This is a genomic window from Fibrobacter sp., from assembly GCA_024398965.1.
Lineage (GTDB): Bacteria > Fibrobacterota > Fibrobacteria > Fibrobacterales > Fibrobacteraceae > Fibrobacter.
In genome coordinates, this window is record JAKSIF010000001.1 from 1 (window position 1) to 57,671 (window position 57,671).

The window sequence follows — 57,671 nt, forward strand, 5'->3', positions numbered from 1 at the left end:
CATTACGCAGTTTTATCCTAACTTTAAACTGTCCAACTTTTTGGGGTCAGTTCACATCGCCGAGACTTTTTCTTTTGCCTTTCTAGCAGCAAATTCAAGCGCTACTTCTTTCGGCCCCAAATGGCCATGAACACAAGCACGGAAAGTACGCACATGGCAATGATAATCCAGAACGCCAAGTCGCTACCACCACTGGCGTCTCCATTCATACCGAACGGCAGGCGAACGTTCATACCGAACAAGCTTGCGAAGAACGTCGGGAGAGAAATAGAAATGGTCACCACCGTCAGGTTCTTCATCAACGTGTTCACGTTATTGCTGATGACACTAGCACGGGCATCCATCATGGATGTCAAAATGTTTGCGTAGATTTCAGCCTGTTGGAGACTCTGGCGATTTTCAATGACGATATCATCCAGCAGTTCTCGTTCGGCTTCAGTCCAGTTCAAGCTACGGCCAATCTGCAATTTCTTGAGCAAGGTATCGTTACTATTAAGGGAACTGACGTAGTAGATCAAGCCCTTGTTCAAGCTAAACATGGAAAGCAGGTACTTGTTTTCCAGAGAAGTACGCAGTTTCTGTTCCAGTTCATCGTTGATGCGATTGATAATCTTCAGGTGTTCGTTAAAGTGATAGATGGCGTAGCTCAGCACCTTAAGTACGAAGGTGTTCAAGCTGTCTATCTTGGAGAAGCGCTTTTCATCGGTAATAGGAATGTCGGAGTCCGTCAGGAGCAGCACCCAGTCCTTGAAGATGAAGATACCGAAGGATTCTACACGGAACTGGAAATTGTCCGCCGCAGAATAGTTCTTGGGCTTCTTAAACACGATGGTGGTAAAGTCATCGTCGTATTCTATACGGGAAAGTTCGTCAGAGTCGAATGCAGACGCAATGGTATGCTCAGTGATTTCATATTCCTTAACCAGCACGCTTCGCTGTTCCTGGCTAAGAGAACCCATCATAACGATGTCTGCCACTTCTTCGTTCGGGGCACTAGCGAGGCGCCCTGATTCGATTTTGTAGTACTTCTTGAGCATAGAGCCCCCTTGATCGAACGGTGGTAAATTTAGTAAATGTCGCAAAAGAAAAAGGCCCGGGAGCAGTCCCGAGCCACTTTTCTTTACACGTTTTACCTAGTGTTTACAAAACGTAAACCTCAGTTATACACCGCCCTTGAAGCGCTTGGAGTACCAGAGCACGAAGGGAGAGCAAACGCAGACGGAAGAGTAGGTACCGATCAGAACACCGAACACCATCACGAGACCGAAGTCACGGATAGAGGAACCACCCATCACAGCAAGCACCAAGCAGACGAACAAGGTGGTGAGAGAGGTGATCACAGTACGGCTGAAGCACTGGTTGATAGAGCTATTCAAAGTCTGGTCAAAGTTGCTGGTGCCATAAACGTTGGTGTTTTCACGAACACGGTCGAACACCACGATGGTATCGTTAACAGAGTAACCAATCATGGTCAAGAGGGAAGCGATCAAAGCACCATCGAAGGAAAGGCCAAAGATGGAGATGAAGCCCAAGGTAATGATGGAGTCGTGGACGAGGCCAACCACTGCACCGATACCGAAGCCAAGGCCCAGCTTACCGAAGCGGAACCACACATAGAGACCGATGGCGAGCCATGCAAGAATGATAGCCATGATGGCATCGTTACGGAGTTCCTTACCGATGGTCGGACCAACGCTATCCTTAGCAACGATTTCAACCTTCTGGCCGGCCTTTTCGAAGGCTGCAGCCATCTTGGCTTCGAACTGAACATCGTCGGATGCACGCATGCTAATCTGGTAGGAGTTAGCAGAAGTTCCACCCAAGGAGCGAACGCGGGTACCGGAGATGCCAGCGTCAGAGAGAGCCTTGGTCAAGTCGTTTTCGTGCTTGCCGTCATCCTGGTACTGGACAGTATAAACCTGACCACCAGTGAAGTCGATGCTAAAGTCGAAGCCCTTGATTGCAATGGATGCGATACTTGCAACGATAAGAACGAGGGAGAGCAGTTTGAACTTGCCGCGGTTGGGAACGATTGCAAGGTTTGCATTATTGAGAGCCTTGAAGCCGCCACCGATAGAGAGAGTGGTTGCGTCACGCTTAGCAAGCTTGAAGTCGAATACAGCGCGGGTAACAGTAAGTGCGCAGAACAAAGAGGTGATAATACCGATCATCAAGGTAAGACCGAAACCCTTAACGGAGCCGGTACCAATCTTGTAAAGGATGAGAGCGGTAAGAACGGTAGTCAAGTTGGAGTCGAAGATGGCGCTGAATGCGCGTTCGTAACCCTTGGCCACTGCGGCACGAGCGGTAAGACCAGACTTGATTTCTTCACGGATACGTTCGTAGATAATAACGTTGGCGTCGAGAGACATACCCAGCACCAGGATGAAGCCTGCGATACCAGGGAGAGTCAGGGTAGCGCTGAAGACGGACATCACTGCTGCAGTGACCAAGGTATTGATGATCATACCGAGGCTAGCAATGAAACCGCCGAGACGGTAGTAACCCACCATGAAGACCAAGCAGAGTACGAGACCGACAGCGCCGGAACCGAAGCCCTGAACAATGTTTTCTTCACCGAGGGTAGCACCCACGTTACGGCTTTCGATGATCTTCATGGGAGCCTTCAGGGCACCGGCACGAAGCACTACAGCCAAACGATTTGCTTCAGCCATGTCATCGAGACCGGTAATCTGAGCTTCGCCATTGGGGATACGGTCGCGAATGACCGGAGCAGAGATAACCTGGTTGTCGAGAACGATAGCCATCTGCTTGCCAATGTTTGCGGCAGTTACGGCAGAGAACTTCTTAGGACCGATACCGGAGAACTTGAGGCTAACAGCGACTTCACCGGCATTGGTACCATCGGAAACACGGTACGGACGAGCGTCAGCCACATCGTCACCACCCATTTCAGCACGACGCTTCAGGAGGTAGAGACGCTTTGCCTTGATCTTGGAATCGCGCTGGATTGCTTCCAGACCGCTACCAAAGGCGAAGTTAACGTCGCGAGGAATGAGCTTCTGGACACCTTCAGCTTCAAGAAGCTTCTTGACCTTTTCCACATTTTCTTCAGCGATGAAACCACCGTTACCGAAGTTCATGTAGTAAGCGGAAAGAGCGGTACCGACTTCGCTTGCCAGTTCGGCGGCTGCAGGAGCGGTTTCCACAACGGAATCCTTAGCCGGTTCAGCGGCAGCAGTCTTACCAAGGAGTTCGTCGTCAGAAAGAGCCTTGGCGGTATCAGCAGCAGGAGCGGCAGCGGCAGTAGTGTCGGCCACAGCAGAATCGGAAGCTACGATATCGGTGGTCTGACGAGTCAGATACTGGTCGATGAGCTGCACAACCTGGAGGAACTTTTCGGATTCAGCCAGGATCTTGAATTCCAGCTTGGCGGTAGAACCAACCAGGGACTTAGCAGTGGAGTCATCCACACCTGCCAGTTCAACCAAGATACGGTCATCGCCGCTGGGGGAAATCTGCGGTTCAGAAAGACCATACTGGTCAACACGGTTACGAATGATTTCAAGGGATTCTTCCTGAATATCCTTGATGTCTTCGTTCTTGAGACCGGACTTGTCGATTTCAAGGGTAATGGAGGTACCACCAGCAAGGTCCAAACCGAAGTTGATGGACTTTGCACCCATCTTCGGATTTTCCTTGAGGAAGGTCTTCTTTTCTTCACCAGACTTGGAGTGAACCTGGATAGAGGGCCATACAGTGTAGGCCGAAAGAATAATGACGAGGAGAATGATAAATTCTCGCATGCCGAATCTGTTCTTGTTCATTTGTTATCCCTTAATATAAAGGCACTATATATCTAGTTGGGCGCAAAGATAGTAAAACACGGGGAGTGTGTTTCATCGGGAGCGTACACTTTAAGGCAAATAGAAGCCTTACCCAGTCTACGTTCAACGGAAAAACCGCCATTATGGGGAATTATGGACATTTCCCCATGCCTCAGAGCCTCGCTGGACTTTCGAAGCGCAACCAACTCACGAATCCAATCATAAATCGGGTTCTTTTGCAGCGTTTTAAGGTTTTCCCAAGGTATTGTCCGACGATTATCCGGATCCTTGCCTCCCCTAAGGCCCAATTCTTCGCCATAATAGACGCAAGGGGCGCCCGGCATAAAGAAAAGCAGCGCAAAGGCAAGCCTAATCCTCGCCTCATCGGAGCAAGGCTGGTTCATCATGCGGCTGGTATCATGACTACCCAGCAAGTTCATGGGAATATCGCCAGCAGGCAACTGTCCCTGATTACTGTAACGGAACTGCGGGAAGGCGCCCTTAAGACGGGAGCAGAATTCTTCGGTAGAAATCGGATTTTCATCAAAGAGGTAAGCCATTACCGCCTTGCGGAACATATAGTTCATGACGCCATCGAACTGGTCGCCCATAAGCCAACGGGAAGGTTCGTCCCAAATTTCTCCCACAATGTAGGCTTCCGGATTGACAGTCTTCACGCGGCGGCGGAATTCCTGCCAGAAACTGTCATCATCAATTTCATTGGGCACATCCAGGCGCCAGCCATCGATACCGCGCTTCATCCAGAATTCGCCAACGCTGAACAGGAATTCCCTCACATCCGCATTGTCCGTATTGAACTTCGGAAGGGCGGGCATCCCCCACCAGCATTCGTAATTGGGCTTTCCAGAGTAGGCACGCAAGGGCCATCCCTTCACATGGAACCAATCCACATAGGGCGAGTTCTTGCCCAGTTCCATCAGGCTGTTGAACTGAAAGAACCCGCGAGAGCAGTGATTGAACACACCGTCAAGAATCACTCGAATTCCAAGCCTGTGGGCCTTCTTGATAAAACGGTCAAAGTCCGCAAGCGTACCGAGAACGGGATCAATCTCAAAGTAGCCCACCGTGTGATAGCGGTGGTTGGAATTGCTCTTGAAAATCGGGCAAAGGTAGATGGCGTTTACACCAAGGCCAGCGATATACGTTAGTTTGTCTTCAATGCCGGCAAGGTTTCCGCCATACATGTTTTCGCGGGTCGGCTTGGCAGACCAATCCACAAACTTACCGACCGCCTCGTACCGCGGGGAACGGCAAAAACGGTCAGGAAAAATCTGGTAGAAGACCGCGTCCTTGACCCAGTCAGGCGCAAAGGATTTCATAGGCATAAAAAAAATCCGGGGGTCAAGCCCCCGGTACTGTTAAATCTTCCAGAGAGGACGACGCTTACGGGCATCCACCAGCTTACGGATGTCGGAACCGAGAGATGCGTAATCCATCAGTTCGTCTACGGAGCAAGGCATGCGGTAGCACCAGTTAGCACCGCCTACAGTACCCGGAATGTTCACGCGTTCAGCCTCGGGAGCAACCTGGGAAAGGCTTGCAGACAAGGCGAAGAAATCCTGAACAGGGGGAATGCAGAACAGGCTGTTGGTGGAGAACACATGAGTCAAGATAGTCCTTGCCACAGACGGGGTGATTTCTGCAGGTGCAGATCCCGGCAGGTGAGCGTGAGACCAGTAGAGGTCACGGTCGAAGTCAGCTTCGTTCCAAAGGCCGCGAAGGCTGGAGGTATCGTGGCAACTGGTAGTGCAAACAGAAAGCCTCGGATATTCATCCATGTCGTAATACGGAGAATAAGGAACATTCCAGTTACGGGCCCAGCGTTCAATACGCAGAGAAAGAATGTTCAGCTTGTTCAAGACGGTAGGCACGCAGTTAGGCACAGCACCCAAGTCTTCGGCACAAACCAGCATGTCGGTTTCGTTTGCGAGAACAGACAGGAGCTTGGTTGCATTCTGTTCCCAGAGACCATTCTGGGCATCTTCGTTGCGCTTGATAATTTCCTGAAGTTTCTTCTGTTCGTATTCCGGCAAGGTGTGAAGCACCGGCTGGTTGTACCAATACCAGAAGGGATAGAAGGTATTCTCGTCACCAGAAGGAATGAACACACGATTCCAATAAACCTTCAGCAAGCCATCCTTAGCGGACTGGGGCTCATCAAGAGCGACGATTGCTTTTTCGCAGCTGTATTCAGGCTTGAGGATGAAACGGTCAAATTCGTTAGGCAGATGCTCGAAGTAAAGGGCAACCAAACGTTCCGTATCATCACCAAGGAATTCGCGAAGCTGATCCACAGAGCAATTGGGACGGCGCAGATATTCCAAGGTTTCGCGACAGAAGCCTGCTTGTTGGAGTTCACCAAAAGTAATAGGCAGGCAGGGGTTGAAACGGCCCATAATGCCAGTAACTTCGCACTGGGGAATGGACCAGATACGGAAGAAGCCGAGCACGTGGTCAATGCGGTAAGCATGATAGAACTTGCTGGCTTGAGCCAGACGACGACGCCACCAGGCAAAATTATCCTGTTCAATAACATCCCAGCGATAAGTGGGGAATCCCCAGTTCTGGCCGCTGTAGCTGAACATGTCAGGAGGAGCACCGGCACGGTCATCAAGAGAGAAGAACTTACGTTCGGACCATACGTCGGCACTGTCTTCGTTAATAAGAATAGGAATATCACCCTTCAGGCGAAGACCCATCTTGGAGACTTCAGTAACCGCAGTATTGAACTGCATTTCTGCAACACACTGCATCCATGCCTGGAACAGGCAGTCCTTGGCATACTTCTTCCAAAGCTTTTCGATGTCGCTTTCAGAAGGATCGCGATGTTCGGACCAATCCTTCCAGCAGGATTCACCGTTCATGGCCTTCAGAGTACAGTAAACACAGTAGGGCTTAGCCCAGACGTTTTCGTCGATCCAGCGGCTAAGAACCTTGTTCTTCTTGAGGGTTTCGTAACGGTTGTCAAAAATCTTGCGCAATATGGAGCGTTTCCAAGTGGAGATCTTATAATAGTCGATCTTTCCCAACTTTTCGAATTCAGCCTTACCATCCTGAATTTCTTCTTCGAATTCAGAGGATCCGTTCACCGACTGGATGTTGATGAACACAGGGTTCAAGGCAAAAGCACTACGAGCGCTATAAGGACTGGATTCTGCGCCAGTATCGTTGACAGGCAACAACTGGATAATGTTCAAATCGCAGAACTGAGCCCAGCGAGCAAAGGGGATCAAGTCCAGGTATTCACCGATACCGATGCTCTGCTTGCTGTAAAGACTGAAAAGAGGAACGGCTACGCCGCTTTGAAAGAAAGATAAATCACCATATCGCATGGCGAAAAAGTAGCATAATTTGCGACATTTAGGACAACAAATGTTTTATTTGGCCGCGTATATCCCCCGTTCTCCACAGATATGAGACCTACATCACGGTCAACACCTTTATATATTTAGGCTATGAGTTACGAATGTCGAAACCTTAGAGGAACCTTTTGCGTAAAGCGAAACATAGAATGCGACCCCGGCGCCAAGGGTTGCGTGTTAAGAGGACGCTTCGTATTCCCCTTTAGCGAGTCCGCCCAGGGCAAGGGCAGCGCCCAACCCGCCAACAAAAGGCAACAACTTTTCAAGGAAAAGTAACTCAGCAAAAAAAGCCGAGACCATCAAGTCCCGGCTTTTAAATTTTTCTTTGCCGCGTATATGTAATACGTAAGGGCGTGAGTGACGATGTTATGCGCCTGCGTAAATTCGCGTCTCCAAAAATTTAATCAAGTATTACCAAGCAGAACAAGGAACGAACGCCCGTAGCGTATATGTAATACGTGAGGGCGTAAGTGACGATGTTATGCGACGGTAAGACGCAGATTAAATCATTCGAAGAATTTCTTGAGTAGTCTGCTCCGCAAAGGTATTATCTTGTACGAAACGGCGCACTTCCTGAGGATTGATGCGAGCGTATTCGGACAAGGCACGACCAATACCGTTACGGATATAATAGTCGTCATCCTTGGCGCAGGTCAGGCAGAACTGACGGAGCAAAGGCCAATCGGTGCGATCCTTGTACTGAATCTGGAAAATGATAGCACTGCGACGAACCCACACATTGGGGTCACGAATCCAAGATGCAATCTTAGTACGAAGGGCCGGCAGACGGAGAGCCAGGTCGCCAAGAATACAGGCAGCCAAGGTATCTACCGTATCGCGCCAGGCACGGGTCTTGATAAGCTTCTTGAGGAAGGACAAATGCTGACCGCCCAAAAGACCGCGATGACGGAACAAGTAGTCGCAAGCGGCATACTGGATTTCACGATAGGGCTGTGTCCACATGTCTTCGACACGGGCAACCAATTCGTCGCCATCCTTAGGGGGGTTCTTGTCAAACAAAGGATAAGTCACTTCACGGCGAGGAACCAGTCGAATTCCAAGGAAGTCGAACTGCTCTCTAGCCTTCTTAGCCATTTCATGTGCTTCCTCCTCATTGGAGATCGCACGGAGCGCAAGTAATATGTCTTGTGTAAAACGAAGCATTGTGTGCCAAAAATAACCCTAAAAGAATTTTTTTTCTAGACCTTGACAAACACTTTTTTTCATTTTTTTTGAAGGCCGACACATTTTTTACATCAAAAAAACAATTTTTACTCTTGACAAATGAGAGTTTCCCCTTATAGGAGCAGCCCTCAGCCCCACAAACCCAAACAAATTAATAAGAAAGTTTGATAAAAAAAGAAATAGGAGGGAGCCTGGGGCCGCGCTCATATATCACAACGGCGGGGTGGGAGTCTGGGGGCGGGGCGGCAGCCCCGCATCCAGAAACAAAAAGACCTCTCAAACGAGAGGTCTTTTTGTTTTACTTTTTAGAGGCAACGATCAGACTCGAACTGATGAATAAGAGTTTTGCAGACTCGCCCCTTACCAACTTGGGTACGTCGCCAAAAGTGAGACACAATATAGGTAAACATCCTCATTATTTCAAGGGGATTTCCTTCAAAAAACGATATTTTTTATTTTTTCATCGTCATGTCCAGCAATTTAAAGACAAGGTTCCTAGCCAAACTGGCCGCATGGTGGATGCGCAGCCTGCGAATACGGGTCACGTTCCCCCAGGATTTCCGACCAGGCATTCTTGGCCTATGGCATCAGGACCTCCTTGCCAGTGTCGCCACGTTCAAGAACCAAGGCGTACACATCCTGGTTTCGGAATCCGGCGATGGCGAATTTCTGACCATTGCCGCCCAGGACCTAGGCTACAAGGTCTCCCGAGGCTCCGACACCCACGGCGCCACCAACGTAAGACACCTGCTAACCTCCCTAAAGCAAGATGTTTTTGCGGGAATGGCGCTAGACGGCCCTAAGGGGCCCGCCCGACAGGTAAAGCCTGGTTCCATCTGGCTATCCAAGTCCAGCGACCGCCCCCTTTGGCATATACAGCCCAAGTACGGCGCCCACATAAGGCTTAAAACCTGGGATAACTTTATCATCCCGTTGCCACTGTCATCTATTGACGTTCAAATTAATTATCTTTGCACCGAAAATACAACGCTACCAAAGTGATGTAACTTATAAAAAGGAAAATCACCGTGATCTTATTACCTCCGAAATTTGTGGCCTTCGACCTTGAAACTACAGGCCTCAACAACCAGAAAGACGAAATCATTGAAATCGGTGCAGTCAAGTTCACCGTCGAAGTAAAGGCCGGCAAGGTCGTCCCCAAGCTGGAGAAGGAATTCCAGACCTTCGTCAAGCCCAACATGATGATTCCCGCCGAAGCATCCAGCGTAAACCACATTTACGACAAGGACGTTCAAGACGCTCCGGCCGTCGGCGACGCCATCAAGGCATTCACCGCCTTCTGCGGACAGTCCTCCATCCTGATTGCGCACAACGCAAACTTTGACGCCAGCTTTTTACGCGTCGCCTACCAGAAGAATCCGCAAATCATCCCCGGCAACCCGGTTGTCGACAGCCTTGCCATCGCCAAGGCCATCCTTCCCGAGGCAAGTTCCCACAAGTTGGGTATTCTCGCCAAGATGTTTGAACGCCGTGGCGAAATCGGCATGAAGATCGAGTCCGACAAGGCTCACCGCGCCGTCTACGACTGCGAAATGCTGATGGAAGTCTTTGTCGCCCTGCTCCGCCGCCGCTTCAAGGAAAAGGACTGGGAAATGGCAGAAATCATGAAGAACATGGAAAAGTACAAGGGTACCGCCCAGTTCTTGAACAAGTAACGAATCGCTACATTCATGTTTTCATAAAAAAAGCCCGAGTTCATCGGGCTTTTTCACATTATTGACAGGGTTGCAAGCCACTAGTTCAACCGACGCAATCCCAGAAAATACGCGGGCTACGACAGAATCACCGCTAAGCGTAAGAAAACCTATCAACAAAATGTAAACAATCGTTTAAATACAGAAAAGACCACCTAGCGGAGGTTAATTCCGTTAGGCGGACTTTTTAAAGTCTAAACTCTACAAGATAGAATTAGATGCCGAGTTCGCGAGCAACAGCCTGGATACCGCGCTTATTGATGGTGCGGAGACCAGCGTTGGAGATGCGAAGGGTGACCCAGCGGTCTTCTTCGGGGATGTAGAAGCGCTTCTTCTGAAGGTTCGGCAGCTGCTTCATCAACTTCTTGCGGTTAGAGTGGGAAACCATGTTGCCCACGAGACCGGCTTTGCCGGTAACTTCACAAATGCGGCTCATAATAAAACTCCGTTGTTTATAACGAGAACCAATTTTAGAAAAACTTTAGGTTTTCGTCAAGGTGAAAAAGTTAATCTTGTAGGGCCTTTGGCAGGTTAAACTTGGTAGATTCCACCAATTTTACGAAATTTTCGATTTCTACGCCCTCAAATTTCGATTTTATCCAGTCCACAACCTCCTGAACCAGCACCTCAGGAGCGCTCGCGCCACTGGAAATACCCACCACATTGTGGCCATTAAACCATTCCGGCTCAAGGTCTTCCACCGAACCAATCAAGTGGCTGGGGATACCCTGTTCCAGACCCAATTCCATAAGACGGCTGGAATTGGAAGAATTCTTGGCGCCAACAACCAGAAGGACGTCCACCATGGAGCAAAGATCCAGCACTGCGGCCTGGCGGTTGCCAGTCGCATAGCACAGGTCTCCTGCATCGGGCCCGATGATGTCCGGGAATCTGGCCTTGAGAGCTTTGATAATTTCGCGGGTTTCTGCAACAGACAGCGTCGTCTGGGTGATGTAGGCCAGTTCCTTATCTGCGGGAACCTGCACAGAAGCAACGTCAGACTCGTTGCGAACCAAAGAGATGGCGCCCTCGGGAAGCTGCCCCAGGGTACCGATCACTTCGGCGTGACCGGCATGGCCAATCATGATGATATGACGGCCCGCATTATAGTGACGCTTAGCGCTGTAGTGAACCTTGAGAACCAGCGGGCAGCTGGCGTCCAGCACCTGGAGACCGCGCTTTTCTGCATCTGCATAGACGGCCTCCGCCGCACCATGAGCCGAGAAAATCACAACGGATCCGGCGGGGACTTCGTCCAGTTCGTCCACAAAGACAACGCCCTTGCTTCTCAGGGTGTCAACGACGAACTTGTTATGGACGATTTCGTGACGGACGTAAATAGGCGTCCCGAATTTTTCAATGGCCTTTTCCACCACGTGGATCGCACGATCCACTCCGGCGCAAAAGCCGCGGGGGGTTGCAAGAATTACTTTCTTCATTTTAGCAAGTCCTCCAGGAACACCAGCAACTGCTGGTAGGAATTCAAAATCTTCGTCTTTTCGGAATCCAGGCATTCCCGAATCCGATCTTCGGCTGGTAAATCTAGATTTTCAAAATCACTTGCGGATTGAACCTGGGCCACAACACCCTTGCATACCAGCTCATTTACGGCATCTTCATGCCCATTGGCATAAGGGCCCACGCAAGTCGGGACCAGGGCTCGCAAAGGCTCCCAGAAATCATGAATTCCGGGACGGGCGCAGAAGGAGCCCCCGACAACCGCCAGGGAGCTTCTTTCCAAGACCTGGGAAGTCAAGCCGAACTGATTTATCAAGGCCACCGCACCGGGACGAACCTCAGGCCAGTCCAGCACCTTGGCATTTATGGATTTTAGCTCATGACGGAAAAGTTCCACTTCCTCAAGCCGACGAGGCATAAGCACCACAGAACGTTCCCGCAGTTTGCAGTAGCGGAGAATGTCAATCAAGGACTCCCACTCCTCGAAATGAACCGACAGGAACGCCACATCCACATCATTCTTTGCAGGCGAGCCAGAGGCGGTATCATCCGAGCCCTCCTTCGCCCAAGGCAAGAGCTTCCAGTCGCCGCCCACCACAGGAGCAAAGCTCTTTCGATCAACCATATCCATTAGGCGTTCGCGGTCTCCACCAGTCTGCATGCAGGCAAAACCAACGGATGCAAAATCCATCCCCGGAAGGGACCTGCGATAGCGACCCGAAACGAGGGCTACCGACGGTCGAACCGCCGTGCGGGACATAATGGAAAGATACCCCGGCCAAAGTTCATTTTCTGCAAGAATCAGCGCGACGGGCCGAACATTCCGCATAAAGTTGGACATGGCCGCAGGCACATCCGCTGGGGCAAGAGCCACTTCCACAAGGCCCTTTCCTGCATCTTCTAGGTAAGGAAGTACCTCCACCTTTTGTGTTGTCAGCAGGATTCTTGGACAGTTCTTCAGGTCCTGTTTCAAGAAACGGGCCAAATTCAGTAGCATCTTGCATTCGCCAAGACTTGCACCATGCAGCCAAAGATGGGGCCCCTGGTTAGACTCAAGGACCCAAGGGCCATTCAACCGATCGGTCACATGGAACTTGCGATCCAGAGGTTTTAATCTGGTCGACGCCTTAGCGGCCGTACCCGCAAGCCGGCCTGCCATGTTAAAAACGACGGGCGCGACACGGGATGTTTTCAGCCGAACAATCAATTTATCCTTTAACTCAGATAGCATCGTTACACCAGCTTTCGAAGGACGATAATGAAAATACAGAAGAGAAGCCAAAGCCAGGTGCTGGCGTCGGCCTTGAAGGCCGCCTCGAAGGAACGAGGCCTAAATTCCACGGAGGCAGAACTTTCTTTTTTCGCCCCTGGAGATTGGGACAGACGCGGGAAAAAAGCGGGAGTCTTCTTTGCCCACTTGCGCCAAACATCACCAAAACGTTGTTCTAGATAACGGTCTTCCATCCTGGACAGAAGGATTTCGAATACGACAAGAACCAGCACAGGCAAGGCGGCGACAGGCGTAAAGCCAAGATGCAATAGCATTAAGGAATAGGCGACGCCCGTATTGGAAACGTAAAGAGGATGGCGGATTCTGGAGTACACGCCGTCCATGACTAGGCGGTCAGCATCGTGAGCGTAGCCCCGGGTGTGTTCCCCGATGGAGCGACGGGCCTGAACTCGCAAGACAACGGAAGACAAAAAAACAGCAGCCGGAATCAACACTCCGAAGAAAATGTCGTCGTTAAAGAGGGCGCCTGGATGTTCCAAAATGCGGGATGCGTTCGTCCGAGGCAGCGGCGCAGCAGGCATAGCAAGGACAGCAATCCCAAGGGCAGCAAGAATCCAACCGCGGTAGGCGTAGAGTTTACTCAAAATGAACCTCATTGAATCGGGCTGTCAGGCCTGGCGAAAGGACGTCGTGACTAACGACAACAACCCACTTGCCCAGCTGTTCGGCTCCATCAAGGAACGCAGCAAGAAGCGGTTCACGGTCAGCAAGAGCAATGGACGCGAAAGGCTCATCCAGAAGAATTATTTTGGACGATGAGGCTAAGGACCAGAGCAACGCCACACGGGAGCGTTCACCGCCAGAAAGCCCCGACTTGTCCAAGAGCGGAAGGACATTGGCAAACTGGGCGAAGGATTGCACCGGCTTATTTTCTGCGGAACCGGCGGCTGTCGCCAAAAATTTTTTCAACATCCGCCTGGGAGGAAGTTCCAAATCCTGCGCCACAAAGAAAACATCACGGAACACAGCGCCCTCGGATCCATCCCAAAGTTCCAGGCCAGCAAGCAACCGAAGAAGCGTTGACTTGCCTACCCCATTCCGGCCGCGAACAAGCACCGGTTTTTCACGGTTCCAGGCTATGTTCAAATTTTCAAAAACAGGATGGTCGGAACCGTCATATCGGAACGAACCTTTTGACACCAGTTCAAAACAAGGATTCGTCGCAGGATCCGATTTGCTTGCCGAACTTTCCCCCGAAACACGGGTTTCAAGTTTTTCAAAATCCTCAAGAACATGAATAGCGCTGACCGCAGACCTAAACTGAGGCATAACACGGGCGCATTCCTTCACAGGCTTATAACTAAGTAGAACTGCAGAACAAAACAGGACAAGCCCCGAGCCGTCCATCCATCCCTTCGAAATCAGAATGGAGCAGAAGGCAAGAACCAAAACCATGGCCACCACGGATACGGATTCTGTCACAAGGGAAAGACTGTTTTTCTTAACGGAGTTGCTCGCCCCATGATCACGAAGGTGCCGTACCTGCGTCAGCAATTCCTGGGACATCTGGGAACGTTCATCCTTAGAGCTCCACTGGCGGAACAAACGACGGGCAAGAAGCAAATCTCCTCGGAATTCAGAGCGGTCACGCAGCAGGGATTCTTCTACAGGGCCCAGCTTGTGCAACTTTCGTTGCAGCACGGCAACCACAGGAACAACAATAACGAAAAGAAAAACCGTCAACTGCCACGATATGTACAGAAGGACCGGCAAAAACACAGCCAGTTGCAACACTGCCTGGACAGCCTGAAATAGGACCGAACCGTTATTTTGCAAAACCAGGACGGATTCGTAGGCAGACTCTACCTGACGCTCCCCCGACCTTGTATGAAAGTTCCTGGGATGTAGCAGCCGAAGGCGATGCAGAAACCAAGCCATGACTCGAGATCCTGCCGTAAAGACCCAACCTTCAGACACGCGAATCTTTGCAGAAAGAAAACAAAGACGCAGGGCGGTAAGCGCAAGCATAAGAACAACCCAGGTCCACAAGGGGAAATTTTCCTGGCCGGACAGAATTCCCATGAACTGACGAATTCCCCAAAGTACGGCAGCGTCTGCCCCGCTAGCCAACAAAGCTAGGGGCAAAAAACGCAAAATTCCGCCTAAAAGGGATTTTTTCAGCCATTTACACAGGAACATCAGGGCAAATGTAATTTTTTTTGATTCAGCCCCCTTTACAGAAATCAATTCCTTACCTATATTTGGCCTACCTAAACGCCTCCATCGTCTAGTGGCCCAGGACTCGGGATTTTCATTCCCGCAACAGCGGTTCGAAACCGCTTGGAGGTATTAAGTAACTTAGAGTTGGTCGTTTGCAGTCTCGTCTGGGCGATGAAACGAGATCAAAGCTAGGTTTAAAACATACGCCTCCATCGTCTAGTGGCCCAGGACTCGGGATTTTCATTCCCGCAACAGCGGTTCGAAACCGCTTGGAGGTATAAAAAGGCTCAGTCGAAAGACTGAGCTTTTTTATTAACCGCGTCAAAAGGTTGAAAAAGAGGAATCCGAAAGGGTTCCGCTTTTATTTACAACAAAACATGCCGCAAGACAAAGTTCTTTGTTATTCAACGAATAACTACATTGTATCCTATTAGGAGGATACATGAAACAGTCTTTTACCACAATTCTGTTACTTTTCATATTCAGCCAACTCTGTTTCGCAGCAGGTTCAGAAAAAAGGCGCGTGGACATCTACGTCGACGAAGACCTATACAAAGACGCTGAAGTCCTGGACGCCATAAAAAATTACGCAGGCATCGTCGAAACGAACCACAACGTCGCAATCGACATCAAGTCATTCCCCGCAGCCCTAGTCCTCAACAACAACCTCCAGTTTGAACAAAACAGCACCGCCGAAGAACTGAAGGGAGAAATCAAGAAATCCTGGCAGAAGGAAGACGCCCTCCCCCTAGCAGGAGCAATCCTTATCGGCAATCTCCCCTATGCTGAAATGGAATACTTCGTCCGAGAATCCGACGGCTATCCAGCACAATCCCTAGACGAATCCATCATGCGCTATCAGGTCTGGACAACAGATTTGTTTTACATGGATCTAGACGGCGAATGGAAAGATGAAATCACAGGCGTCAATTGCGGTCACGAGCAGCCTTGTTCCAGAATTACCGCCGGCAGCAACGGCATTTACGACAGGCATTATAGCAAGAGCGGCGTTCTTGGTACAGACGATTTCGAAATCTGGGTCACCCGAGTTAATCCCTACGGCGAAGCCCGAAAGCAATCCAACTTTGGATGGCAACAGCAACTCCAGAATTACACAACCGAGTATTTCCCTGAAGTAAAGGCCATGACCCTGCGCTGGCTTGACAAAGCTTACAAGCAACAGACAAAGACCACGCCCCGCTCCGACAAGGTGCTGTTTTCCTATTCTAGCCACAGCACCCTACGAGATAGCGACTTTCCCGTCATGAACTTCATTAGGGATTTTTCAAATCTTTACAACAGGACCGACATCATAGCCCAGTCCACCAAGGAACCTTACCTCCAGTCCATTACCGAAGATTATGACTGGTCCTTATTCATGGGACACGGCGCCGCAAAATTCATCAATAACGGAGCATCCATAACCGACTTTGACGAGCCACTCACAGTCAATGCACGATTCTTCTATTTCGTTGCATGCAACACCATGCGTACGGTTAGCGAAGACGGCCTTTCCTACGACAGAGCCTTTGGATATGACCATATCTTTAGGACGTTGGATGGAGGCGTCACTGCTTTTGGATACACAAAGAATTCCGGTGGATACCAGGATGACGAATCCTTCTACAGCCACTTAAGTGAGGACCTGGTCGGCGATGCCTTCCTCAAATGGGTAAACCATAGAACCCTGGTATTTGACAAATCTAGATATCCACAGGAAGTGTACGACTGGTTTTACGCAGCTTCCCTTATTGGCGACCCCTTTATCAAAATAGAGGCCAAGCACAAAGATGCGAAATTGGATTCCGTTCCGCAAAACGTCGCCATTTACGCGACCAACGATATACATATTGGAGGAACCTGTTACGATCTGTCTCAGGGACCCAAAGGTAGATGCAGTATCGTTAACGACAATAACGACACAGAATCAATGTTCGCCACCCACATCTGGGGAGACGCAGACGTGGGGTCAATCTATGTCCGCGAAGGATTCATGCTGGACGACAACGCGAAAGTCAAGAACGTTTCCATTTACAACACCTACCGAGAAGCAGACCTTTTCGTAAAAGACTCCGCCCAATACGACGTGATATCCTTTATTGCCCCCCAAAGTTGGAATCCCGAAATCAATCAAGAGGAACCGATAAAAGATTTCTCCGTATTCAATTGCTTTAGTGAAACTGTGGATAGCGTATACACACTCACCGATGGGGAATGCATCCACGACCTTGTAGTCAATCCCAAAGGAAAGGTTATTTTCCCCTCTGGAAAATTCTATGTAGGAACACTAAACATGAAGGAAGATTCCGGTTATAAACTTGAAAACGAAGACCAGCCCTCCATACTCCATGTAGGACGTCTCATTGGTTGGAACGGAGAGTACGCCGGATCCGATTACGAAAATGCGGCAAGCAACTTCAAGCTCGTTCTTCACAACACCACAGGAACCATCCACCTTGAAAATAATTTCATCGGTTCCATATATGCGCCCCAGGCCACCCTTAACTTTATCCAGAAAACGAACAACTACGGAACATACTACGCAAGAGATATTTCTCTCCACGAAAACGCAGCCATCTACTTTGTGCCACCTAGTCCGGCCTTAGATTCTCTCAACAAGGAAAAGAACGTGATTACCACAATCAACGGAAGTCACGCGCTCGGCGATCACAAGATTACCGCATTCAACAAGAATACTATCAGCTTCATCGCCAATAAAACGGGAACGTACAAGGTCCAGGTCATGAGCGTTGACGGAAGCACAGTGGCTTCACTTGACGTAAACGCCCATATAGGAATCAACAACGTCAGCTGGAATATAAGAAATGCGGCCAAGGGACGCTACTTCGTAAGCGTCAAGCAGGGAGACTTTTCCGACAGCCGGATATTTACCTTGAAGTAAAAAAAACGGGCGCCCTCTCGGGCGTCCATTTTTTTTCAAGGAGGGTGAGGGATTCGAACCCTCGGTCCTGTGACAGACTCCGGATTTCGAGACCGGCCCAATCGACCACTCTGGCAACCCTCCGAGTTTGACCCAATTTAGTATAATATTTTCTGATTGTCTATTTATCCAATCTCTTTTCGCAGCTTTGCTGCGAGGAGGGTGAGGGATTGACAAAGCTTTCACTTCGTTTCAAGCTTTGCCCTTCGGGTCCGGCCGTTGCCCGGATCTCAAAACTTGCATGTTCGCCTTCGGCTCTCGCAAGTTTTGTCGAACCCTCGGTCCTGTGGCAGACGACCGATTTTGTGACCGGCCCAATCGACCACTCTGGCAACCCGACCAGTTTTGCGCAATGTCGTAAATACAAAAAGGAAGGTCAACAGACCTTCCTCTTCAACAGATTTATTCATTCGACCCCTCGCGAACGAAGGGTGGCGCACTTCATTTTAGCTATTGGCCAGAGCTTCTTCCACTTCCTTGCGGAGGGGAATGGAAGGCACGGCGCCGGGGCGGCTTACTGCAATGGCTGAAGCGCGGGCACTCATGCGAAGAGCCTGAGCAACGGGCATGCCTTCTGCGAGACCTGCCAAGAAGTACCCGGTGAAGGTATCGCCGGCGGCAGTGGTATCCACAGCCTTCACGGGGAAGATGGGCTGGAACACCTTTTCGTCGCCATCGCTATACACTGCACCGTCCTTACCCAGGGTAAGCACAATGCGAGCCTTGGGGAAACGCTTGCGCATTTCAGCCAGGATTTCGTCGGGATCCGTCTTGCCGGTAACCTGATTGCCTTCTACCTCGTTCAGCAGGAAGATGCTGATCTTGGTCATGTCCACCGCATCCAACTTTTCGTTGAAGGGAGACGGATTCAAGGCAATCTGCATTCCCTTTTCAAAAGCCTTGTCCACAATGTAGGGCAGCATATTCACTTCGTTCTGCAGCAACAGAATGTCGCCTGCGTCAAAGTGGCTAAGCACGTCGTCCACATATTCCTGAGTTAGGCGCTGGTTTGCACCACCGTACAGCAGAATGCTATTCTGGGCGTTCTTGTCAATCTGAATGATGGTGTGACCGGTCTGGTCATCCACCTTGGCAATGTATTCGCCGTGAACGCCGTATTCCTTACAGGCATCCAGGAAAGGCTGGCCATCTTCCCCAATCATACCGCCCTGATAAACTTCCACACCAGCCTTGGCCAAAGCCACAGACTGGTTCATGCCCTTGCCGCCAAGATAATGCTTGACAGCGCCGGTAGCTTCCGTTTCGCCAGGAAGGATAATGTGGTCCACGCTATAGACGTGGTCAAGATTCATGGAACCAATGTTTAGAACTTTCATGACGCCGCCTTTACTTGCCTGCATTTTCTGCAGTGACCAAGGTAACCTTTACCGGAATGTTCTTTGCAACGGTCTTGCCGTTACCCAATTCGGCTGCAGTCTTAACAGCAGTTTCACCAATCAAGCCGGGCTGCTGAGCGATAGTTGCAGCCATGCGGCCAGCCTTGATTGCTTCCACAGCGTCGTCGGTGGCGTCAAAACCAACCACCATGACCTTCTTGCCGGCACCGCTGCTGGCTTCTACTGCGCCAAGAGCCATTTCGTCGTTGGCAGCAAAGACGGCTGCGATGTTGCCTCTGGCCTGGAGCATATTTTCCATAACGCTCATGCCTTCGGTACGGTTGAAGTTTGCAGTCTGGGAAGCAACAACTTTAAGCTTCTTGTCGGCAATGTTGTGGAATCCCTTACCGCGGTCAATGGCAGCAGAAGAACCCATAGTGCCCTGAAGTTCGGCGGTGATAACGCCTTCGCCCAGCTTATCTACAATGTACTGGGTTGCAAGTTCTGCACCGGCAACATTATCGGAAGCAATCTGGCAATCCACTTCCACGCCGTTGATGGCACGGTCCACGCTGATGACCTTCACGCCCTTGGCCATGGCAGCCTTTACGGCACCGGTCAAGGCATCGGAATCTACGGCGTTCACAATCAACACGCTTACATTCTTGCTGACCAAGTCTTCGATGTCACTAACCTGCTTGGAAACGTTGTCGCCAGCGTCAACCACGGTGAGCTTTGCATTCAAATCACCGGCAGCCTTCTTGGCTCCTTCAACAAGAGTAACAAAGAAGGGATTGTTCAGAGTGGAAATGGACAAGCCAATGGAACCTGTAGATTCAGCCTTCTTGGAAGCTGTTTTTTCTTCACCGTCAATGACAATGGCGCAGGCAGAAAAAACCAAAGCCATCAAGGAAGCGAAAAGTAAAGCAATCATTCTTTTCATAGTTCAAATCTCCTTATCTCTTACGGTCAGCAAGCACTGCAACCAAGATCACCACGGCCTTGACCACGCTCTGGTAGTAAGACGTGACACCCAAAATATTCAAGCCATTGTTCAGCACGGCGATAATCAAGACGCCTGCAATGGTGCCTGCGATACGTCCGCGGCCACCGTTCATACTGGTACCGCCAAGGGCTACAGCAGCAATGGCATCCAGTTCGTAACCGCTACCCATAATGGGCTGGGCAGAGTCCACACGGCTAATCATGATAAGGCCAGCCATGGCGCTGAGGAAACCAGAAATCGCATAGACGCTCATCTTGACGCGGTCAATGTTCACGCCAGACAATGCGGCGCACTTGGCGTTAGAACCGGTGGCGTAAAGACGGCGACCGAAAGTAGTATGCTTCAGCATAAAGTACATGATGCCAAAAACAACCACCAGGATTACAATAGGAATAGGAATCTTGAAATCCGGCGCAAAGGTGAAGATGAAATTACCCTTACCCATGGCCTTGAACAAGACGCTATCGCCAGAACTTTCTGCCAAACGAGAAATTGGCTTACCATCAGTAATAATCATGGCAAGGCCGCGATATGCTGTCATGGTAATCAAGGTGGCAATGAAGGGCTGCAAACGGCCCTTGGTCACCAAGAGGCCACTGATCAAGCCAAGGGCAACGCCCACCAGCAATGCCACAGGAACGGCAACAATTACCGGAACACCATGGCCAATCATCTCGGCGCAGACAATGGCGCTCAAGGCAAAAGTGGAGCCCACAGAAAGGTCAATGCCGCCGCTAAGAATCACGCAGGTCATACCGAAGGCAATCAAACCGTTAAAGGATGCCTGACGCAGCAAGTTCAAGAAGTTGCCCGGCTGGCGGAATTCAGGGCTGATGGAGCTGATAATGACAACCAGAATAAGGAGTGCAATGAACACGCCGTATTCCGATAAAAATGCACCAATACTTTTGTTTTCCTTTTTCATTAGAGAGATCCTCCTGTAGCAAGAGTCATAATTTTTTCCTGATCAGCGTCGGCACCGTTGATGATGCCCGTAACATGTCCTTCGTGGACCACCATAATACGGTCGCTCATGCCCAACACTTCGGGCAGTTCAGAGGACACCATGATAACGGCAACACCCTTGGCGGCCATATCATTGATCACGTTATAAATTTCCTTTTTAGCGCCAATATCCACGCCGCGGGTAGGTTCATCCAGAATCAGAATCTTGGGATCGGTATAGATCCACTTGGCAAGAACCACCTTCTGCTGGTTACCACCGCTAAGATTGCCGCATTCATGGTGAGGGCCGAAGCAACGGATACGGAACTCTTCGATACCGCGCTTTACAAGGCTTGCCTGCTTTTCTGCCTGGAGCACGCCCTTCTTGGAGACGATTCCCAAGTTGGTCAGTTCAATGTTTTCGGCAATGCTTTTTTCCAGCAGCAGGCCTTCGGTCTTGCGGTCTTCGGTAATGAAACCGATGCCAGCTTCGATGGCCTGACGGGGATTGCGAATGTAAACTTCCTTGCCCTCGATGAAGATCTTGCCCTTTACGAGAGGCAGATTTCCAAAGATGGAATGCATGATTTCGGTACGGCCGGCGCCCATAAGGCCAGACACGCCCAGTACTTCACCGGCGCGAACATTAAAGCTTACATCGCGGAAAAGCTTTTCGTGGGTAAGGCCCTCTACACGAAGCACCTCGCCGCCGATGGCGTTATTGCGCTTGGGGTAGCGTTCACCAATTTCACGGCCGATCATCATCTTCACCACGTCATCCATGGTGATGTCCTTGATGAACTTGGTATCGATGTAGGTACCGTCGCGAAGGATGGTAATGCGGTCGCAAAGTTCAAAGATTTCTTCCATGCGGTGGGAGACGTAAACGATGGATACGCCCTTCTTGCGCAGGGAATTGATCACCTCGAAAAGAACCTCGGTTTCGCTCTGGGTAAGGGCTGCCGTAGGTTCGTCCATAATCAGGACCTTGGCATCCACCATCAGGGCCTTACAGATTTCAACCATCTGCTGCTGGCCCACGGACAGGTCACTCATGACGGCGTCTACGGGAATATGAACACCCATGCGGTCCATGATTTCCTGGGCCTTGGCGCGCATGGCCTTCTTGTCACAGACGCCAAAGCGGTTGGTAATTTCCTTACCCATAAAGAGGTTTTCTTCTACGGTAAGGTCGAACAAAACGTTCAGTTCCTGATAAATAAAAACGATACCGGCTTCTTCCGCTTCCTTGGGACTATGGTAAATAACTTCCTTACCATCCACATTCACGGTTCCGGAATCGCGGGTGTACACGCCCGTGAGGATCTTCATCAGCGTAGACTTGCCTGCGCCATTTTCACCCATCAAGGCGTGGATTTCACCGTCCTTCAGATTGAACGCGGCGTCTTTTAACACCTGGTTCGTTCCAAAGGACTTGTTAATGCCTTTCATTTCAACATGCATAGAGTATTCCTATCCTCCGATCAGGCAAAAATGCAGCCGGCCTGCAAAATAACATTGGCATAGGGGGTAGTTTCGCCGGTGCGAATTACAGCCTTGCAGGTCTCTGTGCGGGCCTTCAATTCTGCGTGGGGAACATATTCCACTTCCACGCCCGGTAGCAGCTGCAAAACCTGGCTTTCCACCTGGGGATTCTTGGTCTTGATTTCTTCGGCCAAGACGATTTTTTCCACCTTCATATCCTTCACCACTTCGGTCAAGGTCTGCATAAAGGTGGGTACGCCAAATGCCAGGGCCAGGTCAATACGTTCAGTTTCGTCGGGAATGGGCAGGCCACAGTCGCCAATGCAAATGCAGTCCATATGGCCCAAATAACCTAGAACTCTGGAAATTTCACTATTTAGAATACCATTTCGTTTCATTGTACTTAACCTTCTTACCCTCACTTTTTGTGTATTTTCTTGCCGTTTTCTTTGATTTTATGCAAAAAACGAAAGAAACAGATTATTTTCCAAACAATTCTAATATAAGGCAATCTCTGTAAAAAGGTCAGGAGCGATTATTCCATGTTGGAATATGCATTTAATAACCTTTGATTTCGGGGCATGAATTTCTAACTTTGTGCCCACATTTGAGTTAGGTGACCTAACGAACTTCAGGTTTTTTGAGTGCGAGTGCACTTCGGGGCTTATTTAAACGCTTTTTGGCGACGAGATGACGCGGCATGGGCCGCAGATGAAGTTTACGGGTCCCCGAAGGTGATTTATGAAGAATCCTGAAATGCAGGGTGCGGAAGATCGCATCCCCGAAGAGACCATTGACCCCAAATCCAAAATTGCCCGCGAAGCTGATGCCTTCTTGGCAGCCATTGTTGGCGGCGCAGACGAAGATGAGGCTGACGAAGCAGCATTCCTGGCGGTAAATCCGGACGGCATTGTCATTGACGACGATTGCAATATCGTAAAGGCTGGTGCAGAAGCCAAAGCTACTGTCGGCGAAGCTATCGAATTTGTAGACGAAAATTCTACGGAAGAACAACCCGCAGAAGACAAAGCCGACTTTATAGAAACCGAGAAAAAGGAATCTGCCGAGGAATCCGCAATCAAGGAAATCATCGAAGACGCATCCGACGTTGACGAGAACGATGACGACAGTGACGACGCAGAAGACGGCGACGAGGCACTGGTAACTTTTGAAGATCTGGACTTGGCCCCCGAAGTTCTTGAAGCTATCGGCGCCATGAATTACGTGACCCCCTCCCCCATTCAGGCCAAGGCTATTCCCGCATTGCTCCAGGGCGGAAACCTGCTAGGCACAGCACAAACCGGAACAGGCAAGACTGCAGCATTCTCCTTGCCGTTGCTGACCCGCCTGGAATTTAACGGTCACGAAACTTCCATGCTGGTCTTGACGCCCACACGCGAATTGGCCATCCAGGTGGCAGAAGCCATCCAGCAGTTCGCAGCAAAGATGCCCAAGGTCCATGTGGTTCCCGTTTACGGTGGCCAGGATATCGCAGTGCAGATCCGCGCCCTGAAGCGCCAGGCAAACATCATTGTGGCTACTCCGGGCCGTCTCATCGACCACATCAACCGCGGTACCATTACCTTGAGCGGCGTAAAGGCAATCGTTCTTGACGAAGCCGACGAAATGCTGGACATGGGATTCGAAGAGGACGTAGAAACCATCCTGAAGGAAATTCCAGCAGACGCTCAGCGAGCCCTCTTCAGCGCCACCATGCCCAAGAAGGTGAAGGCCATCATCGACAAGTACCTGGGCGAATACGAAGAAGCCTGCATCGAAGGCAAGACCACCACGGTGGAAAACATCCGCCAGCGTTACCTGATGGTAAAGAACGAGCACAAGGTTGAAGCCCTGGCCCGCGTTCTAGAAGGTGAAGAATTTGACGGTGTCTTGATTTTCGTACGCACTAAGCAGAATACTACCGAAGTGGCTGAAAAGTTGGAAAGCCGCGGTTTCAACGTGGCCCCGCTGAACGGAGACCTGGCACAGTCCATGCGAGAACGTACCATCAACCGTTTGAAGATGGGTAAGCTTGACATTGTCGTTGCAACCGACGTGGCCGCCCGCGGTATCGACGTGGACCGCATTTCCCTGGTAGTGAACTACGACATTCCTTTCGACACCGAATCCTACGTACACCGCATTGGACGTACAGGTCGTGCAGGCCGCAGCGGCGATGCAATTCTCTTCATCACTCCCCGCGAAAAGCGCATGCTGAAGATTATCGAACGTGCCACCCGCCAGCCCATCGACATGATGGATATGCCCACCGGCGAAGTCATTAGCGCCAAGCGCGTGGCCGCCTTCAAGGAAAAGGTGAACAGCGTCTTGAGCTACGGCGAACTGGACAAGTTCAAGACCTTGGTCCGCGAAATGGTGGAAGCCGGATGCAACAAGACCAACGGGGTCTTGAACGAAGACGGTTCCGTTACCGAAATTACCGCAGAAGACGTTGCCGCAGCAATCATCAAGATGTATCAGAAGAAGCAGCCCCTGTTCCCGGAATTGCAGCCGCTGGACGCCCCCCGCGAAGCACGCCGCGAAAGGGAACGCGCAGAACGAGGCGAACGCTCCGGCAAGGAAAGGGGAGGTCGTGACTTTATCGGTACGGTATCCAAGGAACGCAAGGAAGGTTCCAACGGCGTCGAAGAAGGCTACCTCCGTTATTACCTTGGCGTAGGCCGCGTCGACCGCGTTACCCCGAAGGATATTGTAGGCGCCATCGCGGGCGAAGCAAACATCAGCAGCAGCAACATCGGACGCATCAAGCTGTTCGACAAGTTCAGTACTGTAGAATTGCCGGAAGCTGTCCCCCAGGACGTGCTGGATATTCTGGCAGGCATTACCATCCGCGGTAACGACGCCCGCTTCCGCCTGATGACAGACGAACCTCCTACTGGCCCTGCCCCGGGAACTCGCCCCCGTGAAGGACGCAGTTTCCATCGCGAAGGCCGAGGCGGATTTGGCCGCGGCAATCGTGAAGAACGTCGTGGCGGTTTCCGCAAGGATCGCGATTTCGGCGGGCGTGACGGCGGACGCGAAGAACGCGGAATCTTCGGGAAAAATCGTGAAGAACGTCGCCGCGAAAAGTTCGGCGAAAAGCCTTTCCGCAAGGACCACGACGAACGGGATTTTGGCGACAAGCCCTTCCGCAAGACCCGCCGCTTCGGAAGACATTAAAAATTCGCAAAAAACATCCGTCAGAAATTCTCAATTGGATAATTTTTACTGCAAATAGTAACGGCTCGCCCAAAGGCGTGCCGTTTTTTCATAAGCAGGAAGGACTCCCACATCAAGGACTCCCGAAATAATATTCCTTGCAAGTTCGGATACATAAATTCGCGAATCATCTACATAACTCACAGGATCCAAAGCAACCTTACGGGCTATAATCAAACACAGCCCTTTTCCAAGGTTCACGTTTTTTCGATTGGACTGATTTAAAGTTTCCCCATATTTACTGAAAATCGCTTCAGCAGCCTTAAGTCCATCCAATAGATCCTGAACATACGAGATTTCCTTTGTAAGCGATTTTACACCAAGCTGCTTGATATTTTTCGAAAATAGTGTCGTAGACCGCACTCCGTACAGAAACTTTCCTTCTTGAAACTTTTCAAGTTTCTTAAGATCTTCATCAAATTCGCCACCGGTTGAAAATTCGGACAAAAGTTGCATTGTTCTCATAAAATCCCCGCAATCCTTTTCCGCCACAATAAATTCCATCCACGCAAAGAACTCCTCCCACGTGGTTGGATTCAAACAAGGATAGAGGTTATAACCGGATTGTTCGATTCTGAACTTTTCTGTATAATTCAACAGGTCCCAAATAAGCTTGAAACGCGAATATCTACCAAAATCCCTGGGTTCCCTATAAAGAGCAGGATTCCAACTACGGTCAAAATCACAAAACAACTTGACTTGAGTGTCAAAAACAATGGTAAAGGCATAACTCCCATTTTTCAATTGAGCTGTTTCAGTAACGCAAATGCTATCAAAGTCCACAAAATGATCTACACGAAATCTTTCGAGTGATTCGTCTCTTGAAATAAATCGAGGTATGACTACCCACGTTTCAAGCAGTGCAACAGCCGCTCGTTGAAGATTTTCTTTAGAACGTTCAAGATAAGATTCATCGGACCTCACATGGATTACATTATTCGGAACAACAACGGTTTCACCCTTCAGAAGCGAAATCCATTTAGGATGTTCCGCGGCAGAAAAACGTTCCTTATGAAAATTTTCCAGAACAAGGCGCAGTTCCTGAAACCCGAAATAGTCCCGAAAGCCATCCTTGTATTTCATCTTTAGCAGGCTATCTTTTATCTCTGGATTTGAAAGCTGCTTTCGTTTCATCACTTTATCGTGGGTCCAAAAATTAGAAGCAATATGACCGCCTGACAATACAGAAAGATTCTTTGAAGTCAACCCAAGGAAACTTTCCAATTCCAAAAAATATTCATCACGCACAATTGCCGCCATAGCAAGTTCCTTGCAAAAAATTCATACATTATCCACACCATATATCGTTGAGAAGTATGCACTCTGTCTAATTATTTCTTATACTTTTCCCATGATTTCGACCATCGTCACATTGCTAGCCATAATCCTGCTGCTGGCATTCGCCTTTTTCAAGACAAAGGCCGCCAAGCCTAAGGCAGGGCAATTCCATAATGATGGTCGCCGCAAGACGTTTAAGGATTTTCAGGACCAGCTTGAAAACGACCCTAACGGAATCTATGGCGAAGCGGTCCTTGCCAAGACCGTAGCAGGCATTTGCAGTAAGGACGGACGCAAGTTCGTACTGATGAAGAATCTGTACATTCCAAGCCGTGGCGGTACTACCGAAATAGACTCGCTGCTTTTGCATCAGTCCGGAATCTACGTTCTGGAAAGCAAGAATATCTCCGGCGAAATTTCTGGAGGTATCGACGACGAACGTTGGCACCAGCGCATGAACGCCCGCATCGAGCACACCTTCCACAACCCCATTCAGCAAAACGCCGGACACATTCGGGCTCTACAGCATTTCCTTAAAGAGAATTATTCCCGCGCGCAGCTCAACATAGACGATCTCCCCATTTTTTCTGCCATCGTTTTCAGTGACCGATGCGCCCTGAAGCACATTCCTGTTCAAGGCGAAAACTGGATTATCCTTCATATGTTTCAATTGCAGGATAGGCTCGCAAATCTTATAAAGAAACAAAGGACCATTTTCAGCACAGGACAACTCGAAGATCTTTATTGGAAATTGGAGCCCTGCACAAAGGTCAGCGACAAGGTGAAGGCCGAACACTTGAAATACATAAAGACTGCTCATTAATAAAATCATATTTTATAAAAATTGCGGCAATATCCTTGCTATATTTTCGCCGAGAGATTTTTTATATGAAGCAGATTATTAAAGAGACAAAGCTTTCTAACGGCGTCGTGGTCATGACCGACTACATGCCTCACGCTTATTCCGTTACCGTTGGCGCATGGATTCCTCGCGGAAGCCGCCACGAAGCCAGGGGAGAATTTGGTCTCAGTCATTTTTACGAACATCTGGTTTTCAAGGGAACCGAGAACCGTACCGCTCTTGAGATCGCCCGTTCCATCGAAGACCGCGGCGGAAATCTGGAAGCCTACACCACCCGCCAGGAAACAGGTTTCTATGCCAATGTGGAAAGCGGTGATTTAGCCCTTGCCATAGACGTTATCGCCGACATGCTCATGAATCCGCTCTTCGAAAAGAAGGAGATGGAAAAGGAACGTAAGGTCATTATCGAGGAAGTCCACAGCTACGATGACATTCCCGAAGAAATCGTTGGCGACGTCTTTAATGCCATTCATTTTAAAGGTTGCGGCATCGCCCACTCCATTACCGGCACCGTCAAGGAAGTAAAGGAACTGACCCACAAGCAGATGCTCGCCTACCGCGACCAGGTCATTAACGAATTGCCGATTTACGTTTGTGCGGCGGGCAAGGTGAATCACGACGCCCTGGTAGAACTTTGTATGCAAAAGTTCGCCCGCAAAAAATCCGGCGGCATCGCCCCTGCAAACATCTACAAGTCAAACCAGAGCGTCAAGGTGGTGCAAAAGCAGGACATCACCCAGTCCAACCTTTTCTGGGGCATGAGTTTCGACAAGAATCTCATCGACGAAAGGGGCCGTTGCGCTTTAAGCATTTTTAACGTAGCCATGGGCGCGGGCATGGCCAGCAGACTTTTTCAGAAGATCCGTGAAGACAAGGGTCTAGCCTACTCTGTCTATTCTACCGCAGACATCTACCGCGACTGCATCGACTGGGGTGTGGCTTTAGCTACGGAGCCTCACCAGCTGAAGATGGCTCTGGACCTTTCTGTGAAGGAGACCAAGAACTTCCTGAAAAAGGGTTTCATGAAGGATGAACTGGAACGCACCAAGGCCAACATCCTGGGCGGAATGCATCTGGGCGCAGACAATCCCGAGAAGCGGGCCATCCGTATGGCGGAACACATCCTGCACTTGGGGCAGTTCTTTACCATGGACCATTCTGAAAAAATTATCCGCAGCTTAACAGCCGATGAAGTAACCTCGCTCGTGAACGACCTGTTTGCAAAGGCAAAGTTCTCCGCCGCCGTGGTAGAACCAAAGAGCAAGAAGAAAACGGAACTGTCCATCGACTTCTTTTAAAGACGGATGCACTTCGGCAAACTCCGCGGACTTTTTGGACAAGTTCAGCGGACTTTTTTGCAACGCTTTAAATAAAGCTCTGCTGGATAAGTGTTTGCATGGCGCCTAAGCTGCGAAATTACTGTAAAAATGCTTGTGAAACGAACCGACAGGGCAGGTTATAAGTTACATTTGTGCAGTAATAATACAGTAGGCCAACGGGCTTACAAATTACAACTTATTTGCTAAGCGCATGTTTACGTCTAGCAGAGCTATGAAAAAAATACTTTTATTGATTATTTTTTTCGGCTTTTTGCAAATGCTCTTTCATTGGAACAAATCAGAAATAATTTGATGAAAAATGTAATTTCTAGGGATTCTGTTGAAATGCGAATCCGGACTTCAGTTTCTTCACCTATGTTGAGTGGAAAGCAGAATGCCTATATTTATATGGTACGAAAGGGAAATTCTAAAATTTACAATTTTGATGGTGGAGATTCTTTTCGCAATATGGTGATTTCATTAATAGTCTTGAGAAAAGACTAGGCAATTCTTTATTGGCAACTTTTTAAATAGGTAAAAAATGAAAAAAATTAATTTCATACCTTTGTTACTTGCAGGCCTGGAATTAATGACCGCTTGCACAGACTCATCCTCCAGTTTCGATGCATCTGAAGTATGTCCAGAAAGCGGGCGTGGAACATTCCAAGATGTTCGAGATGGTCAAGTGTATAAATACATCACCATTGGCGATAGAGTGTGGATGGACCAAAACCTGAATTACCCAGCGGAAACTAGCACTTGCTATGATGAACAGCAAAGCAATTGCGATATCTATGGAAGGCTGTATTCTGTACAGTATATGAACACCAAGCAAAAAAACTATGGAACGTTTAATCCAGATATTATTGATTCCATTTGCCCCAATGGATGGCGCGTTCCCACCTTGGCTGAATGGAATGAAATCGTTGATCAAATGGATGGTCTCAAACATTTCAAAAATAGCGAATGTATGGAAGTTTCTTTATTTGGCGGAATGGCTTATGTTAAAGAAAACCCAAGTACAGGCGAACCCATAGGGTACATTTTTCACGATTTGGGAAGATATAGACAATGGATTACTTCAACATACGATTTGTATGGAAGTATGAAGTTGTTTGATGTTGATTTAACCAACAAAGAAGAAAAAAATACTATATCCACATCCAATGGTTACTATTCCCTTCGCTGTATAAAAAAAGAAGACTGGGAGCTATGAAATGAAAAGCTCTGCTGATCATTGGCATACACTGCAGAATTACTGTAATTATGCTTGTGAAACGTAACGGACCAGCAGTCTTTGTACAGTCAAAAGAAACCGCAGCCTTTAAACTACGATTTATTAGTTTTGTCTTCAGATTTTTTTGCTATGCGCGCGTTTATGCCTAACATAGCTTTAAATAAAAAATACCCCGCTCCGAGGAGTGGGGTAAATTTCTCGCGTTAGATGAAGCTAAGCGAATTTAGACTTGCGTCTAAATTATGCAGCCTTCACAGTTTCCACGACCTTGGCAAATGCAGAAGGATCTGCAACAGCCATATCAGCGAGAACCTTACGGTTCATCTTGATGTTAGCCTTGGAGAGCTTGTAAATGAACTGGCTATAGCTGATGCCGTATTCACGGACTGCAGCGTTGAGACGAGTGATCCACAGAGAGCGGAAGTCACCCTTCTTGTCGCGGCGGTGTGCGTAGGCATACTGACCAGCGTGAGCAACTGCGTCGATAGCAAGACGAATGTTGGACTTGCGACGACCGTAGAAGCCCTTAGCGGCCTTGAGGATATTTTTGCGGCGTTCGCGGGAAGGAACTCTGGATTTTGCGCGTGGCATTCTTACACTCCTTATGCTACTACAAGCAGACGCTTGACGTGATACATGTCGACCTTCTTAATGAGAGCGCCCTTACGCAGGTTACGCTTACGCTTAGTGGTCATCTTGGTTTGAATGTGGCGCATACCAGCGCGCTTGAACTTGACGTGGCCAGAGCCGGTCAGGCGGAAGCGCTTCTTGGAACCGCTATGAGTTTTCATCTTAGGCATTTTTACCTCGTTAGGTTATTAAGTTAAGCCTCACCTGCTGCCATGGGCTCGGTTACGGGCTTCGGTGCATCCTGCTGAGCAGCCTGGGGCTTCTTAGCGGTGCCTGCACCACGTTTAGGACCATAGATAGAAAGCATAGTATTGCCTTCGACTCTGGAGTCCATTTCAAGGTCGCCAAAGGCGGCCAAGTCTTCTTTTGCACGTTCCATAAGGCGCTTGCCATAGTCCATGTGGGCCATTTCACGACCGCGGAACTGCATAATAAGCTTTACCTTCATTCCATCCTGAAGGAACTCACCAGCCTGCTTGATGCGGTACTGGTAGTCGTTTTCAGCAGTCTTCGGGTGCATCTTGATTTCCTTAAGCTTCACCACGTGCTGCTTGGCCTTTGCGGCCTTAGCCTTCTTGATCTGTTCGAACTTGTACTTGCCGTAGTTGATGATCTTACATACGGGAGGCTTTGCGTTGGGAGACACTTCCACCAGGTCCAGTCCGGCGTCCTTAGCCATCTGGAGAGCCTTTGCAGTCTCGATAATGATGGCTTCGCCTTCATCCTTCACAAGACGGATAGGGCTGATACGAATATCTTCGTTGATACGGGTGCCGTCGCTCTGACGGTTGGGCATTTGACGGCCGCGGGGTGGTTGTAACGCCAAGTTAAGTTCCTCAGGATAAATTGTTTAATGTGACCCAAAGATAGCAAGTTTTAGAAAAAAGTCCAATATCTTTTCAAGGAACCCCTTTAAAAATAGACGTTTTTTTGTATAATTGGGGTACAATGCGGCGGTAGCTCAATGGTAGAGCTTTAGCCTTCCAAGCTAATGGTTGCCGGTTCGATCCCGGTCCGCCGCTTTTACAAAAAGGTTCCTTCCTTCCGGAAGGGACCTTTTTTGCACCCTCCCCCAACCCCCTCCTCAAAGGAGGGGGCTTTTCGCAGGCACACTCCCCCAACTACTCCCCAAAGGAGAGGCTTTTTGCAGGCACACTCCCCAATCCCTCCTCAAAGGAGGGGGCTTTTCGCTGTTTTGGGGCACTCTTTAATAATGGATGGGGTTTTTCTAAATTTGTGGGTGTAAAAATTCTGCCCCACGGAGGCACACATGTTTTTTGAACAGGCCATTGCAAACTGCGTTCCCAACTACACCCGCGAAGCGGATTCCGCCCACGGCGAATCCCTCGCCATGTTCGACTACAAGGACGAACTGAAGATCAAGAACCAGGCCATCAAGGAATTCTGGGAAGTGAACCGCCTTGCAGGCAACCCCCAGAACGTTATCGCAAGCCCCATGCCCCGCGGTTACCGCACCACCAGCAAGCGTCGTGTGGCCATGGTCCCGGGCAACCTGCAGTTCGACCGCCAGGATTCCATGCTGGAGCCCGAAGAACACAACAAGATCTACAACCTGCTGTTCGAGAAACTGATTACGCCGGCATACAAGCCCCTGGCCTACGCATTGAACTGGATCATCATCCGTGGCACCTACCGCTACCGCGTGGTCATCTTCAACATCAAGAAGATTGACGCCACCATCGTCCGCAAGCTGAAACAGATTTCCGAAGTTCTGCAGAAGAGCGAACTGAACGTGACCGCAGCCCACGCCTACGTAGACACCACGGAATCCGACTACTACCTGGAAGCCAAGCGTCCTACCGAAGGCCTCAACTTCAAGCAGCTTTACGGCCCCCGCGAAATGTCCTTGGACCTGGGTCACTTCCGTCTGAAGTATCCGGTAACGGGCTTCAGCCAGATCAACGAAAGCCAGATTCACAACCTGATCAAGGCCGCCAGCCGCATGATGAGCCTTTCCAAGGAAGACAAGTTCCTGGACCTGTACTGCGGTTACGGCCTGTTCAGCTTTGCGTTGGGCGAAGCTGCCAAGAGCGTACTTGGTGTGGAATGGGAAGGTCCGTCCATCGAAAGCGCAAAGGCCAGCGCCAAGTTCCTGAAAAAGAACTACCGATTCGTCGCAGGCAAGATCGACGAGGAGTTCGTACAGTTGCGTCTGCCCAAGCCGACTCCAGGCGAACCCGAAAAGATTCTGCTGGATCCGCCCCGCAAGGGCTGCGAACCGGGCGTCATCCATGCCCTTGCCATGCGCAAGCCGGTCCGTGTCTGCCACGTTTTCTGCGGCACCGACGAAATCCCCGCCGCCCTCAAGGAATGGGAACGCTATGGTTACCGTGTCCGTGAAGTGCAGCCTCTGGACTTGTTCCCCGGCACCCCGCATCTTGAAACCATCGTGATGCTGGAGAAGAAGTAGATCGTTAATTATGAGTTATGAATTACGAGGTACGAGATTTTTCCTATAAAGCTCCATCCAGCTTCTTAATTCATACTTTATAATTCATAGTTAGGTCCGCATGTCTACAGCGCCTCAATCACACATCTCCATCGCAGAATCCCGCCCCGCACTTTGGACCCGTCCCTTTGTGACCTGCGCCGCCGCGAACTTCCTGCTGTTCTTCAGTTTTTATCAGCTGCTGCCAGTGCTGCCGCTGTACATCTTTGAAAAATTTCAGACAGACAATGCCACCGCGGGCATCATCATCTCGCTGTACACCATCGGGGCCCTTTGCTGCAGACCCTTCGCCGGATTTTTGGTAGACACCCTCAGCAGAAAGCCTCTTTACTTCTGGACGTTTTTTGCATTCACCCTCTGCTTTATCGGCTACTGGGCATTAGGGTTTTTGCCCTTGCTTGCGGTTGTCCGCTTTATGCACGGAGTATTCTTCGGGATTTCTACAACGGCAAGCAATACGGTAGCCATCGACGCTCTTCCCAGCAGTCGCCGCGGCGAAGGCATTGGCTATTTTGGCATCAGCGTGAACCTGGCGTTTGCCACCGGCCCCATGACAGGCATGTTCCTCTACGAAGGCCTGGGAAGTAACGTGGTATTCGCCATCTCCATCGCGCTATGCGTCATTGGGCTTATCCTGGTGAAGACGCTGCCCGTAAAGCCCCGCCCGAAAGTTGCGCACCCGCCTCTTTCTCTGGATAGATTTTTCCTGACCAAGGCAATTCCCCAGTTTGCAAACTTCATCTTCGTCGGTTTCGCCTACGGCCCCGTCACCAACTACATCGCTCTCTATGCCAAAGAACTGGGCATCGGCGGAAGCGGTTGGTTCTACGCCCTAATTGCAGCAGGCCTTATCATAAACCGAGTTTCAACAGGGCGCCTAATTGACCGTGGTTGGCTTACTCGCCTGGTAGGTATCGGCATGACTTTAAATTGTTTCGCCTACTTGACTTTGACCTACTGCGGCGAACTGGGAACAATACTGCCCGGCGGTCCCGCGGTTCCATTCTTTGCTGCAGCCTTTATGATCGGCACAAGCTTGGGCTTAATCTTCCCGGGTTACCAGACCATGTGTGTAAACCTCGCAAGGCACGACCAGCGAGGCACTGCCAACAGCACTTATCTGAGCGGGTGGGACATCGGCATTGGCGCAGGAATTTTGGCGGGCGGATCCATGGCACAGCACTTCGGCATGCACCAGCAAGTCTTTTTAGCATGCGCCGCCGCACTTGTCATCGCTGATATTATGTATTTAAGCTATACTAGCAAGCATTATCACAAGAACAAACTGGAAGGGAACTAAAGCATGAAAAACAGCATTTTCAAGTCCGTATTGGCCCTAGGCTCCGCAGGCCTAATCTTCGCTTTGAACGCCTGCGAAAAACAAGAAATGACCAAACAGGAAAGCACAGATGTCGCCAAGACCGAAGCAAGCATTTCTACTGACGAAAATGCAAGCGCAGTCACCAAGACCATCACCCTGGCCGACGGCGCCTCCATCACCTGGATCCAGGACAACATGGGCGAAAAGCTGAACCCTCGCGACTTGTTCAGCGACGCCAGTGATTCCCTCTACAATTCCTTAAACTTGCCAAATGGCATTCCCGCTTCTGTCAGCACCTACCTGCTGAACGCCGACGGCGAATACGTTCTCTTTGACGCAGGTCTTGGCGCCTTCGGTGGACAGATGCTCGCCCATCTGAACGAACTGGGCGTTAACCCCGACGACGTCAAGAAGGTTTACCTGACCCACCTGCACGTGGACCACATCAATGGGCTCGTTAGCAAGACCGACGCAGGATTTGAAAAAGTTTTCAAGAACGCCGATGTGTACGTCGGTCAAGTGGAAAAGGACGCCTGGATGAATATGGAAAAGAATGACTTGCAAAAGGCAATCCTTGGAGTCTACAACGACAAGTTGAAACTCTTCGCCTTTGGCGATACCTTGCCGCATAATGTGATTGCCCTGGATGCCGTGGGCCACACTCCGGGCCACACTGTTTTCCAAAAGGGCGAAATGTTGGTAATTGGCGACTTGATGCACGGATACGCCCTCCAGATTGACCATCCGGAAATCAACTCCAACTACGATATGGACAAGGCAAAGTCCATCGAATCCCGCAAGAAGATTCTCGCCTACGCCAAGGAACACAACCTGACCATGGCCGGCATGCACCTGCCTCCTCCGGGATTCGTGAAGTAACACTTATTCACATGTTCCGTAAGCACCAAATTTTACGATAGAAAAGGTTCCCTTAGTGCCACCTTTTCCGTAGAATTGAAAGTAAACTCCGACAAGATTTTCTGCAGCCAACGCGGACGACACTTCAACTGGTCCCCAGCCGGCTTGTTTAAACACAGTCCAAGGCAAATTTGCCAGGACGAGTTTTTCTGATGCAGGTAATTTAAAATCCGGCAAGTCCCATCCAGATTCATCCGCAAAGGCGTTACGCATTCGAACTGTCATAGGCTGAGAGGATTGGTATACAACACAAACGCCAAGCCAATCGGTCGCATCGAAAACAGTGTCTGCAGAATAAATTCCCATTTGCACATAACCGCAGCCTTCGCAACCATCCCAGCCAGAGGCTATCGTATACGAACCGCACATTCCCTTGCAAGAGTCATATACATCATGCGTCAAAAGTGTCAAATCTTCATAAGACTCGCCATTCACATTTACTATAGAAATTTCGCCACCCTGATTCTTGTCAGTCTGGACATACCACTGTACGTCACGTTGTTGATAACTCCAGGCATCAAATCCTAAGCCTATTTTTCCAAGCAGAGGTTCATTAAAGTCAAATAAAAGAGCTTCAGGCGAACTTGGCGACTCATGAACCTTCTTCCAATCACCATTGATGCAATGATATCGAAGACCGAAATTCAAGCTCAGCGGATTTGAAACGAGTCCAGTATCATTTTCATTTTCCGTTCCACAATTACCAAGTCCATAATTCATCCACCAATAATTTTTCACATACTTTTCAAATGGCGGAACGAACTTATCGGCACTCCATTGTTCCACATTGGAACGAATACTAGCCAAATCAGCAGATTCCGACCAATCCGCAATATTTGCCTTTATAGAATCATCATCCCATGTTCCAGTGTTTGATATGGAGTGGGATATTCTCATCAGTAGCTCAGTCAGTTCCCCCTCGCTACGATTCCCCTGCAGCAAGACTGAAACCGCAAGAAGTACGGCAGCATCATTTCCTTTTTCAAAAATGTTTAGATCTTCAAAAAATCCACTTTCCGTTTTTATTTCAAAAATAGAAAGGATTTCATTCTCAACCTTTTCCTTCGCCTCTCTAAAATCAACTCCTTCAGAAAGAAGATCAAAAATTCTGTCATATTCCAAATGAGTCAAAATATTCAAATTAACATTATCACGCTGTTCTAAATCAGAAATCGCATAAAGAGTAATGGGGCCAGAAGATACAAGTCCAGAGACCTCGTTTCGATAATAGCCATTCGTTTCAAGCCATGCATAACGAGATTTCAACTGAACATTCTTAATACAGAATTCACCCAAATCACTTTCAATTTTTCCATTGAACAGCCGTCCGGTTTGAGTAAAATTCGACTCAAGTTCATACAATTTCACAGAAGAACCAACAACAAAAGGACCCTTCTGAGAGACTCCCGCTATGTTTTTATCAATAACGGCTACACCCTGATCTTCAGTAATTCCGCCAGCAGTCTTATCATCCTTCGAACAAGAGCACAGGAAAAACGAACACAGGAGAAAAAAGAAAAAAAGACAACTTTTCATGTTAAATTACAATTTCTTGGAAAGGGGAAATAACTGCAAATTAAGGCGATACACTCGTTCAACTTTAGATTTATCCTCAGAAACAATCGAAATAATCTTCTTGCGAAAATCTACAAGTTCCTCAACAATTTTAAGATATTGCTTTTCCGATATACCCATTGTAAGGCCTGAAATATTCCGTTCATCAGAAGGAATGTTCACTATAGCATCTTCCGCGAATTTCGCCATGTCTTGCTGCATTTTTGTTGCTGCAATCGGCATCATCTCACGATTTATCATTGATATGACTTTTTTTGTTTCTACATACGCTCCATTTTTCTTTTTCTGTAGCAAACCAATTCTTTCAAGAAACTGCAGAGTATGCTCTACATCTGCAACGGAAATTGCAGGGATGCACGCCTCGGCAATATCTGAAGTTTTCGCATTGGTCATAGCCGAGGCGATTTCGCGAATAACAGGATTTTTCCACGATTCGAAATAATTAAAAGCATCATCTTTCAGGTTAACTGACGAGAACTCCCGTATAAACGCAACAACCTGTTCGAAATATCTCTGACGAAGTCCCTCTGTTTTAGCATGAGCAAAATTTACAAGCAAGCTAAAATAGGGAATTTCATAGCCCTTCAACTCCATAACCACAACAATTTTGTCTACTGCGGAAGAATTCAGGTTATACTTGCCATCACATATCTGTTTTAAATAAACCGGATTTTTAAATCCTACTTTTTCAGAAAAAGAACGCCATGTAAAACCAGAACGTTCTTTTCGTTCCTTATAGAAATCCAGAATATATTTTCGGTAATCTAAATATTCTACAATAGGGCGCATAAATAAAATGTAAATAAAAAAGAAAAGGGGGGGAGTAAAAATCCACCCTTTCCCGTCCTATGTTAAATGTAAATTAATCACAAGTTCCATAGGCACCAACCTTGGAAATATTGAATTCACCAGTTTCGCCATTTGATCCGTAGAATTGGAAGGCTACGGAAGTTAACTTTTTCAGGATTTCTGATTTTGTGACCTGAACAGGACCATAATGGACGCCTCCATCAGGGAATACCGCCCAAGGAACATTCACTACCGTTTTTGTCTCGGAGGCAGGCAATCTATAGGTAGGACGGTCCCACGCCATCAAATCATTATAGGTGGATTCAAGATTAACATCAAAAGCTCTTGTTGATGTATATTCTACGCACACACCCAACCAACTTGTCGCATTCAAGGATTCCACACCATTCTTTGCTGCAACATCAAAGGCGATACCGACATAGGCACAACCAGCACCTTCATTTACATCGCCGCACCCATTGACACCGCCATCGCCAAATTTCATTGTGCCACATACGCCCTTACAATCAACAAATTCAGTAGACGGAATCAAAACATTTTCTGCGTAGATTTTTCCGTTAATTTTTCCTATGGAGTTGCCATCCTGTGCAACATCCGAGTAATAAGCAACATCCATGTCGGAACTCAGGTAATCCCAAGCATCAAAGCCAGAACCACGCTGACCTAGCAAGAAAGCGTTGTAATCATCAAGGGAAGTAACAGCATCTTTGCCGTCTTTACCATCTACGCCATCTTTGCCGTCCTTACCATTGACACCATTGGTTCCATCTTTACCGTTGACGCCATCTTTTCCGTCAATTCCGTCAACGCCGTCCTTACCGTCAACGCCATCCTTGCCATCAACACCGTTGACACCGTCTTTACCGTCTACACCATCCTTGCCATCAACACCGTTGACGCCGTCTTTACCGTCTACACCATCCTTGCCATCAACACCGTTGACACCGTCTTTACCATCTACACCATCCTTACCATCAACACCGTTGACACCGTCTTTACCATCTACACCATCCTTACCATTGACTAGAGTTCCTACGACTTCGCCGCCACAGGATACTACAATAGAGCCTTCTTCAGATACGGAGGCGGAGCAACTTGTTCCATCTTTTCCGTCTATACCGTCCTTACCGTCAGTACCGTTGACACCGTCCTTGCCATCAACGCCATCTTTTCCATCAACACCGTTGACGCCGTCCTTACCATCAATACCGGCAACGCCATCCTTGCCATCGGCACCAGCAACACCATCAGCGCCATCGCCAAGGCAACCACTCATCATAAAAGAGAGAGCTACCGCAGAAATTGTTGCACTCATAAGTTTTAAATTTTTCATAGGAACTCCTTTGTGATTATTTCGTTTTTCACGAAATTAATTCACAAAGAAAACTTTTACAATATAACGAGTCGTTTTTTCTATTTCAGCCTTCACCTTTTACACATAGCAATACAAGTCAAAAAGGAAAAGCAATACAAACTTACTTCAACTAAACTTTTTTCTACCTTTGCATACATGAAACCTTGGAAACTTCTGGACACCGAATATCTGGTAAACGCCCCCTGGCTTAAGGTTGCCAAGGAAAAGTGCGAACTGCCAAACGGAAAAGTCATTGATGATTTTTACACCTTGTGGCAGCCGGACTGGGTTCTGATTCTTGCCCGCACCGCAGAAGGCAAGTGGGTTATGACGGAACAATACCGTCACGGCACTGGAAAAATCGCCCTGGAATTTCCCGCAGGAATCATTGACAAGGACGAGACTCCGGAACAGGCTGCAGTGAGAGAACTGCAGGAAGAATGCGGATATAAATTAGACGAGAGATTATCTACCGAGTGTCATCCTGAGCGAAATGCCGCAGGCATGGAGTCGAAGGATCTAGCACCGGCCTATCTCGGAGCCTACCCTGTCAATCCGGATCGTCATCGCGGTAAGTTCCATGTGGTGTTCATTGACGGAGTAGTCCGCGCCGGCGAGACTAGTTTCGACGAAACCGAAGAAATCGAGTCTACCGAAATGACCGACGAAGAACTGCAGGCAAAGATGCTTGACGGTACCTTCAGTCACCCGCTGCAAATGGCGGGTTACTTCAAGTGGAAACTTAGCCAGAAGTGAGTAACGCGTTTGTAGAACAGCCCCGCCGCCCTATTCAAACTCCAATCCTCGTCTTGGGTTTGAACGGCGTTCCAGGTTACGCCCTCTTCAGGCATTTCAACAGGCTGTTTGGCGGAACCGACGAAAGCGATGGCACCAGCGGAACTATTCATCCGGCGAAGCGCCATCCCGATACACCCGCGCCCCTCATCGGCATACGCCCTATTAAACACCCCTGTGTTTTTGGCCAGGACGTTGTCGCCATCGACGCGGAAGACACTGCAGGCCTTACCCGACTTTTCGAGAAGCACAAGTTCAAGACGGTGATTGACGCCAGCGGAAACTGCGCGCTGAAAGCCTGCGAGTGCGATACGCCCAGAAGCTACCTGCTGAACTGTTCCCAAGGAGTAGACGCCGCCCAGCTGGCTGCAGACTACAACTGCGTCTTCGTGCGAATTTCAACGGACATGGTGTGGAGCGGCAGCGAAGAAACCGCCCACCTTCGCCCCTACAAGGACGATACGCCCAAGGACCCAATCCATAATTACGGCAAGCACCAGCTGGAAGCGGAAATGGAAATTCAGCGGATCAAGCCAGACGCAGTCATGTTGCGAGTGCCCCTACCTATGGATTACGCTCCCGGCGGATGCGCCGGCGCCATCGACTGGATCAGCTACCGTTTTAGACCAGGCCGCCCAGCAACGCTTTATACCGATGAATACCGCAGGCCCATTTACGGCGGCGATATGTGCCGCGTGGTCCAATACATTCTGGAGCATGAATTTCCCGCAGGCATCTACAACTGCGGCGGCCCACGACGCGTAACCCTCTATAACGCAGGCCAGCTGGTAAACGCCATCGGCGGCTACCCTCCAGAACTGCTCCACGGTTGCCCGCGAATTGAAGCCGGCCCCCTGCCCCCGCGAGTAGGCGACCTGGACATCGACAGCAGCAAGCTCTACAGCCTGCTTCCGCCAAACTTTATTCGTCCCTGGCCCTTTGACGACGCCATTGTCCCAACAAGCAGAGACTGGCACAAGTTTTTCGGACGCAACGAAACGGATAAACACAAGGTAGGCAGCGAAGAAGCCATCTACAGGCTTCTAGTTCTTGGGGAAACACTAACCCCTCATTCGTAAAAATTCCAGGAATTCATTGACTGGCAGGGGCTTCGAGAAGTAGAAACCCTGAATGTAGTCCACACCGGCTTCCACAAGAGCATCAAGTTCTTCCTTGGTTTCAATTCCCTCGGATACAACAGACAGGCCCATATCATGAGCCATCCTCACCACAGAATAAACCACGTTCTTAGCCTTGTCCGACTTAAAGAAAGCCTTTGTCAAATCATAGTCCATTTTCACAATGGAAACCGGCATGTCCACTATGTACATCAGGTTGGACTCACCCTTGCCAAAGTCATCCAAGGAAAAACAGCAACCTTTATCAATAAGTTTTTCCATATTGGACAAGAAAATTTCTTTCGTCTTAAGGGTTGCCGTTTCTGTAATTTCCAGATTAATGCACCTGGGATCAACCTTGTACTTATCCATCACCTTAGAAAGGCTTTCCGCCAAATTTTCCTGTTCGCACTGGAATACAGATAGATTTATTTCCACATACCCAATGCCAAGTTCCTGCATTTTTCCTGTAGCAATAAATTCACAGGTTTTCTCAAAGATGCGTTCACCAAGAGGCACTATGCTTCCTGTTTTTTCCGCTACAGGTATAAACAAACCTGGAGAAACCAGATGTCCCTTTGGCGTTCTAATACGCACCAATGCTTCTGCAGAAACAAAGCTCTCGGAACGAACTCCATAAATCGGTTGCAGGAAAACTTCCACGCGATCCTCCTTCAAAGCAAGGAGAATTTCATCTTGCATTTTATCCTGCATCAAAAAAGAATCCAGGACATCCGCAGAAACCTCATAATCCAAAGTTGCTCCGCGTTTTTTGAACCGTTCAAACAGATAATGGGCAAAAGGCACCACCTTCTGTGGAAAACCAACATCAAGAGCATTCGCGCAGCAGATAATCTGCGTTCTTTTTGAGTATTCTGAATCCTTTTTAAAAGAGATTTGAATCCACTTGACAACAGCTTCGTAAAGCTTTTCCTTTTCCGTTATGAGGAGAAACTCCGGGCCGATTAACTTAAAGAGATATATTTCCTTCTGCAGCACAGGACGGCGAAGAATCTGTTCTATAAGTATCTTCAAATTCGCCTTGTCCTGGTCAACGGAGAACAGGACCATATAGAATTTTTTCTGTCGTTCAAAAAGCTGGCCTAGATAAAGTTCTAGGGCATAGCCATTGAAACAGCCAAGTTCTCGTACAAAATTTCCGTCTTGATTTTCAAGCGTTGCGTAAAGAATAAGTACGCCAAGGGATGCAGCGAATCCGACCAATAAAAGTTCAGCATCAAGGAACTGGAAAACTGCGGACGCAAACCAAATACAAACCCAAATCATAAAGACAGTCAATCGCCGCGGCAAGATTTTCTTGCGTTGGAAAATTGCTACAGCAACAATAACTATAAAGTCAATGCCACAGAATAAGTAGGCAAGCAAGGCCCCAGGACCCTCAGTATAGGCAATACGTCCTTCGGAATGAATATACAGGGGTGCAAAAAAAATCACCAAGGATTCTACGGTCTTTAGCGCCATAATCATCCTTGCGTATCGACGGTGTTTACCTTCTCCAAGGACATCATAAAGCAGATACAGGAGCGCAGTGCAAACCTCAAACACAAGCAAAACGATATAGGTTTTGCAAACGCCAATTACCAATAAGCTTGGAAGAGATTCCTGATATTTGATGCAGACGATGGATGCGATGTCCATGCTCAGGAGGAACGTTGCGAACAAGAGCATGTTCTTAAACAGCTGGGCGCCATAAAGGTTCAACTGTTTCTTGGTCGAAAATAGCACCCAAAGCAATATGCAGATTACCAGTCCGCAAAATTGACATTCAACATTCATAACAAAACCACATCCAAGCTAACAACAAGCTAGAAATTTTCGATGCAGTTGTTTGTCACCATACTTATCTTCAGCCCCTTCAACAAGTTCGTCCGGTCTATATCCAGTACGAATTTGCAATAAGCGGACCGATTTTTCATGTTCATCGTAACTAAAGTCTATACGGAACGTCCGGTAGGCCAACACCCCAGTGCATCCCTTTTCATCAAGGGTGAGGCGACGTCGTGTTCCATCGAGAGCCCCTTCACCAAAGCCGCCTCGACCCAACTGAACATCTGCAAAGCTCATTAGATTAAAGGAACTGTTTTCAACAATCCATTGATTCTGCACCGCAAATTTTTCCGAGGCGATTACAGTCCATCTTTCGTCATCCTGCTCTTCCACCCACCCAGCCTTTGCATTGGGGAAAGCATCCGCCATGGGGATGTAAGGCTTAATATCAATAATCGGCGATTCGTTCAGCAGATCCGCTTCATCAACAAAAAGAGACAATCCCTCGATTTTCAAAAGGCGAACACAGCTTAATCCAATAGGATTGGGGCGATAGGGAGATCGACTTGCGAAAGTGCCGACGCGGTCCTTTCCCTTAGGGGGCACCGGCGGGCGAGTTGTTGGACGCCAGCCTTCATTTTCATGAAACTGGAACAGCACCCAGATTCGTTCAAAGCCTTCCAAGTCACGAAGGGCCATTTCGAAATTACAGCCGGCATTCAGAACAATGCGACCGGGATGTCCCGCAAACAAACGCCCCTGACGAGGAGCGTCATACTTGTAAATGGCATCGCCAAAAAAAGTTCCGATAGGCGTAATTTCCATAACGATAAAATTAGTGTCTTTTTAAATACGATACAGCGTGTATCATATTCAAAAACATTCTTTAAGTAAAACTAGCTTTTTTTCACGCCCAGTAAGGATTCTTCTTGAAAAACCGACTTTTTTAATAATCCCAACCTATATTTGTGGTAAGAACCATAAAACAGAGGATACTATGAACAACAGAATATTGCATTTAGTCCTTCTAACATCTCTTACGATGTGGGCTTGTTCTGATGAAAATTCCACAAGCGGCATTTCTATTGAGCCCAATACTACGGCAGAAATATCTTCTAGTTCAGAAGGGGTTCCATCAAGTTCCTCTTTCTCTGACTCAACCAATACAAATACACAAGCATTTATTGACAGCACCCTAAACGCATTCAGTCTTATACAGCACAGTAACGACAACAACAATGATCCAAGTGAAGTGCCAGTACCAGTGACAGACTATGGTTTATCTAGCAAAAAAGAAATTTTCTACTCCTACTCCTCAAAAAACGGACTATGCACCGTCTTTATTGATAGAGATGATATGGCTGTTCAAAAATTCAAGGACATAAAGCCAGGAATCAACGTCACCAAAGAAACCAAACTTATCAGGAAACATGAGGATAATCTTTTCATAGTTGATCTTTTGTACGCTTCATTCAGCAACTTTTCGAGCAATTCGGAAAATTTGATTTGCAAAACAGAAAACGAATCATATTTGAGTCAATGTCAAAATGACGATTGCCATGTAAAAATTCTCGATTCAGATTGCAATTCTACACAAATTGTATTCGTAAAAGAAATATCCGCTACAACAACCTTGGATGAAATCGCATCCTTGTGGAAGAGCGAATGCGAAGACTACGCTTCAACTCTTCCCGAAGAAGAAAAGACACCAGGAGAATCCTGCCGGATGGAAGAAAACGGTGAAACAGTTTGTGGTCCCACCTCCAAGTAAATATGAAAAGCATTCTCTATTACAAAGATTATCACAAATACATGCAAGATTACTACAACGAGCGGAAACTTCATTCCGCTTTTTCTTGGCGTGAATTTTCTTCAATCGCAGGATTTTCATCACCAGTTTACATGAAACTTGTTTGTGAAGGCAAAAATCGTTTAAGCAAATCGAGAATGGGCCAGGTCGCCGACGCACTCAACTTACATGGATACGAGAAAGAATTCTTTGAACAAATGGTCATCTATGATGGAGCGAAAAAAGAATCCACAAAAAATTCCGCACTACGTAAAATGCAAGACATCATCAGTGAACATGAAATACGAATCGTCCCTGGTGGAGCATTCGAATATTACAGTGGCTGGGAAAACCCCGTATTACGAGAACTAGTTCCAATGATGCCAGGCGCATCACCAAAAGAAATTGCAAACGCATGTAACGAAGATGTTTCACCAGAGGAGGTTTCAAGAGTATTAGCCTTTTTAACAAAGCACGGCTTTTTAAAGAAAAATCAGAATGGCATTTTTGAACAAACTGAAAAAATCGTCATAGGTTCAAAAGAAGAACTACCATTAGCCATTCGTGCAATGCACAAAGAAATGGCTCAAATTGCGGCTAATGCAATTGAAAAATATAAGCCTGAAGAAAGGCACTTTGTTGGCGCAACTATGGGAATCGATGAAAAATCCTATAGAAAAATCACAAGGGAAATTGAAAGATTTTGTAAAAGAATTGCAGTCATCTCCGACAAATGCGAAAACGTTAATCAAGTATACAGACTGAACGTTCAACTTTTTCCCATGTCAAAAAAAATCTAACTGTTTTTTCTATTATTGCACTAGTCCCTATTCCACTGGAGTTTTCCAATGAAACCATCGACTTTTGCATTCAAGGCAATCACCGCAGCCATTTTAGCAACGGCAACTCTTTTCCTTAGTGCCTGCAACACCGACGAACAAAGCATCCGTTTCGGTTCTGGCAACAAGGGCGGTCTTTACGACACCTACGCAAACTCTTTTGCAGAAAAGATGAATGCTACTGACAAGGGTTTTAAAATCCAGGTCAAGAACACCGCAGGTTCCCATGCCAACATCCGCCTTATGGAAGAAGGCTTCATCGATCTGGGCATTGTCCAGGCCGACATTCTGCAAGACTACCTGATGCGCAGCCGCATGGTTTCCGCCATTTCCGCAGTGGCTGGACTTTATACCGAATCTATTCAAATCGTAGTTTCCGCCGATTCTGAAATCCACTCCGTTGCCGATTTGCAAAATCGTCGCGTTTCCGTCGGCGAAGAAGAATCCGGCGTGTTGCGTAATGCAGAAATCATCCTGGAAGCCTACGGCATTACCTTTGATAAAATCCAGAAGGAAAATCTCAACTTTAAGGATGCGGCAGCAGCCCTTAAGGATGGAAAAATCGACGCCTTCTTCTGTACCGCCGGCATTCCTACGCCCTCCATCAGCGATCTGGCAAGCGCAAAGAATATTCGCATCATTTCTCTGGACGCGTCCGACATGACCCGCATCATGAATCTCCATCCGGAACTTACCGTAAGCGAAATCCCTGCAGGCACCTACGTCGGCCAGGATTCCGCAATTCACACTCTTGGAGCAAAGGCGGTCCTTGTTGCAAGCCAACTGGTTGACAACGCCGTCATCGAAAAGATTGCAGCAGAAGTCTACGCCGTCGGATCTCAACAGACATCCAACATTCCCGTAGGTTTCCACCCTGGCGCAGCAGCATTCTTCAAGACCAAGAATATAACAGTCAACGTAGCAGCACCTCTGCCTGGCCGCGGCCCCATTCCCTCTACTGGCGACTAAGGAGACACGATGTACAAGCTTTCTTTAGACATGTACCAGACTTTGGCCTTGGCCGTTGTGGTTCTTGTATTTGGCGCAAACCTCAAGAAGCAAGTCAAGGTTCTGGAAAAATTCTGCATTCCCTCCCCTGTGGTGGGCGGCATCGTTTTTGCGTGCCTTTCATGCATTCTTTATAAGCTGAATATTCTTGAATTTTCCTTTGACGAGACTTTGAAATCCATCTGCATGATGGTATTCTTCACCTCTGTGGGATTCAACGCCAACCTGAAAATTCTAAAGAGCGGCGGCATTAACCTAGTGCTGTTGCTGGCGTGCATCTGCGTTCTCATCCTTTGCCAGAACGGTCTTGCCGTAGCCCTCGCCAAGGCGCTTCACGTGAGCCCCCTGGTAGGACTTTCCGCAGGCTCCATCTCCATGGTGGGCGGCCACGGTACTGCAGGCGCCTTCGGCCCCGTCCTTGAAGACTTCGGCATGGAAGGAGCCACCACCCTCTGCACCGCAGCGGCCACCTTCGGCCTTGTGGCAGGTTCCCTCATGGGTGGCCCTCTGGGTCGCAAGCTAATTCTCAAGAGAGACCTTCTGAAGTCCGCCAAGACCGAACTTAAAGAAGAACTGAAAGAGGAACAGAGCAAGTACCGCCGTTCCGCCCAGCGTTACTCCACTGCCGCATTCCAGCTGGCCGTTGCCATGGGCCTCGGTACGTTAGTATCTATGTTACTTTCAAAGACAGGCATGACTTTCCCCTCCTATATTGGAGCCATGATTGTCGCCGCCATCATGCGAAACGTCTGCGAATACAGCAGCAAGTATGAAGTCCACATGGGTGAAATCAAGGACGTAGGCGGCATCTGTCTTTCCCTCTTCCTTGGCATCGCCATGATCACCTTGAAGCTTTGGCAGTTGGCATCCCTGGCGCTCCCCCTGGTTGTACTTCTCTGCGCCCAGACCTTGCTCATGTTCCTGTTCGCCTACTTCGTAGTGTTCAACGTCATGGGCCGTGACTACGACGCTGCAGTCCTTTCCGCTGGCGTTTGCGGCTTTGGCATGGGAGCAACGCCCAACGCCATGGCCAACATGCAGGCCATTACCAACAAGTTCGCCCCGGCCGTAAAGCCCTATCTGTTGGTACCCATCGTAGGAAGCATGTTCGCAGACTTCATTAACAGCCTCTGCATTACATTCTTCATCAACCAGTTTTAATTAGCGTAAAGGATAAAGTTTAAAGGATAAAGGTCTATTCTTTACACTTTAAACTTTCCGCTATCTCCTATTTTTCTACATTTGCACGCGATGAAAGATAAAGCACGTAAACTCATTGAAAAGTACGAAGAACTGGAATCCGAATTGGGTAATCCCGATGTCCTCGGTGACCAGGCTCGTTATAACAAGATTCACAAGCAGTACAAGGGTATCGAAAAGGCCGTCATCAAGGCCAAGGAATACCTGCAGATGCTTAACGACCAGGAAGAATGGAAGATGGCACTGGGCGATTCCGACCCGGAAATGGTTGCAATGGCAAAGTCCGAGCTTTCCACCATCGAAAAGGCTCTTCCCGGCTTGACCGATGAATTGCAGATTCTCATGGTTCCCAAGGATCCTTGGGACTTCCGTAACGCTACCATCGAAATCCGTGGCGGTACCGGCGGTGACGAATCCGCTTTGTTCGCAGGCGACCTTTTCCGCATGTACCGTGCCTACTGCGAAAAGATGGGCTGGAAGATTACCATCCAGGATCTGAGTGAAGGTACCGTGGGCGGTTACAAGGAAATTCGCGCCTACATCGAAGGCGATAGCGTTTACGGCACCTTGAAGTTTGAAAGTGGCGTACACCGCGTGCAGCGCGTTCCTGAAACCGAAACCCAGGGCCGCGTACACACCTCCGCCGCAACCGTTGCAATCCTCCCGGAAGCTGAAGAAGTGGACGTGGAAATCCGCGAAGCAGACATCCACATGGACACTTACCGTTCCAGTGGCGCTGGCGGTCAGTACATCAACAAGACCGACTCCGCAGTCCGCTTGACCCATATTCCTACAGGCGTTGTGGTTAGCTGCCAGACAGAACGTTCCCAGCTCCAGAACCGTTTGCACGCTATGGAAATGCTCCGTTCCAAGATCTTGGACGAAGTCATCGCCAAGAAGGAACGTGAGGAAGCCGCCAGCCGTAAGGCCCTCGTTGGTACCGGCGACCGTTCCGCTAAGATCCGTACTTACAACTACCCCCAGAACCGCGTTACCGATCACCGCATCGGTCTCACTCTGTACAACCTGGACCAGGTTGTAACAGGCGACCTTCAGGAAGTCATCAACGGCCTCCAGATGGCAAACGCACAGGAGAAGCTGGGCAAGTTCCAGGCATAATCTGAACTGCAGGTAAGGAAGGCGCGCGTTATGGCAAACCCGCAAAATGCTCCCATGACGGTTCTTGAAATCTTGAACCGTACCAAGGTCTTCTTCGAAAAGAAGGGCGTTCCTGACCCGCTACTGGACGCACAGTACATCATTAGCCATGGACTGAAGATGAAGAGCCGTATGGATCTTTATCTGAATTTCGAAAAGCCCCTGACTCCTGCCGAGCTGGACGAACTCCGTCCTATGGTGGCACGTCGAGCCAACCGCGAGCCTCTGCAGCACATCATTGGCGACACAAGCTTCCGTGGCTTTATCATCAAGTGCGACCCCCGCGCGCTGATTCCCCGTCCCGAAACCGAGATGCTGGTGGATATGGCTCGCGACCGCCTTAAGGAACTATGCAGTTCCCGCGGCGACGCCGAAGACGCATCCTGCTTTGTTGTTGAAATCGGTACAGGCTCCGGCTGCATTTCCATCGCTACCGCTAAGGAAATTGCAAACGCCAAGGTTCTGGCCTGCGACATTTCTGACGACGCCCTGAGCCTCGCCAAGGAGAACGCAGCCGCCAACGAACTCGCCGCACCACAGTTGAACTTTGCCAAGGGCGACCTCCTGAACGCAGTTACCGCGGAGGCGTTAACCGCCGCAGGTCTCGCTGCAGACCAGAAGATTGACAGCCTTATCGCAAACCTGCCCTACATCCCGGACTCCGAAAAAGAAAAGCTCCAGCCCGAGGTAGCAAACTTCGACCCGGCCCTAGCCCTCTTTGGCGGCGCCGACGGTCTCGACCTGGTCCGCAAGCTTTTACAGCAGACAGAAGGCCGCATGAATTCCGGAGCATCCATCCTGTTGGAAATCGGTTCCGAGCAGGGCGTTATGCTGGAAGCAGAAGCAGCCAACTATCCCTGGCTTACCTTTACCGGAATCCACAAGGACTACTGCGGCAACGTGCGCTTTGTAAGCTACAAGGCAAAGTAACCTCGCGACAATTCCTGCCACGAGAGTCTTTCACAAATTCTGTTACACTACATTGAGAGCGCCGAGAACATAGGTCTCGCTTTCGCCCATGCGATAGAACGGGAGCAGGTCCTCGTCATCAAGAGAAATATCCAGCCCGGACAATTGAATCTGCTGGTCGATGCGACGTTTGAATGCATTGAACCCGGAATGGGTGTTCCAAAGATTGGATTCTACAACTTCAACTTCGTTATCGTTATTACGGCGACGGGCATTCATCTTGCTTCTCATATCTTTTCCTCAAGACACCCTACTGTATTACGGAGCTAAAACAAGCTTTAGTTCTTAAGTGTCTTTCTGAGCAGCAAATATAAAAAAGCAGAATGTCAAATTGTGACATTCCGTATATTTCCCAAATTTTCTTTTTCCAACCAAGTCTCTTTATAAAACTTATTCGACAACAGTCGCAGTCACCTTGGCATGTCCAACCTTGTCAAGGCCGATCTTTTTCCCCGCAGCAACACTAAGGTCGAGGATTCTAGTTCCCACATAGGGGCCACGGTCATTCACTCGTACCTCGACGCTTTCGCCATTATCCTCGCGGACAACCTTCAGCTTGGTACCGAAAGGCAGTGTCTTATGGGCGCAAGTATAATCATTCTGGTTAAAGATTTCACCACTGGCGGTCAACTTGCCATGAAAACCCGGGCCGTAGTAGCTGGCATCCCCGGAGATTTTGGTTCCTATTTCAGCCTTTTCCTTGGATGCATAGTGCTTGCCCGGAAAACGGACATAACCCTTGCGGGCTGCAATAGAGGCACTTCCGGCACATCCCTCAAGCACCAATGACGTCATTAAAAGAAAGATTAAAACGAAGCCCTTGCCGCGCAACATCGTAGAGCCTTACTCGAAATCATACATGCTGTTGTATGTATTTTCAAGAATTTCTTCTTCTGCGTTCTTGACTTCAGCCTTCTTTTCCTCGGGCTTCTTATTCAAGGTTTCGTAATATTGAGCAGAAAGCTTATTGATATGCTCTTCGCTAGTTTTGGCACGTTTGCGGAGACGTTCCAAGTCCTTATCGGAAATGGTCAAGCGAGTGTTCATCATCTTGGCGGCCTGGATACCCCAAGGAGTCTGACCATATTTTTCCTTCAAGGTCTTATAGGTAATGAGAGTGCTATCCAGCCGTTCCGGATTCATCTGGAAGTAAATAGCCTTCATATACAAGGCCTGTATGCCGGCCTGGGTTTCAGGATATTCCTGGTAAAGGCTGTCGAAGGCAACAAAGGCGCGGGCGTAGGCTGAATCCACCAGATCCATCTTATCCAGAGGAATCTCGGTTGCTATAGTCCAGAGGCTTTCCGCAGCAAGGTAACGATCCTTGGCCAAGTCCTCCTTGGTCTTCAAGGTCACGCGCATGCCCAAGTTAGCCTGAGCCTGCTTTCCGTATTCCGTATCCGGGTACTTTTCGATAATCTCCTTATAGATTTCCTCGGCGGCATCGGGATCGTGCATAAATTCGTCGTATATAAAGGCCTTGGCGTAAGTGGCTCGAAGAACCTTAAGGCTATCGCCAGAATCATTGATTACCACGTCAAGACGTTTTACAGCACTATCAACTTCATCCAGCTTGAACAGGAACAATTCCGCAATCTGGAATTCAGTTCCAAAGAAATTATCGACATTGGGAATGGAATCCAGCTTACGGTCCTGATCGTTCTGGTTGCGCATGGCTATCAGGCGTTGGAGCGCATCACGACGCTCTCGGCTCTGCTGAGCCCATTCGCAAATGGAACGAGATATGTAGCTGCTATCATAATAGATAACGGCCTTATCATAATCCAAGGTTTTGTGCTGTTCGTAATCACCAAGGTTAAAGTAGCTGCGAGAAGCGTAAAGAGTTCGAGGATACTCCGTATTCACCTTCTGCAAGATGATGAATGCATCCGGATAACGGCCTGCCATCAAGGTGATTTCACCGATACGAACCAAGTACTCGGGCTGTTTCTGTTCAAACTCCGGTTCCTTGTACAGAGCCTTGTACTCGTCGGCAGCCTGCAGGTATTCTTGACGATTAACAAGGCATTCGGCAGCCTGTTCTCCTGCGGACTGGCGTTCGCGAGTGTTCAAGAGCTTGATTTCTTCGGCAGTAAAATGCTCGCGGGCCTTATCCCAGTTTTCCTTCTTGTAGTACAGCCCGGCAAGTCTGAAATGAGCCTTGCCCCTCATAAAGGGAGTTCCCGACGTATCGGCAAGAACCGCTTCCAGGGAAGCGATTGCCTGATCCGGGAATTCAGCCTGTTCATCCAGCAACGACAAAAGGTTCAGACCCTGGAAATAGTAAGGGTGCTCCTTACTGGAAATCACAGGTTCCAGGGCGAATCGGCTGATGTTGTATTCATGATTCTTGTAAAGGCAGTAAGCTCGCTGATACTCGACCGCGGGCATGGAATCATGGTCAGAGAAGTAACGTTCAAATTCGTCGTACTTGGTAATGGCCTTGCCCCATTCCTGCTTGTGACGGAAAGATTCGCCAATCAGGAAAACCGCCTCGGCGGTACGTTTCTTGTTCTTGGGAAAACGTTCCAGAACACGGGAGCCTTTTTCAATAACCTTGTCGTACTTTTGCCTTTCTTCTGCGCTAGGAAAGGAATTGTCCGCTTCGGGCACGCTATCCATGCGAGCCTCTCGCATTTCCCCAGCCTGGTCATAAAGTCGTTCCGCATTGAACATGTGGTTCAGATAGGCGCAGCAGGTACAGCCTTCAAAGAAGAAGGCCACCAATGCCAGCGCTATAAAACGGAACTTACACATATTCAAAAAGATACAAAATTGAGCTTGTTAATATTGGTTCAAGTAAGTCACGTAATCGCAAAGCTTAAGCCCAGGCGGAAGTACAGACTTGTCAAAGCGAATCATTCGGACTTCTGCAGGCTTGCCAACCACACGGGCAAGCATTTCAAAGTTGTCCTGGGTTTCCCATACGGCAGCGTCGATTACAAGACCATCTCCGCAATCCGTTTCGCCAGTGCTGTTTCCAATGCCGGAAATTCGGGAATTCTGCTTCAACAGACGGGTAAATACTTCGGGAGCAATTCCCAAATGGTTGGAATTAGAGGAAGAATCCACCACCACAACGTGAACTTCACGGAAATGATTCTGAGCGTCAAACACCACCGTGTAGGTATGCATATAAGGAGCGTTAAAGAAGGTTTCCTGCCATACATTGTTGGAAACAGGCTTGAAGTTTCCTATGGAGTACTTCTTGAAGAATTCCTTGGGAGTGGCACCATAACGAACCAGGTAATGGCCAAGCATGGTACTGAAGTCATGGGTCGTCGACGGCCCCATGGAACCGCGTAAACTGTCTACCGCACGATTCAGGTTGGCGGCAAGTCCGTCATTTGCCACAGGACGGGCCGGGCGAGAAACGATGGTTTCCTGGATTCGCTGTTGGATTTCAGGATAGCTGGCATCGGCCTTCTGGATTTCGGAGAACTGCAGGCGTGCGCGGTCGAACTGGCGTCCCTTCAGGTAAGCTCGGCCCAAGGCTTCACGAAGCGGGAGGTTCTCGGGATAACGTTCCACAAGCGGTTCCAGGATATCACATGCAACCTGAGCCCTGTCCTGCGGAGACATGGAGGAACCAGCACCAGGAACAGGCGGCTTCTTTTCGCCCAAGGTGGCAACCGCCTCGCGGGCAGCCGCATAATCCGGACGGAAAGCAAGAATCCTCTGGTAGATCTTTTCTGCGATTTCGTAATTTCCCTGGTATTCACTCAAGAAGCCCTGCAGCAAAAGAAGCTTGGCATCCACAGGATATTGCGTCAAGGCATACTCTACAATAGCGGAACAGCTATCAAGCAAACCGGTCTGATGGAAAATTTCCGCAAGCAGTTCATAAGCCTTTGGCGAATCACCATTGGACAAGCTAATTGCAGCGCGAACTTCCTTCGAAGCCTCATCGTTGCGGGAATTTTTCAGCAAAAGTTCTGCGTACCAAAGCCTGGCCTCGTAGAGGGCAGGAGCCTTTTCAGAGGAAATGCGAGCCAATTCAAGAGCCGCAGTTTCGTTGCCGGCCATGAACAGATTTCGACTTTCAAGATAGGCAGAAATTCCGGAACCCGGGAAGCGCCCCTGAAGTTTTCCGGTGAGGAGAGTCAGACGATCCTTCTGAAGTTCATTCAGGGATTCCGTCTCGCCGATTTCAAACAAAGTATTAACCGTACCCCAAAGAGAGGGCAATAGATCGGGGTAGAGAACCACGACGCCATCGTAGATTTCATAGGCAGAACCATAGGCTCCACTACGGGACAATTCTGTAGCCCTACGCAGTTCCGTCTGAACCTGGATTGGCATGCCGCCTTTCTCGGATTCCAGGTCCGGGCTGTCACCGCGGAACAAGGTCGAACCTGCCGGCAAGCCATAGGGAACCCCTGGCAGCACTACTTTTGCCGGTCCATAAATATCATAAGCGCGCCAACCAGCCAAAGCCAGTAGCGCACCACAACATAATGTCAAAAAGAGGTACGCGGCCTTACGAGCCGCAGCCGTTGAATTTGCCATTAATCTTCCAAAAAGTCAGCCAGTTTTTCTTTATGTTCCTTGCTCTTCTGCAAACGGCGCAAGGTCTTGTTCTTGATTTGACGGACACGTTCACGGCTAAGCTTGAGGTCTTCGCCAATATCCTTAAGGGTTGTATCCTCGACGGTATCAAGACCGTAGAACATACGCAGGATTTCCTCTTCACGCTGAGGCAGGGAGGACAAGGTCTCCTGGATAAGCTTCTTGCGTTCTTCCCTTTCCATGTCCTCGTCCTGGTTGCCTTCGGAACCAAGAACGTCCATAAGGGTGCTTACAGATTCGCTACTGCTAGAGACGGTGGCGCTATCGCCAATGGGAGCGTCCAAGGAAATATCCACGATCTTTTCCATGACTTCCACGATGTCTCGTTCGTAGGGAGCAAATTCGTCCATGGCGATGGTCTTGTCGTAATCGCCATCGTTTTGCATAAGGGCACGCTTAAAGCGATTTACCAAAGCAAGCTTGTTAGGCGGAATACGGACCGCGCCCACCTGTTCAAACAAGGCCTTCTGGATAGACTGGCGAATCCACCACACGGCGTAAGAGATGAACTTCACATCCTTGTCCATGTCAAAACGCTTGGCGGCCTTGAACAAGCCAAGGTTACCCTCGTTAATCAAGTCAAGAAGGGAAAGTCCGCGGCCCTGGTACTTGCGGGCAACGCTTACCACGAAGCGGAGGTTACCACGGATCAGGCGCTGAAGAGCAGACTTACGAATTTCCTCTGTAGCTCCGGTCTTGATAATGGTCAAGAGAGCCGACTCCTCCTGAGGAGTCAGTGTCGGGAACCTATTCAAGTCTCGAAAGTATAGTGCTTCGTTTGCGTCACTCATAAAAATGCACACCTAATCTCAAATACTATCCGTTTATTTGCTCAAATATGGCTTTTTATGCAGATTTCGTCAAATCCTTAAGTTTCTCATAGGGGTAAATTCCCGAACTATGACCATCACTAAAGGTAATACCAGCTGCATAGCGGCCAACAGATTGAATCTTCACCAAGGCGATATCCGCAGGGACTGTGGAATCATCAAGGATCTTAACGCCGGAATGTTCATCAACACAAAGGGCGCAGGGGCAAGCACAGCGAAGGGTTCTGATATCGCAGGCGCCGCGGGAACCATCGTTCCATTCAAAGCCAAGCTTGCCATCTTCCGTTCTAAAGATTTTCTTAGGTTGAAGCATAGATCCTCCTAGACCTTTTCCACCGGCAAGGCATCGAATTCGTAGTTGTAGTTCTTGAGCACGCCCTCATCCTCGTGGTCAAAGATGGAGACGGTGCGGACCATGGCATCTGCAGCCTGCATAAAGGCCTTGGCTGACTCAGAGTTGGGATTGCTGAGCACCGCAGGTGTGCCGGTGTCGCCGCAGTCGGCAACGGCAGGTTCCAGGGGAACCTTTGCAATCAGCGGAACGCCCCACTTTTCAGCAATCTTTTCACCGCCGCCCTGGCGGAAAATGTAGTGAGGCTTGTTGCACTGGTCGCAGATAAAGTAGCTCATGTTTTCGACGATACCGATTACGGGAACTCCCACGTTATCGAACATGGCGATACCCTTGCGGCAGTCGGCCAAGGCAACTTCCTGAGGAGTGGTAACCACAACCGCACCAGCCATGGGGCAGTTCTGGGTCAAGGTCAGCTGGATGTCGCCTGTTCCTGGAGGAAAGTCCACCAACAGGTAGTCAAGCTTGCCCCAACGTACATGATGGATAAAGTGCTGGATCATCTGGCTCACCATGGGGCCGCGCCAGATGGTCGCCTTGTCGGAATCGGCAAACATGCACATGGAAACAATGCTTACGCCGCCCTTGGCTTCCACAGGAGCGATGGTATTATCGTCAAAGACTTCGGGTGCCTTGTCAATACCGAACATGAGGCCCATGCTGGGGCCATAAATGTCCGCATCCAAAATTCCGACCCTGGCCCCAGACAAACTTAAGGCCATGGCCAAGTTTGCGGTGACTGTGGACTTACCCACGCCACCCTTTCCGCTAGCCACAGCCACCACATGGGCCACTTCGCCGATGTGGGAATTCTGAGGTGCATGGGCAGCGGAATTACCCGTTGCAGAACCGCCTTCCTTGGCAGTGAAAGTCACGTTGACTTCGGTTGCGCCCATAGCCTTCACAATGGCAATGCACTGGTCCTTGAACTGGTCGCGGATAGGGCAAGTAGGCGTAGTGAGACGCAGGTCGAAACTGACCTTTGTACCTTCAATCTTCAGGTTCTGCACAAAGTCCAGTTCCACAATATTCTTGTGAAGATCCGGATCCTGCACGGCGCAAAGCGCTTTTAAGATGTTTTTTTCGTCAAGAATCATGATGTCCAAAAATTAAAGATTAAGAATTAAAAATTAAGAATGAAGACAAAGGAGCCTTCGGCTCAATCTTAAACAAGCGGCGAGCCGCAACCATTTACATTTTTCATCTTTCATTCTTCATTTTTCATCATCAATTATCCATTAAGTGAAAACTTCGGCATCCTCAATAAGTGCGTCATGCAGGGCGGCCATTCCTCTTCGTAATGACTTACCAGAATAATGGTTGTTTCCGTGGAAAGAAGCTGAAGCAAGTGGAACAGCTTTTCGCGGTATTCACCCTTCAATCCCTGAGACGGTTCATCCAGCAAAAGGACCTTGGGCGGGCGAATTGCAGCACGAGCCATCAGCACCAAGCGTTTGTCGATGGGAGACAAGGATCGGACATTCAGGTTCACATCCTCGAAGCCCAGATAGTTCAACCATTCGCGAGCCTTGGCCTTTTCTTCCCAAGTAGGATTGTCAGCCTTGCAAA

Annotated in this window: 50 protein-coding genes and 5 tRNA genes (1 of these 55 running past the window's edge); 21 read left to right on the top strand and 34 right to left on the bottom strand. The window is 49.0% G+C overall.

Annotated elements, in window-relative coordinates; genetic code table 11:
* Positions 1-101 precede the first annotated feature (101 nt).
* The 6 genes from MJZ26_00005 to MJZ26_00030 form a co-directional block, all read right to left on the bottom strand.
* Positions 102-1,037, bottom strand: coding sequence for a magnesium transporter CorA family protein (locus tag MJZ26_00005; protein ID MCQ2104152.1), 936 nt, complete (start codon positions 1,035-1,037; stop codon positions 102-104).
* Between the two features lie 123 nt (positions 1,038-1,160).
* Positions 1,161-3,788, bottom strand: coding sequence for a protein translocase subunit SecD (gene secD, locus MJZ26_00010; protein ID MCQ2104153.1), 2,628 nt, complete (start codon positions 3,786-3,788; stop codon positions 1,161-1,163).
* A 32-nt stretch (positions 3,789-3,820) separates the two neighbouring features.
* The gene (locus MJZ26_00015; GenBank protein MCQ2104154.1) at positions 3,821-5,134 is read right to left on the bottom strand and encodes a glycoside hydrolase family 13 protein; all 1,314 of its coding nucleotides are present in this window, start codon (positions 5,132-5,134) and stop codon (positions 3,821-3,823) included.
* Between the two features lie 33 nt (positions 5,135-5,167).
* Entirely contained in the window at positions 5,168-7,141 is a 1,974-nt protein-coding gene (locus tag MJZ26_00020; protein ID MCQ2104155.1) for a 4-alpha-glucanotransferase, read from the bottom strand.
* Between the two features lie 531 nt (positions 7,142-7,672).
* Positions 7,673-8,266, bottom strand: coding sequence for a DNA alkylation repair protein (locus tag MJZ26_00025; GenBank protein ID MCQ2104156.1), 594 nt, complete (start codon positions 8,264-8,266; stop codon positions 7,673-7,675).
* A 399-nt stretch (positions 8,267-8,665) separates the two neighbouring features.
* A tRNA-Cys gene (locus MJZ26_00030) sits at positions 8,666-8,738 on the bottom strand.
* An 86-nt stretch (positions 8,739-8,824) separates the two neighbouring features.
* On the opposite strand from MJZ26_00030, the gene MJZ26_00035 reads away from it, so the two are divergent.
* Both MJZ26_00035 and MJZ26_00040 read left to right on the top strand, forming a co-directional pair.
* On the top strand, positions 8,825-9,358 hold the full coding sequence (locus MJZ26_00035) for a DUF374 domain-containing protein (protein MCQ2104157.1): 534 nt from the start codon (positions 8,825-8,827) through the stop codon (positions 9,356-9,358).
* A 26-nt stretch (positions 9,359-9,384) separates the two neighbouring features.
* Positions 9,385-10,032, top strand: a complete 648-nt coding sequence (locus tag MJZ26_00040) for a 3'-5' exonuclease (GenBank protein ID MCQ2104158.1) — start codon at positions 9,385-9,387, stop codon at positions 10,030-10,032.
* A gap of 253 nt (positions 10,033-10,285) precedes the next feature.
* On the opposite strand, the gene rpmB is transcribed toward MJZ26_00040, so the two are convergent.
* The 5 genes from rpmB to MJZ26_00065 form a co-directional block, all read right to left on the bottom strand.
* The gene (gene rpmB, locus MJZ26_00045; protein ID MCQ2104159.1) at positions 10,286-10,507 is read right to left on the bottom strand and encodes a 50S ribosomal protein L28; all 222 of its coding nucleotides are present in this window, start codon (positions 10,505-10,507) and stop codon (positions 10,286-10,288) included.
* Between the two features lie 70 nt (positions 10,508-10,577).
* Positions 10,578-11,510, bottom strand: coding sequence for a 4-hydroxy-3-methylbut-2-enyl diphosphate reductase (ispH, locus tag MJZ26_00050; GenBank protein ID MCQ2104160.1), 933 nt, complete (start codon positions 11,508-11,510; stop codon positions 10,578-10,580).
* Entirely contained in the window at positions 11,507-12,688 is a 1,182-nt protein-coding gene (locus tag MJZ26_00055) for a 3-deoxy-D-manno-octulosonic acid transferase (GenBank protein MCQ2104161.1), read from the bottom strand. The genes ispH and MJZ26_00055 overlap by 4 nt, the downstream gene beginning before the upstream one ends.
* A gap of 74 nt (positions 12,689-12,762) precedes the next feature.
* Entirely contained in the window at positions 12,763-13,404 is a 642-nt protein-coding gene (locus MJZ26_00060) for an ABC transporter permease (protein MCQ2104162.1), read from the bottom strand.
* Complete coding sequence (locus MJZ26_00065; GenBank protein ID MCQ2104163.1) at positions 13,397-14,914, bottom strand: ATP-binding cassette domain-containing protein; 1,518 nt, start codon at positions 14,912-14,914, stop codon at positions 13,397-13,399. Before MJZ26_00065 ends, MJZ26_00060 begins: the two co-directional genes overlap by 8 nt.
* Before the next feature lie 122 nt (positions 14,915-15,036).
* Between MJZ26_00065 and MJZ26_00070 the strand changes: the two genes are divergently transcribed.
* The 3 genes from MJZ26_00070 (at position 15,037) to MJZ26_00080 (ending at position 17,882) form a co-directional block, all read left to right on the top strand.
* Positions 15,037-15,109: transfer RNA gene (locus MJZ26_00070), tRNA-Glu, on the top strand.
* A 76-nt stretch (positions 15,110-15,185) separates the two neighbouring features.
* Positions 15,186-15,258: transfer RNA gene (locus tag MJZ26_00075), tRNA-Glu, on the top strand.
* A 164-nt stretch (positions 15,259-15,422) separates the two neighbouring features.
* On the top strand, positions 15,423-17,882 hold the full coding sequence (locus MJZ26_00080; GenBank protein MCQ2104164.1) for a C25 family cysteine peptidase: 2,460 nt from the start codon (positions 15,423-15,425) through the stop codon (positions 17,880-17,882).
* A 38-nt stretch (positions 17,883-17,920) separates the two neighbouring features.
* Here MJZ26_00080 and MJZ26_00085 read toward each other — a convergent pair.
* The 6 genes from MJZ26_00085 to rbsD all read right to left on the bottom strand — a co-directional run bounded on the left by MJZ26_00085 (position 17,921) and on the right by rbsD (position 23,092).
* Positions 17,921-18,005 (bottom strand) — tRNA-Ser (locus MJZ26_00085).
* A 362-nt stretch (positions 18,006-18,367) separates the two neighbouring features.
* Entirely contained in the window at positions 18,368-19,258 is an 891-nt protein-coding gene (locus MJZ26_00090; protein MCQ2104165.1) for a ribokinase, read from the bottom strand.
* Positions 19,259-19,268: 10 nt separating this feature from the next.
* Complete coding sequence (locus MJZ26_00095) at positions 19,269-20,201, bottom strand: substrate-binding domain-containing protein (protein MCQ2104166.1); 933 nt, start codon at positions 20,199-20,201, stop codon at positions 19,269-19,271.
* A gap of 13 nt (positions 20,202-20,214) precedes the next feature.
* On the bottom strand, positions 20,215-21,189 hold the full coding sequence (gene rbsC, locus MJZ26_00100; protein MCQ2104167.1) for a ribose ABC transporter permease: 975 nt from the start codon (positions 21,187-21,189) through the stop codon (positions 20,215-20,217).
* Positions 21,189-22,673 (bottom strand): sugar ABC transporter ATP-binding protein, encoded by a 1,485-nt coding sequence (locus MJZ26_00105; protein ID MCQ2104168.1) that lies wholly within the window; start codon positions 22,671-22,673, stop codon positions 21,189-21,191. The genes rbsC and MJZ26_00105 overlap by 1 nt, the downstream gene beginning before the upstream one ends.
* Before the next feature lie 20 nt (positions 22,674-22,693).
* Entirely contained in the window at positions 22,694-23,092 is a 399-nt protein-coding gene (rbsD, locus tag MJZ26_00110; GenBank protein MCQ2104169.1) for a D-ribose pyranase, read from the bottom strand.
* A 343-nt stretch (positions 23,093-23,435) separates the two neighbouring features.
* Between rbsD and MJZ26_00115 the strand changes: the two genes are divergently transcribed.
* Complete coding sequence (locus MJZ26_00115) at positions 23,436-25,874, top strand: DEAD/DEAH box helicase (GenBank protein ID MCQ2104170.1); 2,439 nt, start codon at positions 23,436-23,438, stop codon at positions 25,872-25,874.
* A gap of 45 nt (positions 25,875-25,919) precedes the next feature.
* On the opposite strand, the gene MJZ26_00120 is transcribed toward MJZ26_00115, so the two are convergent.
* Positions 25,920-27,173 carry a hypothetical protein gene (locus MJZ26_00120; GenBank protein ID MCQ2104171.1) on the bottom strand — a complete coding sequence of 418 codons (1,254 nt, stop codon included), beginning with the start codon at positions 27,171-27,173 and terminating at the stop codon, positions 25,920-25,922.
* A gap of 91 nt (positions 27,174-27,264) precedes the next feature.
* Here MJZ26_00120 and MJZ26_00125 point away from each other — a divergent pair, with 91 nt between their 5' ends.
* From MJZ26_00125 to MJZ26_00135, 3 genes are all read left to right on the top strand, one after another.
* A complete protein-coding gene (locus MJZ26_00125; GenBank protein MCQ2104172.1) occupies positions 27,265-28,014 on the top strand; it encodes an NERD domain-containing protein in 750 nt (249 codons plus the stop codon).
* Between the two features lie 65 nt (positions 28,015-28,079).
* Positions 28,080-29,351, top strand: a complete 1,272-nt coding sequence (locus MJZ26_00130; protein MCQ2104173.1) for an insulinase family protein — start codon at positions 28,080-28,082, stop codon at positions 29,349-29,351.
* A gap of 562 nt (positions 29,352-29,913) precedes the next feature.
* A complete protein-coding gene (locus MJZ26_00135; GenBank protein MCQ2104174.1) occupies positions 29,914-30,588 on the top strand; it encodes a hypothetical protein in 675 nt (224 codons plus the stop codon).
* A gap of 261 nt (positions 30,589-30,849) precedes the next feature.
* Here MJZ26_00135 and rplT read toward each other — a convergent pair whose 3' ends face one another.
* Genes rplT through infC form a run of 3 tightly spaced genes read right to left on the bottom strand, consistent with a single transcriptional unit; the run spans position 30,850 to position 32,035 of the window.
* On the bottom strand, positions 30,850-31,200 hold the full coding sequence (rplT, locus tag MJZ26_00140; GenBank protein MCQ2104175.1) for a 50S ribosomal protein L20: 351 nt from the start codon (positions 31,198-31,200) through the stop codon (positions 30,850-30,852).
* A gap of 11 nt (positions 31,201-31,211) precedes the next feature.
* A complete protein-coding gene (gene rpmI, locus MJZ26_00145) occupies positions 31,212-31,409 on the bottom strand; it encodes a 50S ribosomal protein L35 (protein ID MCQ2104176.1) in 198 nt (65 codons plus the stop codon).
* Positions 31,410-31,432: 23 nt separating this feature from the next.
* A complete protein-coding gene (gene infC, locus MJZ26_00150; protein MCQ2104177.1) occupies positions 31,433-32,035 on the bottom strand; it encodes a translation initiation factor IF-3 in 603 nt (200 codons plus the stop codon).
* Positions 32,036-32,189: 154 nt separating this feature from the next.
* Between infC and MJZ26_00155 the strand changes: the two genes are divergently transcribed.
* The 4 genes from MJZ26_00155 to MJZ26_00170 all read left to right on the top strand — a co-directional run bounded on the left by MJZ26_00155 (position 32,190) and on the right by MJZ26_00170 (position 35,909).
* Positions 32,190-32,261: transfer RNA gene (locus MJZ26_00155), tRNA-Gly, on the top strand.
* 248 nt (positions 32,262-32,509) lie between these two features.
* Positions 32,510-33,670, top strand: a complete 1,161-nt coding sequence (locus MJZ26_00160) for a class I SAM-dependent RNA methyltransferase (GenBank protein ID MCQ2104178.1) — start codon at positions 32,510-32,512, stop codon at positions 33,668-33,670.
* 100 nt (positions 33,671-33,770) lie between these two features.
* Entirely contained in the window at positions 33,771-35,009 is a 1,239-nt protein-coding gene (locus MJZ26_00165; protein MCQ2104179.1) for an MFS transporter, read from the top strand.
* 3 nt (positions 35,010-35,012) lie between these two features.
* Positions 35,013-35,909: an MBL fold metallo-hydrolase gene (locus MJZ26_00170; GenBank protein MCQ2104180.1), complete on the top strand. Its 897-nt coding sequence runs from the start codon at positions 35,013-35,015 to the stop codon at positions 35,907-35,909.
* 3 nt (positions 35,910-35,912) lie between these two features.
* Here MJZ26_00170 and MJZ26_00175 read toward each other — a convergent pair whose 3' ends face one another.
* From MJZ26_00175 to MJZ26_00185, 3 genes are all read right to left on the bottom strand, one after another.
* Complete coding sequence (locus MJZ26_00175) at positions 35,913-37,484, bottom strand: hypothetical protein (GenBank protein MCQ2104181.1); 1,572 nt, start codon at positions 37,482-37,484, stop codon at positions 35,913-35,915.
* 6 nt (positions 37,485-37,490) lie between these two features.
* Positions 37,491-38,312, bottom strand: coding sequence for a TIGR02147 family protein (locus MJZ26_00180; GenBank protein MCQ2104182.1), 822 nt, complete (start codon positions 38,310-38,312; stop codon positions 37,491-37,493).
* 73 nt (positions 38,313-38,385) lie between these two features.
* Positions 38,386-39,666 (bottom strand): hypothetical protein, encoded by a 1,281-nt coding sequence (locus tag MJZ26_00185; protein MCQ2104183.1) that lies wholly within the window; start codon positions 39,664-39,666, stop codon positions 38,386-38,388.
* A gap of 177 nt (positions 39,667-39,843) precedes the next feature.
* Between MJZ26_00185 and MJZ26_00190 the strand changes: the two genes are divergently transcribed.
* Positions 39,844-40,443 carry an NUDIX hydrolase gene (locus tag MJZ26_00190; protein ID MCQ2104184.1) on the top strand — a complete coding sequence of 200 codons (600 nt, stop codon included), beginning with the start codon at positions 39,844-39,846 and terminating at the stop codon, positions 40,441-40,443.
* A complete protein-coding gene (locus MJZ26_00195) occupies positions 40,440-41,561 on the top strand; it encodes a sugar nucleotide-binding protein (GenBank protein MCQ2104185.1) in 1,122 nt (373 codons plus the stop codon). The genes MJZ26_00190 and MJZ26_00195 overlap by 4 nt, the downstream gene beginning before the upstream one ends.
* Here the strand turns inward: MJZ26_00195 and MJZ26_00200 are convergent.
* Together MJZ26_00200 and tsaA are read right to left on the bottom strand one after the other, a co-directional pair.
* Complete coding sequence (locus MJZ26_00200; GenBank protein MCQ2104186.1) at positions 41,544-43,397, bottom strand: EAL domain-containing protein; 1,854 nt, start codon at positions 43,395-43,397, stop codon at positions 41,544-41,546. The two genes, MJZ26_00195 and MJZ26_00200, sit on opposite strands and share 18 nt — an antisense overlap.
* Positions 43,398-43,415: 18 nt before the next feature.
* The gene (tsaA, locus tag MJZ26_00205) at positions 43,416-44,213 is read right to left on the bottom strand and encodes a tRNA (N6-threonylcarbamoyladenosine(37)-N6)-methyltransferase TrmO (GenBank protein ID MCQ2104187.1); all 798 of its coding nucleotides are present in this window, start codon (positions 44,211-44,213) and stop codon (positions 43,416-43,418) included.
* A 172-nt stretch (positions 44,214-44,385) separates the two neighbouring features.
* Between tsaA and MJZ26_00210 the strand changes: the two genes are divergently transcribed.
* The 6 genes from MJZ26_00210 to prmC all read left to right on the top strand — a co-directional run bounded on the left by MJZ26_00210 (position 44,386) and on the right by prmC (position 50,312).
* On the top strand, positions 44,386-45,159 hold the full coding sequence (locus MJZ26_00210) for a hypothetical protein (protein ID MCQ2104188.1): 774 nt from the start codon (positions 44,386-44,388) through the stop codon (positions 45,157-45,159).
* A 2-nt stretch (positions 45,160-45,161) separates the two neighbouring features.
* The gene (locus tag MJZ26_00215; GenBank protein MCQ2104189.1) at positions 45,162-45,977 is read left to right on the top strand and encodes a TIGR02147 family protein; all 816 of its coding nucleotides are present in this window, start codon (positions 45,162-45,164) and stop codon (positions 45,975-45,977) included.
* Between the two features lie 48 nt (positions 45,978-46,025).
* Positions 46,026-46,985, top strand: coding sequence for a TAXI family TRAP transporter solute-binding subunit (locus MJZ26_00220; protein ID MCQ2104190.1), 960 nt, complete (start codon positions 46,026-46,028; stop codon positions 46,983-46,985).
* Positions 46,986-46,994: 9 nt separating this feature from the next.
* Complete coding sequence (gene gltS, locus MJZ26_00225) at positions 46,995-48,185, top strand: sodium/glutamate symporter (protein ID MCQ2104191.1); 1,191 nt, start codon at positions 46,995-46,997, stop codon at positions 48,183-48,185.
* A gap of 90 nt (positions 48,186-48,275) precedes the next feature.
* Positions 48,276-49,343, top strand: a complete 1,068-nt coding sequence (prfA, locus tag MJZ26_00230; GenBank protein MCQ2104192.1) for a peptide chain release factor 1 — start codon at positions 48,276-48,278, stop codon at positions 49,341-49,343.
* A gap of 30 nt (positions 49,344-49,373) precedes the next feature.
* The gene (prmC, locus tag MJZ26_00235; protein ID MCQ2104193.1) at positions 49,374-50,312 is read left to right on the top strand and encodes a peptide chain release factor N(5)-glutamine methyltransferase; all 939 of its coding nucleotides are present in this window, start codon (positions 49,374-49,376) and stop codon (positions 50,310-50,312) included.
* Positions 50,313-50,354: 42 nt separating this feature from the next.
* Here prmC and MJZ26_00240 read toward each other — a convergent pair whose 3' ends face one another.
* The 8 genes from MJZ26_00240 to MJZ26_00275 form a co-directional block, all read right to left on the bottom strand.
* Positions 50,355-50,582, bottom strand: a complete 228-nt coding sequence (locus MJZ26_00240) for a hypothetical protein (GenBank protein ID MCQ2104194.1) — start codon at positions 50,580-50,582, stop codon at positions 50,355-50,357.
* 159 nt (positions 50,583-50,741) lie between these two features.
* Entirely contained in the window at positions 50,742-51,134 is a 393-nt protein-coding gene (locus tag MJZ26_00245) for a septal ring lytic transglycosylase RlpA family protein (protein MCQ2104195.1), read from the bottom strand.
* A gap of 60 nt (positions 51,135-51,194) precedes the next feature.
* On the bottom strand, positions 51,195-53,108 hold the full coding sequence (locus MJZ26_00250; protein MCQ2104196.1) for a tetratricopeptide repeat protein: 1,914 nt from the start codon (positions 53,106-53,108) through the stop codon (positions 51,195-51,197).
* 27 nt (positions 53,109-53,135) lie between these two features.
* Positions 53,136-54,860, bottom strand: coding sequence for a hypothetical protein (locus tag MJZ26_00255; protein ID MCQ2104197.1), 1,725 nt, complete (start codon positions 54,858-54,860; stop codon positions 53,136-53,138).
* Positions 54,860-55,711: an RNA polymerase sigma factor RpoD/SigA gene (locus tag MJZ26_00260; protein MCQ2104198.1), complete on the bottom strand. Its 852-nt coding sequence runs from the start codon at positions 55,709-55,711 to the stop codon at positions 54,860-54,862. Before MJZ26_00260 ends, MJZ26_00255 begins: the two co-directional genes overlap by 1 nt.
* A gap of 55 nt (positions 55,712-55,766) precedes the next feature.
* Complete coding sequence (locus MJZ26_00265) at positions 55,767-56,063, bottom strand: DUF971 domain-containing protein (GenBank protein ID MCQ2104199.1); 297 nt, start codon at positions 56,061-56,063, stop codon at positions 55,767-55,769.
* 8 nt (positions 56,064-56,071) lie between these two features.
* Positions 56,072-57,199 (bottom strand): Mrp/NBP35 family ATP-binding protein, encoded by a 1,128-nt coding sequence (locus tag MJZ26_00270; protein ID MCQ2104200.1) that lies wholly within the window; start codon positions 57,197-57,199, stop codon positions 56,072-56,074.
* A gap of 134 nt (positions 57,200-57,333) precedes the next feature.
* Positions 57,334-57,671 carry the 3' end of an ATP-binding cassette domain-containing protein gene (locus MJZ26_00275; protein ID MCQ2104201.1) on the bottom strand. 1,072 nt of this gene lie beyond the right edge of the window, so 338 of the gene's 1,410 nt are visible here — the last part of the coding sequence; its start codon lies beyond the right edge, outside the window; it ends in the stop codon at positions 57,334-57,336.

Coding starts and splice junctions, on each gene's coding strand:
- rplT (MCQ2104175.1), bottom strand. CDS start 31,200: ATGCCACGCGCAAAATCCAGAGTTCCTTCCCGCGAACGCCGCAAAAAT.
- MJZ26_00015 (MCQ2104154.1), bottom strand. CDS start 5,134: ATGCCTATGAAATCCTTTGCGCCTGACTGGGTCAAGGACGCGGTCTTC.
- MJZ26_00055 (MCQ2104161.1), bottom strand. CDS start 12,688: ATGGCAGGCCGGCTTGCGGGTACGGCCGCTAAGGCGTCGACCAGATTA.
- MJZ26_00080 (MCQ2104164.1), top strand. CDS start 15,423: ATGAAACAGTCTTTTACCACAATTCTGTTACTTTTCATATTCAGCCAA.
- tsaA (MCQ2104187.1), bottom strand. CDS start 44,213: ATGGAAATTACGCCTATCGGAACTTTTTTTGGCGATGCCATTTACAAG.
- MJZ26_00130 (MCQ2104173.1), top strand. CDS start 28,080: ATGAAGCAGATTATTAAAGAGACAAAGCTTTCTAACGGCGTCGTGGTC.
- MJZ26_00120 (MCQ2104171.1), bottom strand. CDS start 27,173: ATGGCGGCAATTGTGCGTGATGAATATTTTTTGGAATTGGAAAGTTTC.
- MJZ26_00160 (MCQ2104178.1), top strand. CDS start 32,510: ATGTTTTTTGAACAGGCCATTGCAAACTGCGTTCCCAACTACACCCGC.
- MJZ26_00220 (MCQ2104190.1), top strand. CDS start 46,026: ATGAAACCATCGACTTTTGCATTCAAGGCAATCACCGCAGCCATTTTA.
- MJZ26_00255 (MCQ2104197.1), bottom strand. CDS start 54,860: ATGGCAAATTCAACGGCTGCGGCTCGTAAGGCCGCGTACCTCTTTTTG.
- MJZ26_00125 (MCQ2104172.1), top strand. CDS start 27,265: ATGATTTCGACCATCGTCACATTGCTAGCCATAATCCTGCTGCTGGCA.
- MJZ26_00095 (MCQ2104166.1), bottom strand. CDS start 20,201: ATGAAAAGAATGATTGCTTTACTTTTCGCTTCCTTGATGGCTTTGGTT.
- secD (MCQ2104153.1), bottom strand. CDS start 3,788: ATGAACAAGAACAGATTCGGCATGCGAGAATTTATCATTCTCCTCGTC.
- MJZ26_00115 (MCQ2104170.1), top strand. CDS start 23,436: ATGAAGAATCCTGAAATGCAGGGTGCGGAAGATCGCATCCCCGAAGAG.
- rbsD (MCQ2104169.1), bottom strand. CDS start 23,092: ATGAAACGAAATGGTATTCTAAATAGTGAAATTTCCAGAGTTCTAGGT.
- MJZ26_00190 (MCQ2104184.1), top strand. CDS start 39,844: ATGAAACCTTGGAAACTTCTGGACACCGAATATCTGGTAAACGCCCCC.
- ispH (MCQ2104160.1), bottom strand. CDS start 11,510: ATGAAGAAAGTAATTCTTGCAACCCCCCGCGGCTTTTGCGCCGGAGTG.
- MJZ26_00035 (MCQ2104157.1), top strand. CDS start 8,825: ATGTCCAGCAATTTAAAGACAAGGTTCCTAGCCAAACTGGCCGCATGG.
- gltS (MCQ2104191.1), top strand. CDS start 46,995: ATGTACAAGCTTTCTTTAGACATGTACCAGACTTTGGCCTTGGCCGTT.
- MJZ26_00265 (MCQ2104199.1), bottom strand. CDS start 56,063: ATGCTTCAACCTAAGAAAATCTTTAGAACGGAAGATGGCAAGCTTGGC.
- MJZ26_00175 (MCQ2104181.1), bottom strand. CDS start 37,484: ATGAAAAGTTGTCTTTTTTTCTTTTTTCTCCTGTGTTCGTTTTTCCTG.
- MJZ26_00215 (MCQ2104189.1), top strand. CDS start 45,162: ATGAAAAGCATTCTCTATTACAAAGATTATCACAAATACATGCAAGAT.
- MJZ26_00165 (MCQ2104179.1), top strand. CDS start 33,771: ATGTCTACAGCGCCTCAATCACACATCTCCATCGCAGAATCCCGCCCC.
- MJZ26_00105 (MCQ2104168.1), bottom strand. CDS start 22,673: ATGCATGTTGAAATGAAAGGCATTAACAAGTCCTTTGGAACGAACCAG.
- MJZ26_00270 (MCQ2104200.1), bottom strand. CDS start 57,199: ATGATTCTTGACGAAAAAAACATCTTAAAAGCGCTTTGCGCCGTGCAG.
- MJZ26_00200 (MCQ2104186.1), bottom strand. CDS start 43,397: ATGAATGTTGAATGTCAATTTTGCGGACTGGTAATCTGCATATTGCTT.
- MJZ26_00240 (MCQ2104194.1), bottom strand. CDS start 50,582: ATGAGAAGCAAGATGAATGCCCGTCGCCGTAATAACGATAACGAAGTT.
- MJZ26_00090 (MCQ2104165.1), bottom strand. CDS start 19,258: ATGAAAGTTCTAAACATTGGTTCCATGAATCTTGACCACGTCTATAGC.
- MJZ26_00210 (MCQ2104188.1), top strand. CDS start 44,386: ATGAACAACAGAATATTGCATTTAGTCCTTCTAACATCTCTTACGATG.
- rbsC (MCQ2104167.1), bottom strand. CDS start 21,189: ATGAAAAAGGAAAACAAAAGTATTGGTGCATTTTTATCGGAATACGGC.
- MJZ26_00185 (MCQ2104183.1), bottom strand. CDS start 39,666: ATGAAAAATTTAAAACTTATGAGTGCAACAATTTCTGCGGTAGCTCTC.
- rpmI (MCQ2104176.1), bottom strand. CDS start 31,409: ATGCCTAAGATGAAAACTCATAGCGGTTCCAAGAAGCGCTTCCGCCTG.
- rpmB (MCQ2104159.1), bottom strand. CDS start 10,507: ATGAGCCGCATTTGTGAAGTTACCGGCAAAGCCGGTCTCGTGGGCAAC.
- MJZ26_00260 (MCQ2104198.1), bottom strand. CDS start 55,711: ATGAGTGACGCAAACGAAGCACTATACTTTCGAGACTTGAATAGGTTC.
- MJZ26_00250 (MCQ2104196.1), bottom strand. CDS start 53,108: ATGTGTAAGTTCCGTTTTATAGCGCTGGCATTGGTGGCCTTCTTCTTT.
- MJZ26_00135 (MCQ2104174.1), top strand. CDS start 29,914: ATGAAAAAAATTAATTTCATACCTTTGTTACTTGCAGGCCTGGAATTA.
- MJZ26_00025 (MCQ2104156.1), bottom strand. CDS start 8,266: ATGGCTAAGAAGGCTAGAGAGCAGTTCGACTTCCTTGGAATTCGACTG.
- MJZ26_00170 (MCQ2104180.1), top strand. CDS start 35,013: ATGAAAAACAGCATTTTCAAGTCCGTATTGGCCCTAGGCTCCGCAGGC.
- MJZ26_00180 (MCQ2104182.1), bottom strand. CDS start 38,312: ATGCGCCCTATTGTAGAATATTTAGATTACCGAAAATATATTCTGGAT.
- MJZ26_00005 (MCQ2104152.1), bottom strand. CDS start 1,037: ATGCTCAAGAAGTACTACAAAATCGAATCAGGGCGCCTCGCTAGTGCC.
- MJZ26_00020 (MCQ2104155.1), bottom strand. CDS start 7,141: ATGCGATATGGTGATTTATCTTTCTTTCAAAGCGGCGTAGCCGTTCCT.
- infC (MCQ2104177.1), bottom strand. CDS start 32,035: ATGCCCAACCGTCAGAGCGACGGCACCCGTATCAACGAAGATATTCGT.
- prmC (MCQ2104193.1), top strand. CDS start 49,374: ATGGCAAACCCGCAAAATGCTCCCATGACGGTTCTTGAAATCTTGAAC.
- prfA (MCQ2104192.1), top strand. CDS start 48,276: ATGAAAGATAAAGCACGTAAACTCATTGAAAAGTACGAAGAACTGGAA.